Annotated in this window: 43 protein-coding genes and 4 pseudogenes (2 of these 47 running past the window's edge); 21 read left to right on the plus strand and 26 right to left on the minus strand. The window is 62.7% G+C overall.

All coding sequences use genetic code 11. From position 1 onward, the window contains the following. Positions 1-243, plus strand: the 3' end of a protein-coding gene (locus V5B59_RS24295) for a sulfate/molybdate ABC transporter ATP-binding protein (protein ID WP_169071385.1). 819 nt of this gene lie to the left of the window's left edge; only the last 243 of its 1,062 coding nucleotides appear in the window; its start codon lies off the left edge, out of view; its stop codon occupies positions 241-243. Between the two features lie 9 nt (positions 244-252). Next, positions 253-1,188, plus strand: coding sequence for a CysB family HTH-type transcriptional regulator (locus V5B59_RS24300; protein WP_169071384.1), 936 nt, complete (start codon positions 253-255; stop codon positions 1,186-1,188). 105 nt (positions 1,189-1,293) lie between these two features. Here V5B59_RS24300 and V5B59_RS24305 read toward each other — a convergent pair whose 3' ends face one another. Then, a complete protein-coding gene (locus V5B59_RS24305) occupies positions 1,294-2,565 on the minus strand; it encodes an adenylate/guanylate cyclase domain-containing protein (protein ID WP_169071383.1) in 1,272 nt (423 codons plus the stop codon). A gap of 309 nt (positions 2,566-2,874) precedes the next feature. On the opposite strand from V5B59_RS24305, the gene V5B59_RS24310 reads away from it, so the two are divergent. After that, positions 2,875-5,307, plus strand: coding sequence for a tetratricopeptide repeat protein (locus tag V5B59_RS24310; RefSeq protein ID WP_169071382.1), 2,433 nt, complete (start codon positions 2,875-2,877; stop codon positions 5,305-5,307). A gap of 46 nt (positions 5,308-5,353) precedes the next feature. Here V5B59_RS24310 and V5B59_RS24315 read toward each other — a convergent pair whose 3' ends face one another. Next, positions 5,354-5,986: a putative metalloprotease CJM1_0395 family protein gene (locus V5B59_RS24315; protein WP_169071381.1), complete on the minus strand. Its 633-nt coding sequence runs from the start codon at positions 5,984-5,986 to the stop codon at positions 5,354-5,356. A 264-nt stretch (positions 5,987-6,250) separates the two neighbouring features. Here V5B59_RS24315 and recC point away from each other — a divergent pair, with 264 nt between their 5' ends. The 3 genes from recC to recD are packed head-to-tail and all read left to right on the plus strand — an operon-like array spanning position 6,251 to position 15,695. Then, positions 6,251-9,808: an exodeoxyribonuclease V subunit gamma gene (recC, locus tag V5B59_RS24320; RefSeq protein WP_169071411.1), complete on the plus strand. Its 3,558-nt coding sequence runs from the start codon at positions 6,251-6,253 to the stop codon at positions 9,806-9,808. After that, complete coding sequence (gene recB, locus V5B59_RS24325) at positions 9,805-13,596, plus strand: exodeoxyribonuclease V subunit beta (RefSeq protein WP_169071380.1); 3,792 nt, start codon at positions 9,805-9,807, stop codon at positions 13,594-13,596. Before recC ends, recB begins: the two co-directional genes overlap by 4 nt. Beyond that, positions 13,593-15,695 (plus strand): exodeoxyribonuclease V subunit alpha, encoded by a 2,103-nt coding sequence (gene recD / locus V5B59_RS24330; protein ID WP_169071379.1) that lies wholly within the window; start codon positions 13,593-13,595, stop codon positions 15,693-15,695. Before recB ends, recD begins: the two co-directional genes overlap by 4 nt. 220 nt (positions 15,696-15,915) lie before the next feature. Here the strand turns inward: recD and secF are convergent, their stop codons facing one another. From secF to V5B59_RS24375, 9 genes are all read right to left on the minus strand, one after another. Further along, on the minus strand, positions 15,916-16,860 hold the full coding sequence (secF, locus tag V5B59_RS24335; RefSeq protein WP_169071378.1) for a protein translocase subunit SecF: 945 nt from the start codon (positions 16,858-16,860) through the stop codon (positions 15,916-15,918). A 12-nt stretch (positions 16,861-16,872) separates the two neighbouring features. Next, a complete protein-coding gene (gene secD, locus V5B59_RS24340; RefSeq protein ID WP_169071377.1) occupies positions 16,873-18,750 on the minus strand; it encodes a protein translocase subunit SecD in 1,878 nt (625 codons plus the stop codon). A gap of 187 nt (positions 18,751-18,937) precedes the next feature. Then, a complete protein-coding gene (yajC, locus tag V5B59_RS24345) occupies positions 18,938-19,264 on the minus strand; it encodes a preprotein translocase subunit YajC (RefSeq protein ID WP_034919631.1) in 327 nt (108 codons plus the stop codon). A gap of 55 nt (positions 19,265-19,319) precedes the next feature. Next, complete coding sequence (gene tgt / locus V5B59_RS24350) at positions 19,320-20,429, minus strand: tRNA guanosine(34) transglycosylase Tgt (RefSeq protein WP_169071376.1); 1,110 nt, start codon at positions 20,427-20,429, stop codon at positions 19,320-19,322. An 87-nt stretch (positions 20,430-20,516) separates the two neighbouring features. Further along, entirely contained in the window at positions 20,517-23,249 is a 2,733-nt protein-coding gene (gene ppdK / locus V5B59_RS24355; RefSeq protein WP_332352434.1) for a pyruvate, phosphate dikinase, read from the minus strand. 159 nt (positions 23,250-23,408) lie between these two features. Further along, positions 23,409-25,031 carry an NAD(P)-binding protein gene (locus V5B59_RS24360; protein ID WP_169071375.1) on the minus strand — a complete coding sequence of 541 codons (1,623 nt, stop codon included), beginning with the start codon at positions 25,029-25,031 and terminating at the stop codon, positions 23,409-23,411. After that, positions 25,031-26,044, minus strand: coding sequence for a thiamine pyrophosphate-dependent enzyme (locus tag V5B59_RS24365; protein WP_332352435.1), 1,014 nt, complete (start codon positions 26,042-26,044; stop codon positions 25,031-25,033). Before V5B59_RS24365 ends, V5B59_RS24360 begins: the two co-directional genes overlap by 1 nt. An 11-nt stretch (positions 26,045-26,055) precedes the next feature. Continuing rightward, positions 26,056-27,309 carry a pyruvate ferredoxin oxidoreductase gene (porA, locus tag V5B59_RS24370; protein ID WP_332352436.1) on the minus strand — a complete coding sequence of 418 codons (1,254 nt, stop codon included), beginning with the start codon at positions 27,307-27,309 and terminating at the stop codon, positions 26,056-26,058. After that, positions 27,302-27,898 carry a 2-oxoacid:acceptor oxidoreductase family protein gene (locus V5B59_RS24375; protein WP_034911090.1) on the minus strand — a complete coding sequence of 199 codons (597 nt, stop codon included), beginning with the start codon at positions 27,896-27,898 and terminating at the stop codon, positions 27,302-27,304. The genes porA and V5B59_RS24375 overlap by 8 nt, the downstream gene beginning before the upstream one ends. Positions 27,899-28,012: 114 nt before the next feature. Between V5B59_RS24375 and V5B59_RS24380 the strand changes: the two are divergent. Both V5B59_RS24380 and V5B59_RS24385 read left to right on the plus strand, forming a co-directional pair. Continuing rightward, positions 28,013-28,210, plus strand: a pseudogene (locus V5B59_RS24380) (alanyl-tRNA editing protein); the annotation flags it as partial. Between the two features lie 659 nt (positions 28,211-28,869). Beyond that, on the plus strand, positions 28,870-30,405 hold the full coding sequence (locus tag V5B59_RS24385) for a DUF6399 domain-containing protein (RefSeq protein ID WP_332351228.1): 1,536 nt from the start codon (positions 28,870-28,872) through the stop codon (positions 30,403-30,405). Here the strand turns inward: V5B59_RS24385 and V5B59_RS24390 are convergent. The 3 genes from V5B59_RS24390 to V5B59_RS24400 all read right to left on the minus strand — a co-directional run bounded on the left by V5B59_RS24390 (position 30,317) and on the right by V5B59_RS24400 (position 33,330). Then, a complete protein-coding gene (locus tag V5B59_RS24390; RefSeq protein ID WP_408612961.1) occupies positions 30,317-31,648 on the minus strand; it encodes a CBASS cGAMP-activated phospholipase in 1,332 nt (443 codons plus the stop codon). The two genes, V5B59_RS24385 and V5B59_RS24390, sit on opposite strands and share 89 nt — an antisense overlap. A 209-nt stretch (positions 31,649-31,857) precedes the next feature. After that, positions 31,858-32,811: a hypothetical protein gene (locus V5B59_RS24395; RefSeq protein ID WP_332352438.1), complete on the minus strand. Its 954-nt coding sequence runs from the start codon at positions 32,809-32,811 to the stop codon at positions 31,858-31,860. 276 nt (positions 32,812-33,087) lie between these two features. Continuing rightward, positions 33,088-33,330, minus strand: coding sequence for a transposase (locus V5B59_RS24400; RefSeq protein ID WP_332352486.1), 243 nt, complete (start codon positions 33,328-33,330; stop codon positions 33,088-33,090). Between the two features lie 276 nt (positions 33,331-33,606). On the opposite strand from V5B59_RS24400, the gene V5B59_RS24405 reads away from it, so the two are divergent. The 11 genes from V5B59_RS24405 to kefC all read left to right on the plus strand — a co-directional run bounded on the left by V5B59_RS24405 (position 33,607) and on the right by kefC (position 47,044). Further along, positions 33,607-33,975 carry a VOC family protein gene (locus V5B59_RS24405; RefSeq protein ID WP_169070277.1) on the plus strand — a complete coding sequence of 123 codons (369 nt, stop codon included), beginning with the start codon at positions 33,607-33,609 and terminating at the stop codon, positions 33,973-33,975. A 152-nt stretch (positions 33,976-34,127) separates the two neighbouring features. Continuing rightward, the gene (locus V5B59_RS24410) at positions 34,128-35,147 is read left to right on the plus strand and encodes a hypothetical protein (protein ID WP_332352439.1); all 1,020 of its coding nucleotides are present in this window, start codon (positions 34,128-34,130) and stop codon (positions 35,145-35,147) included. Positions 35,148-35,167: 20 nt separating this feature from the next. Then, positions 35,168-36,814: a type VI secretion system-associated FHA domain protein TagH gene (gene tagH / locus V5B59_RS24415; protein WP_332352440.1), complete on the plus strand. Its 1,647-nt coding sequence runs from the start codon at positions 35,168-35,170 to the stop codon at positions 36,812-36,814. Between the two features lie 58 nt (positions 36,815-36,872). After that, on the plus strand, positions 36,873-37,346 hold the full coding sequence (locus V5B59_RS24420) for a Crp/Fnr family transcriptional regulator (RefSeq protein ID WP_169070280.1): 474 nt from the start codon (positions 36,873-36,875) through the stop codon (positions 37,344-37,346). Between the two features lie 23 nt (positions 37,347-37,369). Then, positions 37,370-40,021: an FAD-dependent oxidoreductase gene (locus V5B59_RS24425; protein ID WP_169070281.1), complete on the plus strand. Its 2,652-nt coding sequence runs from the start codon at positions 37,370-37,372 to the stop codon at positions 40,019-40,021. 150 nt (positions 40,022-40,171) lie between these two features. Further along, a complete protein-coding gene (gene parE, locus V5B59_RS24430; protein ID WP_169070282.1) occupies positions 40,172-42,121 on the plus strand; it encodes a DNA topoisomerase IV subunit B in 1,950 nt (649 codons plus the stop codon). Positions 42,122-42,530: 409 nt separating this feature from the next. Next, complete coding sequence (locus V5B59_RS24435) at positions 42,531-42,776, plus strand: FitA-like ribbon-helix-helix domain-containing protein (RefSeq protein ID WP_169070283.1); 246 nt, start codon at positions 42,531-42,533, stop codon at positions 42,774-42,776. Then, positions 42,773-43,168 carry a type II toxin-antitoxin system VapC family toxin gene (locus tag V5B59_RS24440; RefSeq protein ID WP_034911071.1) on the plus strand — a complete coding sequence of 132 codons (396 nt, stop codon included), beginning with the start codon at positions 42,773-42,775 and terminating at the stop codon, positions 43,166-43,168. Before V5B59_RS24435 ends, V5B59_RS24440 begins: the two co-directional genes overlap by 4 nt. Positions 43,169-43,189: 21 nt before the next feature. Continuing rightward, positions 43,190-44,428: an HD-GYP domain-containing protein gene (locus tag V5B59_RS24445; RefSeq protein ID WP_034911069.1), complete on the plus strand. Its 1,239-nt coding sequence runs from the start codon at positions 43,190-43,192 to the stop codon at positions 44,426-44,428. A gap of 290 nt (positions 44,429-44,718) precedes the next feature. Beyond that, entirely contained in the window at positions 44,719-45,258 is a 540-nt protein-coding gene (kefF, locus tag V5B59_RS24450; RefSeq protein WP_034911068.1) for a glutathione-regulated potassium-efflux system oxidoreductase KefF, read from the plus strand. Beyond that, positions 45,251-47,044: a glutathione-regulated potassium-efflux system protein KefC gene (gene kefC / locus V5B59_RS24455; protein ID WP_034911065.1), complete on the plus strand. Its 1,794-nt coding sequence runs from the start codon at positions 45,251-45,253 to the stop codon at positions 47,042-47,044. The genes kefF and kefC overlap by 8 nt, the downstream gene beginning before the upstream one ends. Before the next feature lie 39 nt (positions 47,045-47,083). Here the strand turns inward: kefC and V5B59_RS24460 are convergent. After that, positions 47,084-47,258 (minus strand): annotated as a pseudogene (locus tag V5B59_RS24460) (exodeoxyribonuclease III); the annotation flags it as partial. Then, positions 47,255-47,560 carry a glutaredoxin family protein gene (locus tag V5B59_RS24465; protein WP_332352441.1) on the minus strand — a complete coding sequence of 102 codons (306 nt, stop codon included), beginning with the start codon at positions 47,558-47,560 and terminating at the stop codon, positions 47,255-47,257. The gene V5B59_RS24465 and the pseudogene V5B59_RS24460, both read right to left, overlap by 4 nt. A gap of 189 nt (positions 47,561-47,749) precedes the next feature. On the opposite strand from V5B59_RS24465, the gene V5B59_RS24470 reads away from it, so the two are divergent. Beyond that, the gene (locus V5B59_RS24470) at positions 47,750-49,285 is read left to right on the plus strand and encodes a DUF6399 domain-containing protein (protein WP_332351228.1); all 1,536 of its coding nucleotides are present in this window, start codon (positions 47,750-47,752) and stop codon (positions 49,283-49,285) included. Here V5B59_RS24470 and V5B59_RS24475 read toward each other — a convergent pair. The 8 genes and pseudogenes from V5B59_RS24475 to V5B59_RS24510 all read right to left on the minus strand — a co-directional run bounded on the left by V5B59_RS24475 (position 49,282) and on the right by V5B59_RS24510 (position 54,592). Further along, positions 49,282-49,440, minus strand: a complete 159-nt coding sequence (locus V5B59_RS24475; RefSeq protein ID WP_169070634.1) for a DUF4124 domain-containing protein — start codon at positions 49,438-49,440, stop codon at positions 49,282-49,284. The two genes, V5B59_RS24470 and V5B59_RS24475, sit on opposite strands and share 4 nt — an antisense overlap. 110 nt (positions 49,441-49,550) lie before the next feature. Continuing rightward, positions 49,551-51,710, minus strand: coding sequence for an FAD-dependent oxidoreductase (locus tag V5B59_RS24480; protein ID WP_169070633.1), 2,160 nt, complete (start codon positions 51,708-51,710; stop codon positions 49,551-49,553). Then, a complete protein-coding gene (locus V5B59_RS24485; RefSeq protein WP_169070632.1) occupies positions 51,697-51,963 on the minus strand; it encodes an HvfC/BufC family peptide modification chaperone in 267 nt (88 codons plus the stop codon). The genes V5B59_RS24480 and V5B59_RS24485 overlap by 14 nt, the downstream gene beginning before the upstream one ends. A gap of 114 nt (positions 51,964-52,077) precedes the next feature. Beyond that, positions 52,078-52,392: pseudogene (locus tag V5B59_RS24490) on the minus strand (methyltransferase domain-containing protein); the annotation flags it as partial. Between the two features lie 55 nt (positions 52,393-52,447). After that, positions 52,448-52,612: pseudogene (locus V5B59_RS24495) on the minus strand (arsenosugar biosynthesis radical SAM (seleno)protein ArsS); the annotation flags it as partial. A gap of 105 nt (positions 52,613-52,717) precedes the next feature. Next, positions 52,718-53,095, minus strand: a complete 378-nt coding sequence (locus V5B59_RS26435; RefSeq protein WP_372703662.1) for a type IV toxin-antitoxin system AbiEi family antitoxin domain-containing protein — start codon at positions 53,093-53,095, stop codon at positions 52,718-52,720. Continuing rightward, the gene (locus V5B59_RS24505) at positions 53,076-54,320 is read right to left on the minus strand and encodes a Fic family protein (protein WP_288130497.1); all 1,245 of its coding nucleotides are present in this window, start codon (positions 54,318-54,320) and stop codon (positions 53,076-53,078) included. The genes V5B59_RS26435 and V5B59_RS24505 overlap by 20 nt, the downstream gene beginning before the upstream one ends. Before the next feature lie 29 nt (positions 54,321-54,349). Further along, on the minus strand, positions 54,350-54,592 hold the full coding sequence (locus V5B59_RS24510; protein WP_332352442.1) for a hypothetical protein: 243 nt from the start codon (positions 54,590-54,592) through the stop codon (positions 54,350-54,352). A gap of 122 nt (positions 54,593-54,714) precedes the next feature. Between V5B59_RS24510 and V5B59_RS24515 the strand changes: the two genes are divergently transcribed. Continuing rightward, entirely contained in the window at positions 54,715-55,590 is an 876-nt protein-coding gene (locus V5B59_RS24515) for an HDOD domain-containing protein (RefSeq protein WP_169070629.1), read from the plus strand. Positions 55,591-55,677: 87 nt separating this feature from the next. Here the strand turns inward: V5B59_RS24515 and V5B59_RS24520 are convergent, their stop codons facing one another. Beyond that, positions 55,678-56,163, minus strand: a complete 486-nt coding sequence (locus tag V5B59_RS24520) for a DNA-deoxyinosine glycosylase (protein WP_169070644.1) — start codon at positions 56,161-56,163, stop codon at positions 55,678-55,680. A gap of 20 nt (positions 56,164-56,183) precedes the next feature. Further along, positions 56,184-57,671, minus strand: the 3' portion of a protein-coding gene (gene htpG / locus V5B59_RS24525; protein ID WP_169070628.1) for a molecular chaperone HtpG. Its footprint extends 432 nt past the window's final position; only the last 1,488 of its 1,920 coding nucleotides appear in the window; its start codon lies beyond the right edge, outside the window — the gene reads right to left on this strand; it ends in the stop codon at positions 56,184-56,186.

Consider the following 57,671-nt stretch of genomic DNA (forward strand, 5'->3'; position numbering starts at 1 on the left):
CGTCCGCACGAGTTCGAGCTGGTGCCGGGTTGGGCTGAGCGTGACGGCCTGCCGGCGACGATCGTCCGCGTCGTCTCGGTCGGGCCCAGCGCGCAGATTGAGCTGAGCCGCTCCGACGGCGAACTGGTCGAGGTCTCGATCGCGCGCGATTCCTTCCGCCTGCTGGGTCTTGGCAAGGGAGACCAGGTGTTGCTGCGCCCACGCCATATCCGCGTCTTCCAGGCCGAAGCGCAGGCGGCTTGAGGAAACCCGATGAACTTTCAGCAACTTCGCATCATTCGCGAAACGCTGCGCCAGGATTTCAACCTGACCGAGGTGGCAAGTGCGTTGTACACCTCGCAACCGGGGGTCAGCAAGCATATCAAGGACCTCGAGGACGAACTCGGCATCGAGATCTTCGTACGCCGTGGCAAGCGTCTGCTGGGACTGACCGAGCCAGGCAAGGAACTGGTTGAAGTGGTGAACCGGATTCTGCTGGACACCCAGAACCTGCGCCGTATTGCCGACCAGTTTGCCAGTCGGGAAAGTGGCCATTTCGTGGTCGCCACCACGCACACCCAGGCGCGCTATGCGCTGCCGCAGATCATCAAGTGGTTCAAGACCGATTATCCGCGCGTGCATCTCGCACTGCACCAGGGCAGTCCGGTGGACATCGCCGAACAGCTCGTGGCGGGCGAAGCCGATGTCGGCATCGCCACCGAACGACTCGATAAGGTGCCGGAATTGGTCACCTTCCCGTTCTATCGCTGGTACCACGCGGTGATCGTTCCCTACGGCCACCCCCTCCTGAAGGTCAAGGACCTGACGCTGGAGTTGATCGGCGAGTATCCGATCATCACCTATCATGAGGGCTTTACCGGCCGGACGCATATCGACAAGGCTTTTGCCGACGCTGGCGTCGTGCCGGACATCGTGCTTTCGGCGATTGATGCCGATGTGATCAAGACCTATGTCGAACTCGACCTCGGCGTAGGCATCGTCGCATCAATGGCCTACGACGGCTTCAAGGACCGCAACCTGGCGCTGATCCCGGTGCCGCACCTGTTCCCGGAAAGCACCACCCGTCTGGCTGTGCGCCGCGGCACCTATCTGCGCAGCTATGCGCTGGCGTTCATCGAAAAGGTCTGTCCGGAGATCGGGGAAGAAAACCTCAAAGCGGCGATTCAGAAACAGAACGGCAGTGAGTGACTCGCGCAAAAGCGATGATGGCGATCACGGCGATGCCCAGAATGACCAAGTCATTGACCAGGAACTGTGTGGCCGAATGCACCATGAATCCCAGGCCACTCGTCACTATGGGCTTAAATTTGGAACTGCTGGATCCGCAGAACCTCTTGAATTGGTCCGTGTCGCGCGGCCTTTGAGAAGAAAAACGCGCATCCGGCCTTTGCCCTTGACTGCAATCTCGCCACGATCCTTGCAGATGAAGTCGGGTGGCAGCAAGGCGCGCGTCGCGTCGCTGATCTGAATCTCGCCGGATATTCCCTGCGATTCCATGCGCGCGGCGATATTGACCGTGTCGCCCCAGAGGTCGTAGATGAAGCGCTTCTTTCCGATCACGCCAGCCACTACTGCACCCGAATTGATACCGATACGGATCTCCAGCCCAGGGAAATCCTTGATCGCCGTCTGCATCCGCAAAGCCAGTTCCGCGGCTGCGACGGCATGATCGGGACGTGCTTCGGGAATGCCCGCTGCGACCATGTACGCATCGCCAATCGTCTTGATCTTTTCCAGCCCGCCTTGCTCGGTGAGATCATCGAAACGTGTAAAGATGGCATCCAGGAGACCAACCACATTGGGCAGCGATTCGGACAGCGCGGTGTAGCCGACGATGTCTGCAAAGAGCACGCTGCATTCCCCGAAGGCATCGGCAAAGGTGCGTCCCTCGCGGCGCAAGCGCTGGCTGATCGTCGCCGGCAACATGTTTTCAAGGAGTGCTTCCATGCGCGCATTGGCACTGGCGAGTTGTTTCTCGGCTTCCGCCAGATCGGCCACGAAAAGCCGGGCCACCCAGATCAGCGAAGCGAAATTCGCCAGCGAGAGTATCCAGCGGCCTGTTCGTTGCGCCTCGGAGTCATAGGCCAGACCCAGTGGCGGCAAGCTCACGAGAGCCAGTTCGACGGAAACGAAGATCAGCACACAGGCGCCTACATACACCCGCCGCCCGCGCTGACTGTGCTCGAAGAACAAGAGATATGCGCCGACGATCAGCGGCAGCAGGTGGTAATGGCTCATGCTGAGAAATGGACCGGTCACCCCTTCGAGCGCAATCATCCCTGCGACGACCGGAATGACGATGCAGAAATAGCTGTGACCGGCAAGTCCGAGCCGACCGCGGGAGAGGCAGAACCATACCCAGGCCGCCCCAGCGCCCGAAATTCCCTGCAGGATCAGTGTCGGCCAGTCGCCCCGCATCAGCGCAACGACACTCCATGCGATCGCATAGGCGAGCAGAAATCCGACTCCGGCATGCAGCAAGCGCACCGCCCGGAGGCGACGATACTGGCGAAATTCGACATCGGTGTAGACGAAATCACCCAGGGCACTGCTGTTCTTCACCATTCCTCCTGACTCCCGCCGGCCTTGGCAGAGCGGTTACATCCACGCAGGCGGGATTCTATGGCGATTCTTCGAGGAGGGGCCTCTCGACCAGCAAAGATGCCCCGGCAACATCGTACCAGGGTAACCGTTCGAGACGGTAGTCCCGCCATGCCAGGGAAGCAATCGACTCATCTCGCGCGGTGAACTCCTGATGGCTTTGCGATGATTGACCGCAAGGATGGTGGGCGATACATTGCATTCTCCCGAGAAGACAGGCAGTGGTTTCGCCTGTTTGCCGCTCGCTTCACTTTGGCAGCAAGCATATCTCAGATGAGCAGACGAACCAGGCGCACCCCCGCCGCAGCGGCGCCGACACCCCCAGCAGGACAGAGGCCGCAGCGCCGGCTCTGGATTGCCGTCGCCCTGGTACTGACCCTGCTGGTCGCCGCCGGGACGCTGTTCTGGGTCAGATCGGCAAAGGTGCCAGCCCCGGCAGTCGCCTCGTCGGCCTTGCCTGCAGCCGTCACCGAGGCGGTGGCGGCAGTCGCGGCCGCCAGCTACGTCGGTGCCGAGACCTGCAAGACCTGCCATGAAAGCGAATTCCAGGCGTGGTCGGGTTCGCATCATCAGCTCGCGATGCAGGAGGCGACGGCCGCCAGCGTGCGCGGTGATTTTGCCAACGCCAAATTCAGGAAGGACGGCGTCGAGTCCACCTTCTTCAAGCGCGGCGACAAGTTCATGGTGCACAGCGATGGCCCGGACGGCAAGCTGACCGACTACGAAATCCGCTACACCTTCGGCGTCTATCCCTTGCAGCAGTACCTGATCCCGTTTCCCGGCGGGCGTTATCAGGTGCTGCCGATTGCCTGGGATGCGCGGCCGCAAGGTGAGGGAGGCCAGCGCTGGTTCCACCTCTATCCAAGGCAGAAAATGGATTACCGGGATCCCCTGCACTGGACCGGTGTTTACCATAACTGGGCGCTGCAGTGCGCCGAGTGCCATTCGACCGATCTGCACAAGGGCTACGACGCGGCCAGCAAGACCTACCAGACCACTTTCAGCGAAATCAATGTTGCCTGCGAATCCTGCCACGGCCCCGCATCCGCGCACCTCGACTGGGCCCGGCAGGCCCGGGCGCCCTATCCTCCCCAGGGCAGCAAGGGCCTGCCGACATTGCAAAGCCGTTGGAACGAAGCGTGGAAATTCCCGACCGAAGACGCCAGGTTCGCGGTGCGCGACCGCCCGGCCGACCCTGCCGGAATGAACAGTTGCGCTGCCTGTCACGCCCGCCGCTCGACGCTCAGCGAAGACCGCAAGCCCGGCGCAACGCTCGAAGACAGCCATCGCCTGGCGATGCTTACCGCGCCCAACTACCATGCCGATGGCCAGCAACGTGAAGAGGTCTATGTCTGGGGTTCGTTCCTGCAGAGCAGGATGCATCAGAACGGTGTCACCTGCATGGATTGCCATGAGCCGCACGCGCAGAAGCTGCGCGCCGCAGGCAACGCGCTGTGCACCCGTTGTCACGCTGCCGCCGAGTTCGATGCGTTCAAGCATCACCAGCACCTCGCTGGTGGCAAGGGTACGCAGTGCGTGACCTGCCACATGCCGACGCAGAACTACATGGTGATCCACGCTCGCCAGGATCACAGCCTGCGTATCCCGCGTCCCGACCTCTCGATCGCTTTCGGCAGCCCGAATGCCTGCACACAGTGTCACACCAACAAGACCGCGCAGTGGGCGGCCAGTGCCATGGACCGCTGGTACGGCAAGCGCTGGCGCGAGCGACCGCACTACGGAAGTACCCTGCACGCCGGCGAGACGCAGGGCCTGCGTGCCTTGCCGAGTCTGCTCGAACTCGCCGCCAACCCGACGGCACCGGCAATCGTCCGGGCGACTGCCGCGACGCTGGCACAGCCCTATGCCAGTCCCGCCACCCTGCCGGCCGCGCGCGCGCTGCTGCACGACGCCGACCCGTCGCTGCGTGTCGCCGCACTTGGCATGATCGCGCCGGCCGATCCGGTCAACCGCGTGCGCAGTGGCGCACCGCTACTCTCGGACCCGGTGCGTGGCGTGCGCATCGAAGCTGCACGCATCCTCGCCGATGTGCCGGATACGCAACTTCCAGAGGGGAAGCGTGCCGCTCGTGCGGCTGCGCTGCAGGAGTACGAGACGGCGCTGGCGCTGGAGGCCGACTGGCCTTCCGGGCAGGTCAACCTTGGCAACCTGCGTTTGCGGCAAGGACGCGCCGACGCAGCGATTGCGGCTTTCGAACGCGCCATCGCGCTTGACAAGGGCTTCAGCGGTGCCTACGTCAATCTCGCCGATGCATTTCGCCAACTCGGGCGCGAGCCGGCAGCGGAAGAGACCCTGCGCCGGGGTCTGGCGGTGCTGCCTCGCGATGCCGACCTGCATCACGCGCTCGGCCTGTTGCTGACGCGCAAGGGCGAGCAGGCCGATGCGCTCAGGGAATTCGCCAAGGCCGCCAGGTTTGCCCCGGACAACGCACGCTATGCCTATGTGCAAGCCATCGCAGTCGATTCTTCCGGCAAGCGCGAGCAGGCGCTGGCGCTGCTGCGCAGCGCCAAGCAGCGGCATCCGAACGATGTCGACATTCTCGGCGCATTGCTCTCGATCAGTCGCGAGTCGGGCGACCATCCAGCCGCCCTGCGCTACGCCAGGCTGCTCGCCGAGATGTTGCCGGACAATGCCGGCCTGAACCGCCTGATCGGAGATCTGGAAGGGCGCCAGATCGACCACTGAGCAGGCGGTCCGGCGATGCAGCAGCTGCCCCGTAGGCCCGCAGGGATCAGGCGAAGAGGTCGATGGCCGACCCCGACGATTGCTCACCGGTAGCGGCGCCGGTATAGGCAAGCATCGGCTGGCGGCCCGGTACGCCGGCAGATTTGCCCTCCTGCGTGGCGCCGCCCTCGGTTGCCAGCTCCATGCTGGCCTGCATCGCCATGCGCGTGGCCATGGCGGCAACCTGCCGGTCTTGCCCCGAGGGATCGGCGGGGGCAAGCGCGGCGGCCCTGATCTGATCGGCCTTGGCCAGGGTTTCCGCGGGGGTGCGTCCGGGTGAGGTGTCGATCCCGACTTCTCCGCCGATCGCATAACGTTGCCCGTCCGGACCCGCTTCATAGGTGAAACTGGCGCCGCTCCGGATCAGGCTGCCGCCGGCGGCGACATGTGCCATTTCGTGGGCGCGCACTTCGCGGTCGCGCTGCTGCAAGGCTCGCAGCCGTTGCTGATCGGCCTCGGAGAGTTGGCCGGGCCCTTGGCCCCTGATTTGAGCGGCTGGCTCGCTGCGTTCGCTCTTGCCGTCTTGTTCGGCTCGCGACGTAGCCCCGTCGGCTTCCGCGTCGCGGCTCGATGGGGACACCTCAGGACGGGCCAGGCGTACGGTGCTGAATACGCTGATCGGCGACAGGCTGGCGATCATTTCTCGATCTCTGGTCAAACCCCCACAAGTTCGAAACAAGGCATTTGCCGCAGCCGCGGCAGTTCATCCGGATCACGGGCAAGGATTCGGGTTCCGTCGACATTCGGAGTATATATGCGTCAGCCCAGAATAGGGTGGTGGCGGCCTGTATGCTCGGGCCAGCGGAATATCTTTCCGCCCGAGTTCTGAGGTATCGTTCAAGCCTCGCTAGCCCACTGATCCCCGGAGCCCGACTTGACCCTCCCACCCCTGACGCCTGGCCTGATGCTCGTGCATGGCAATCAACCGGAGATGCTGCGCGAGCTGGTCGTCGAATGGATGAAACGCTATCCGCTGGCGCCGCTCGAGAACGAGATCATCCTGGTGCAGAGCAATGGCATTGCGCAGTGGCTCAAGCTGGCGCTCGCTGCCGATGCGGGGCAGGGTGAGGCAGCAGGGGGCTGCGGGATCGCTGCGGCACTCGAAATTTCGTTGCCGTCGCGCTTTCTGTGGCGGGTGTATCGCGCACTGCTCGGACGACCGGCGGTGCCGGAGAGTTCGCCGTTCGACGAATCGCGGCTGCTCTGGCGTTTGATGCGCTTGCTGCCGGAAGTGATGAACGATGCGGAGTACGCGCCGCTGCTCGGTTTCCTCGACAGGGACAGCGATCGGCGCAAGCGCTTCCAGCTTGCCGAGCGCCTCGCCGACCTCTTCGATCAGTATCAGGTGTATCGCGCCGACTGGCTGGCAGCCTGGGAGGCGGGCCAGGATGTCCTGATCGACGCCCGCGGACGCGAAGAGCCACTGGCGGACGGACATCGCTGGCAGGCAGCGCTCTGGCGCGCCTTGCTGGCCGACGTGCAGGCACGGACCAGCAGGTCCGGCGGCGCGGGTGCGCACGCGGCGGCAGCGAATGCCGGGCGGGCGGGAGTGCACGCAGCCTTCCTGCGTTGCGCCGCGCACTGGCCGGAGGAGGAACGTCCCGCCGACTTGCCGCGCCGGGTGATGGTGTTCGGCGTTTCGAGCCTGCCGCAGCAATCTCTGGAAGTGCTCGCGGTGCTGGGGCGCTGGACGCAGGTGCTGATCTGCGTGCACAACCCGTGTCAGCACTATTGGGCCGACATTGTCGCCGACCGCGACCTGCTGCGCAGCAGCGGGCGTCCTCGCCAGTCGCGGCGGCAGGGCATGCCGGAGTTCATCGACGACGAACGGCTGCATCTGCACGCGCAGCCACTGCTCGCCGCCTGGGGCAAGCAGGGACGCGATTTCATCGGTCTGCTCGAAGCACACGACGACGATGCGACGCGCGCCGGCTACCTGCCGCATTTCGCCGCCATCGGGCAGCGCATCGAGCTGTTCAAGGACTTCGGCGGTGCCACCCTGCTGCAACAACTGCAGGATGACATCCTCGAATTGCGCCCGCTGGCCGAGACGCGCGCGCACTGGCCAGAGGTCGATCCGGCACGCGATGCTTCGATCCGTTTCCATGTCGCCCACAGTCCGCAGCGCGAAGTCGAGATCCTGCATGATCAACTGCTCGCCGCCTGCAACGCCGACGCAACGCTGCGCCCGCGCGACATCCTCGTCATGGTGCCCGACATCGACCGCTACGCGCCACATGTTCAGGCGGTTTTCGGCCTGCCCGAAGCAAGCGACGCGCGCTACCTGCCGTTCAGCGTCGCCGACCAGGGCCGGCGCCAGGTCGATCCGTTGCTGCAGGCGCTCGAAAAGCTGCTCGATCTGCCGCAGTCACGCCTGGCGGTCAGCGATCTGCTCGACCTGCTCGAAGTGCCAGCGCTGCGGCAGCGCTTCGGCATCGCCGAAGACGACCTGCCGCAATTGCAGCGCTGGATCCGGGGTGCCAACATTCGCTGGGGGTTGCACGCCGAGCAGCGTGCCAGTCTCGATTTGCCGCAGCACGCCGAGGCGGCAGCGCCGAATACCTGGCTGTTCGGCCTGCGGCGGATGCTGCTCGGCTACGCCGTTGGCGCCAACGCCGCGGCCTGGCAGGGGATCGAGCCTTACGACGAAATCGGCGGCATCGATGCCGCACTGCTCGGACCGCTGGTGCAGTTGCTCGACCGCCTCGAAGCGACTTGGCGGATGTTGCGCCAGCCGGCGACCGCCGACGTCTGGTGCACGCGTCTGCGCGTCTTGCTCGCCGACTTCTTCACCGCCGAGGACAGCGGCGACGCCTTCACCCTGCTGCAGCTCGACAGCGGCCTGCAGCGCTGGCAGGACGCCTGTGACGAGGCGGCGCTGGCCGAGGAACTGCCGCTGTCGGTGGTCGGCGAGTCCTGGCTCGCCGGCTTCGACGAGGGAGGACTGTCGCAGCGCTTCTTCGGCGGCGTCATCACCTTCGCCACCCTGATGCCGATGCGCGCCATCCCGTTCCGGCAGATCTGCCTGCTCGGCATGAATGACGGCGACTACCCGCGCACGCGCACGCCGATGGACTTCGACCTCATGGCACTGGACTACCGGCCGGGTGACCGCTCGCGCCGCGAGGACGATCGCTATCTGTTCCTCGAAGCGCTGCTCTCGGCGCGCGCATGCCTGCACATCTCCTGGGTAGGCCGCAGCATCCACGACAACAGCGTGCGGCCGCCGTCGGTGCTGGTCGGGCAGTTGCGCGATCATCTGGCAGCGGGCTGGACCCTGGCCGGTCACTCCGGGCCAGCCGGCAAAGCGGGCGAAGCCCTGCTTGCGGCGCTGACCGTCGAGCACCGGCTGCAGCCCTTCAGCCCCGACTATTTCCCGGCGCTCCCGGAGGAAGCCAGACTTTTCACCTATGCACAGGAGTGGCAGCCTAAAATCGAGGCCGTTGCGGATGCGGGTACGCCGGAGGCGGACAACGTCTTGCCACTGCTGCTGCGCGAAGAGCCGCTGTCGCTGCGCGATCTCGGCGACTTCCTCAGGCAGCCGGTCAAGGCCTTCTTTCGGCAGCGCCTCGGCGTATGGTTCGAGATCGACGATCCGGTGAGCGACGATCAGGAACCCTTCGATGTCGATGGCCTGGGCCGCTGGCAGGTGCAGGACGAGTTGATCCGGGCGCAGGTCACTGCGCTCGAGCAGGCGCAGGACATTGCCGCCGCACGCAATGACCGGCTCGCCAGCATCCGGCGGCGCGGCGATCTGCCCGGTGGTGCCTTTGGCGATGCCCTGGCCGACGAGCTGCTGGCGCCGCTGGACGATTTCCTGGAGCGCTATCAGCGTGCGCTCGCGCGCTGGCCGTCGCTCGTCGATGGCGAGGAAGAGATCCGCTTCCAGATCAGCGCTGAAGAGCAGGAACTGGCGATCGCCGGCTGGCTCGGTGGCATCCGCAGCGACGGCGCTGGCCGGCGCGGCCGGGTCGTTCTTGAAACGAGTGATCTGGTCAAGAACAATCAATATCGGGGCGAGAAGGTCATTCGCCACTGGGTCGGGCATCTGGCCCTGCACTTGGCCGGCGGGCCGCTGAGCACCGAGATCGTCAGCAAGGCCGGCGATGTCACCCTGCCACCACTGACGATCGAACAGGCTCGCTGCCATCTGGGAAAACTTCTGCTCGCCTGGCAGCAGGGAATGCAAAGGCCGCTGCCGCTGGCGGCCAGGACGGCGTTCGCCTACCTCAAGGGTGGCGACGACGCGGCGCGCAAGGAATACCAAAGCGCTTACCAGTTTCTGGGCGAAGTGGACACCGACGCCTATCTCAAGCGCGCCTATCCGGATTTCGACGCGCTGCTGGCCAACGGGGATTTTCACCTGCTCGCCGAGACCCTCCTGCGCCCGCTGTTTGAGGCGATCCCGGCCAGCAAGGAGAAAGCCGGCCGGGCGGAGAAGAGCGCGGGAGTGTCTGCATGAACTCCGCCGCACTGCCGGCCGCGCCCGGCACGACCGTCGAAATGCTCGATCCGCTGCGTTTGCCGCTGCATGGCAGCCGGCTGATCGAGGCCAGCGCCGGCACCGGCAAGACCTTCACGATTGCCGCGCTGTATGTCCGCCTGGTGCTGGGTCATGGCGCGGAAAACGCTTATGCGCGCCCGCTCACGCCACGCGAAATCCTCGTCGTCACCTTCACCGAGGCGGCGACGCAGGAGCTGCGCGACCGCATTCGCGTCCGTCTGGCGCAAGCGGCCGCCTGTTTCCGGATCGATGCCGGCGATGACACCAGCGAGGACGACAGCACCGCTGCCGACGAGCTGCTGCTTGCGCTGTGCCAGGAGTACCCGCCGGAACAATGGCCGGCCTGCGCCCGCAAACTGCAACTCGCCGCCGAAGCGATGGACGAGGCGGCCGTCTCGACCATCCACGCCTGGTGCCAGCGCATGCTGCGCGAACACGCTTTCGACAGCGACAGTCTGTTCACCCAGACGCTGGAAACCGACCCGCACGAGCTGCTCGCCGAAGTCGTTCGCGACTACTGGCGCAGCTTCCTGGCGGCGCTCGACCGCGAGGCGGTTGCCGAGCTGCGGCAATGGTGGTCGGGTCCGGACGCCTTGCAGGATGGCATCAAGAATCTCGTCGCACATGCGGATCGGCTTGCCGAGTCGCCGCTGTCCCCGGCGGAGGCGCTGCGGAGCAGCCTGAGCGGGAGGCGGCGCCGCCTGGCTGAACTCAAGGCGCCGTGGACGGAATGGGTGGATGAGTTGCAGACGCTGCTCGACAACGCGGTCGCAGGAAAGAAAGTGGATGGACGCAAACTGCAGGCCCGCTTCTACAAGCCGTGGCTGGAGACGCTGCGCACCTGGCGGGACGACCCGGGCAGGCTTTGGCCCGATCTCCAGACAGGCTGGACGCGCCTGACACCTGCCGGACTGGCCGAAGCCTGGAAAACCGCTTCCCCTCCGGACCACCCCGCACTGACCGCGATCGCCGATCTCGCTGCTGCGCTGCAGGCCTTGCCCGACGCACGCATCGACCTGCTCTGCCACGCGGCACGCTGGGTGGCACAGCGCTTTGCCGCCGAGCAGGTGCGCCGTGCGCAGATGGGTTTCAACGATCTCCTCACCCGGCTCGACGCCGCTCTGCACGCGGCCAGTGGCCAACGCCTCGCCGACAGCATCCGGCAGCAGTTTCCAGTGGCCTTGATCGACGAATTCCAGGACACCGACCCGGTCCAGTACCGGATTTTCGATGCGGTGTATCGCGTTGCGCAGAGCGCTCCCGACACCGCGCTGATCCTCATCGGCGATCCGAAACAGGCGATCTACGCCTTCCGCGGTGCCGACATTCACACGTATCTGGCGGCCCGCCGCGCCTGCGTCGAGCGGCTCTACACGCTGAAGAAGAACTACCGCTCGACCAGGGCCATGGTCCTGGCGGCCAATCACTGCTTCACGGTGGCGGAGGATCGTGCCAGCGGATCCGGAGCTTTCCTGTTCCGCCGCGGGACGGACAATCCGGTGCCCTTCATCACCGCCGAGGCACAAGGCCGCGCCGATGCGCTGCAGGCCGACGGCATGCCGGTGCCCGCACTCACCGTCTGGTACCTGCCGCCGAATCCGGATGGCAAACCCCTGGGCAAGACCGTCTATCGCGAACAGATGGCGGCCAGCTGTGCCGGCGAGATGGTGCGCCTGCTCAATCTCGGTCAGGCGAGGCAGGCCGGCTTTGCTGGCGAGACCGGCATGCAGAGCGTGCGCCCGGCCGACATCGCGGTACTGGTCAACAGCCGCAGTGAAGCCGATACGATCCGCAGGGCGCTGGCGCAGCGCGGTGTGCGCAGCGTCTATCTCTCGGACAAGGATTCGGTTTTCGAGAGCGCCGAAGCCGGCGAACTGCAGCACTGGCTCGCCGCCTGCGCCGAACCCGACGACGGGCGCCTGCTGCGCAGCGCGCTGGCCACCGCCATTCTGGGCCTGAGCTGGCGGGAACTCGACATGCTCAACCACGACGAGATCGCCTGGGAAGCGCGCGTCCTGCAGTTTCGCGGCTACCGGGACTGCTGGCGCCGCCAGGGTGTGCTGCCGATGCTGCGCCGGCTGCTCAACGATTTTCACGTGCCGGCAAGGCTGCTCGGGCGCGGCGATGATGCGGGCGGGGCGGTCGACGGCGAACGCACACTGACCAACGTGCTGCACCTTGCCGAATTGCTGCAGCAGGCGAGCGCGCTGCTCGACGGCGAGCACGCGCTGATTCGCCATCTCGCCGAACAGCGGCGCGATGCCGCCAGCACTGGCGGCGACGCGCGCCAACTGCGCCTGGAGAGCGACGCCGATCTGGTGCAGGTGGTCACCGTGCACAAGTCCAAGGGGCTGGAATACCCGCTGGTCTTCCTGCCCTTTGCCTGCACCTTCCGGGCAAGCGACGCCAGGGAGCTGCCGTTGAAATGGCATGACGATGACGGATGCCTGCAGCTCGCGCTCGCTGCCGACGCGGGCATCGTCGATCGGGCAGACCGCGAACGCCTCGGCGAAGACCTGCGCAAGCTCTATGTCGCGCTGACCCGTGCGCGTTACGCCACCTGGATCGGCGTCGCGCCGCTCAAGGATCTGGAGCGCAGCGCTTTCGGCTACCTGCTGGGCGGTGGCGAACCGATGGCAGCGGCTGCGTTGCCGCAGGCGCTCGGAACCTGGCGCGACCACTGCCCATACATCGCCCTGGCACCGGCGCCGGCAGCCAGCACCGAGCGCTTCCTGCCGCAAGCCTCGGCGCGGGCTGCCGGTTCGGCACGCAGCTCGGCGCGCGCACTGCGCGAGCACTGGTGGGTCGCCAGCTACTCGGCGCTGAAGACCGTCGGCGAGGACGCGGCTGCGGCATCCGCGAGCGCAGCCGACACGCCGGTGGAAGACGTATTCCTGGAAACCAGGGTAGCGCAGAACGCCGCTGCCGTCGCGGACGGTTCGCCGCCGCCCGGCACGAGCCAGACGCGACCGGCGGCCCCCGCTCCCGGTTCGCTGCACGATTTTCCGCGTGGCGCCGAGGCCGGAACCTTTCTCCATGACCTGCTCGAATGGTCGGCCAAGCAGGGTTTCGGCCGGGTTGCCGGCGAACCGGCGCTGTTGCGCGACCTGATCGCGCGCCGCTGCCAGGCGCGCGGCTGGCAGCACTGGATCGAGCCCTTGCAGACCTGGCTGCTGCATTTCCTGAGCACGCCGCTGCGGCTGCCGGCGCTGCCCGGCGTGCCGGCGACCTCGCCGATGCTGGCCAGTCTGCCATCGTCGATGGCCGAAATGGAGTTCTGGCTCGCCGCGCATACGGTCAAGACGACCAGCATCGACGCGCTCGTCTGCCGGCACACGCTCGCCGGCGCCACGCGTCCCGCGCTGCAGCCGGGCGAACTGAACGGCATGCTCAAGGGCTTCATGGACCTCGTTTTCGAGCACGAAGGCCGCTACTACGTCGCCGACTACAAGTCGAACTGGCTCGGTCCCGACGATGCCGCCTATACCCCGGCGGCGATGGCTGCCGCGATTCTGCACGCCCGTTACGAGCTGCAGTACGTCCTCTATCTGCTCGCGCTGCATCGCCTGCTGCAGGCGCGCCTGCCCGATTACGACTACGAGCGCCATGTCGGCGGCGCGGTGTATGTCTTTCTGCGCGGCGTGCACGCGCCGAGCCAGGGCCTGCATGTTGAACGTCCGCCGCGCGCCCTGATCGAAGCGCTCGACGCACTGTTCGCCTGCTCCCGCACGCAGGAAACGCCATGAGCCATCGCCCCTTCGACAGCCGGGCCGCGCTGCAGGCGGTGCTGGCGTGCTGGGCCGAACGCCAGTGGCTGCGCGCGCTCGATGCGGCGTTCGCCGATTTTCTCTGGCGCGAAGTCCCCGACGCGCCGCCGTTGCTGATTCTCGCCGCCGCGCTCGCCAGCCACCAGCTCGGCCGCGGTCACGCCTGCCTCGATCTGGCGGCGACGCTACAGGCACCGGCATTTGCCCTGTCGTTGCCGCCCGAGGGCGAGGAGGGGAGGGATACGCTGGCAGCGACGGATCCGCCACCGCTGCCGGCGGAGGTGCTGGCTGGACTGAGCCTGGCGCAGTGGCAGGTGGCGCTCGAGCATCCGCTGCTGGTCGGTTGCGGTGCCGGCGACACGCCGCTGGTACGCGTCGGTCCACGCCTGTATCTGCGCCGTTACTGGCAATACGAAGAGGACGTGCGCAGCGCCCTCGAGCGCCGGCTGGCGCTGTCGGCGACGCTGCAGGCCGCGCTGCCACTGGACGCGCTGCGCCCTATCCTCGACGGGCTGTTTCCTCCCGCAGCGGCCGGCGAGGCCGGGGCCGACTGGCAGAAAATGGCCTGCGCACTGGCGGCGCGCAGCGGTTTCAGTATCCTCACCGGCGGTCCGGGAACCGGCAAGACGACGACCGTGGTTCGCCTGCTGGCGCTGCTGCAGGCGCTGGCGCTCGCCGCGCCGTCCGCCGGCGGGGCGGCTCGCCCGCTGCGCATCCGGCTGGCGGCGCCGACCGGCAAGGCGGCGGCGCGCCTCAACGAATCGATCGCCGGCGCGGTGGCGCGCCTGCCGCTGGCTGGCCTCGAACAGGCGGAAGCGGTGCGCGCCGCGATTCCGGTCAAGGTGAGCACCCTGCATCGCCTGCTCGGCAGCCGGCCGGATACCCGGCATTTTCGTCACCACGCCGGCAATCCGCTGGCGCTCGACGTGCTGGTGATCGACGAAGCGTCGATGGTCGATCTGGAAATGATGGCCGCGGTGCTGGCCGCCCTGCCGCCTGCGGCGCGGCTGATCCTGCTCGGCGACAAGGATCAGCTCGCTTCGGTGGAGGCCGGCGCCGTGCTCGGCGAACTGTGCCGGCACGCGCGCGCCGGCCACTACACCCCGGCGACGCGTGACTGGCTGGCTGCGGCCAGCGGTGAACGCATCGACTCCCGCCTCGTCGACGAGGCGGGCAGCGCGCTCGCGCAGGCGGTGATCATGCTCCGTCACAGTTACCGCTTCTCTGCGGCGAGCGGCATCGGCCAACTGGCGGAAGCGGTGAACGCTGGCGACTCGGCGCGGGTCAGCGAGGTCTGGCGGCACGCCCATGCCGACCTCGCCCTGCTGCCGCTGGCCGCCGGTGACGAAGCGCGCTTCGCGGCGCTGGTCATCGATGGTGCTGCGGCAGGGCAGGTCGCCGATCCGGCGCCACCCGCCGGGCTTGCCCAGACGGCGTTGCGATATGGCTATCGCCATTACCTCGCGACCCTCGCCGAGACCCGGCCCGCCGCCGCCGCGGATCAGGACGCCCTGGACGACTGGGCGCGCCGGGTGCTGCGCGCGCATGGCGAGTTCCAGGTGCTGTGCGCGCTGCGGCGTGGGCCCTGGGGTGTGGCCGGGCTCAACCAGCGCATTGCCCGCGTGTTGTGCGCAGCCGCTCTGATTCCGGCCAGCGCCGGCTGGTATCCGGGCCGCCCGGTTCTCGTCACCCGCAACGACTACGCGCTCGGGCTGATGAACGGCGACATCGGCATCACCCTGGCGCTACCGCATGCGACCGACCAGGAAACGAAGCTGCGCGTCGCCTTCCCCGCCGGTGACGCCGGCCAGGGGATCAAATGGATCCTGCCGAGCCGCCTGCAAGCGGTGGAAACGGCGTATGCGCTGACTGTGCACAAGTCGCAGGGATCGGAGTTCAGCCATGCCGCGCTGGTCCTGCCGGAAACGATGAGCCCGATTCTCACTCGCGAACTGCTCTATACCGGCATCACCCGCGCTCGCGCTTTCCTGACGCTGGTCATGCCCGGTCCACCCAGGCTGCTCGAGGAAGCGGTGCACAGGCAGGTGTTGCGGGCGAGTGGACTGCTGTGGGAGTGAGGCTGGCTTTTTGGCATGTTCCACGCCGATTGCGGCAAGCAGATCTTCATTGCCGACCAGCCCGGAAGATATGCTGGGTCGGCGGTGACGGTGCCGGACCGGGTCGGTCAGGAGTCGCGATAGGGTTCAGCGGTGCCCTTTTTCATATGGCTTTCTTTGCGGCTTGTTGCTCTTCCAAGCGCCCGGTTCCGCCTTCAGCAGTGACGCTTGCCCAGCGCGTCTAGACCACGGCACCATCCTCATTGGCGCCTTCGATCTGTTTCTTGGGCCGGATGAACTGCTCGCGCGAGACGCCTAGCCACATCACCAGCGGACTCGCCACCAGCACCGAGGAATAGATGCCGAAACAGATGCCGATGGTCAGCGCCAGTGCGAAGTAATACAGCGTTTCGCCGCCGAAGAGCAGCATCGACAGTACCATCATCTGCGTCGAGGCGTGCGTGATGATGGTTCGCGAGATGGTGCTGGTGATCGCGTGGTCGAGCACCTGCGGCGTGCTCAGGCCACGGGCTTTCTTGAAGGTCTCGCGGACGCGGTCGAAAACGACGACCGACTCATTGACCGAGTAGCCGAGGACGGCCAGCACCGCTGCCAGTACCGAGAGCGAGAACTCCCACTGAAAGAAGGCAAAGAAACCGAGAATGATGACTACGTCGTGCAGGTTGGCGATGATCGCCGATACCGAAAAACGCCACTCAAAGCGGAAGGCCAGGTAGACGACGATGCCGATGACCACCAGCAATAGCGCCAGGGCGCCGTTTTCCGCCAGTTCCTTGCCGACCTGCGGGCCGACGAACTCGACCCGGCGCAGCGTCGCGCCGGGCGCGTCGGCAGCGAGAGCCTGCATCACTGCCTCGCCGATCTTGGCCGTGTTCTGCTCGGCTTTGAGCGGCAAGCGAATCAGAACGTCCTGGCTGGATCCGAAATTCTGTACCGAGAAGTCGGTGTAGCCCGCCTTGCCGAGGCCGTCGCGGACCTGCTCCAGCTTGGCCGCCTGCGCGTAGTTGAGTTCGATCAGCGTACCGCCGGTGAACTCGACCGAGAGGTGCAGACCACGACTGAAGAGGAAAAACACCGCCAGCAGGAAAGTGAGCAGCGAGATGACGTTGAATACCAGCGCATGCCGCATGAACGGGATGTCTTTACTGATCCGGAAGAATTCCATCTGCGTGCTTTCCTATTTGACGGTGCCGGCCGTGCTGTTTGCCGGTTTCCAGACCTGACCGATGGCCAGCGACTCGACCTTGCGGCGACTGCCGTAGATCAGGTTGATCAACGCGCGCGAGACGACCACGGCGGAGAACAGGGAGGTGAGAATTCCCAGGCAGTGCACCACCGCAAAGCCCCGGACCGGTCCGGATCCGAAAATCAGCAGGGCAATGCCGGCAATCAGCGTCGTGATGTTGGAGTCGAGAATCGTGCCGAAGGCGCGCTCGTAACCGGTATGAATCGCCGCTTGCGGCGTCGAACCATTGCGCAGTTCTTCGCGGATCCGCTCGTTGATCAGGACGTTGGCGTCGATGGCCATGCCCAGCGCCAGCGCGATGGCGGCGATTCCCGGCAGGGTCAGCGTCGCCTGCAGCAAGGAGAGCAGGGCGACCAGGAACAGCAGGTTGGATGCCAGGGCAATCACCGAAACCAGGCCAAAGAGCATGTAGTAGGCAATCATGAACGCGGCAATCGCCGCAAAACCCCACATCGTCGACAGGAAACCCTTCTTGATGTTTTCGGCACCGAGGCTCGGGCCGATGGTGCGTTCCTCGATGATCTCCATCGGTGCCGCCAGCGAACCGGCACGCAGCAGCAGCGCCGTGTCATTGGCTTCCATGGTGCTCATGCGGCCGGAAATCTGCACGCGGCCACCACCGATCTCGGCCCGGATGACGGGCGCCGTGACGACCTCGCCCTTGCCCTTCTCGACCAGCACGATGGCCATGCGTTTGCCGACGTTGTCGCGCGTGATGTCCTTGAAGATGCGGGCGCCGGCCGAGTCGAGAGTCAGGTGTACGGCGGGCTCATGCGTCTGGTTGTCGAAACCCGGCTGCGCGTCGGTGAGTCGTTCGCCGGTCAGCACCACCTGCTTCTTGACCAGCAGCGGCATGGCACCGCGCTCGACATAGAGTTCGGTGCCAAAAGGTGGCTGACCGGCCTGCGCAGCTTCGATCGCGCCAGGGGTGTCGTCCACCATGCGGATCTCGAGCGTTGCGGTACGGCCGAGAATGTCCTTGGCCTTGGCCGTGTCCTGGACTCCCGGCAACTGTACGACGATGCGGTCGGCGCCCTGCTGGGCGATCACCGGTTCGGCGACGCCGAGTTCGTTGATCCGATTGTGCAGGGTGGTCATGTTCTGCTTGATCGCGAATTCCTGGATGCGCTTGATCGCCTCGGGCTTGAGCGTAGCGACCAGCTTCAACTCGTCGCCTTCTCCCTGGTCAGCCAGGAGCAGGTCGGGCTGGTTATCCTCGAGAACGATCCGCGCTTTGTTGCGCGTCTCGTTGTCGCGGAAGCGAATCACTACCCGCTCGCCTTCGCGGGTGATTCCGGCGTGGCGGACGGTCTTGTCGCGCAGTAGCGTGCGCAGGTCGCCACTGATCGCGTCGAGACGTTTGGTAATGGCCCCTTTCATGTCGACCTGCAGCAGGAAATGCACGCCGCCGCGCAGGTCGAGGCCGAGGTACATCGGCAAGGCGTGCAGGCTGCTCAGCCACTGCGGCGAACTCGACAGCAGATTCAGCGCCACGACATACTGCGGGTTACCGGCGTCGGGGTTGAACTGCTTTTCCAGCAGATCCTTGGTCTGCAACTGGGTGTCTGTACTCCGCAGACGCACCTTGACACCGTTGCTGTCGAGGAAGATTCCGCTGCTCTCGATCCCTGCCGTCTGCAGGGTGCTGGCGACGCGTTCACGGGTCTTGTCATCAACCTTGAGCGTGGCCTTGGCGCTGGAAACCTGCACCGCTGGTGATTCGCCGAAGAAGTTCGGCAGGGTGTATACCAGGCCAAACAGCAGTGCGAAGGCGACGGTGAGGTATTTCCAGAGCGGATAACGATTCATGGATATGGATGCTTGCGTTCAGAGGAGGCGGGCATGACTTGCGAGGCAAGCGGCCCGCAGAATGGTTAATGTGAAAGTCGCGTATGGGACTCACGAATCTTCCCTCCCCCCTCGCGGGGGAGGGGTCGGGGGAGAGGGAAACGGTCATGACTTTCATGATCGGGGGTGCCTGGAAAAGTCATGACCGTTAGAGCGCCTTCAGCGTACCCTTGGGCAGAAGCACCGTAACGGCCTGCTTTTGCACCTGGATCTCGACGGTAGGGGCGATTTCGAGAGTCAGGAAGTTGTCGCTGACGCGGGTGACGCGGCCGGCAATGCCGCCGCCGGTGACGACTTCATCGCCCTTGGCAAGGGCTTCGATCAGCGCCTTGTGTTCCTTTGCACGCTTCATTTGCGGGCGAATCATCAGGAAGTAGAGGACGACGAACATCAGGATGATCGGCAGCAGCTGCATGAAGCCGCCCATCGGGTCGGTCGTGGCAGCTTGTTGGGCGTGGGCGGTGCTGATCAGCACATCAGTCTCCTAAGGCAGAATGTTTGAATTGAGCCGGCAATTGTACCACTTGCGATCAACTCTGCTGACTGCGCGTGCTGTGGAAAGCGGCAACCCATGCCGAAAGCATGCCGGTGGCAATGGCATTGCGCAGCTCGTTCATCAATTGGTGGTAGTAGTACAGGTTGTGCAGTGTGCCGAGCTGCGCGGCGAGAATCTCGCCGACACGGTTGAGGTGGTGCAGGTAGGCGCGCGAAAAGTTCCGGCAGGTATAGCATGCGCAGCTTTCGTCAAGCGGCCGAGGATCGTTCTTGTATTTGGCATTCCTGATCCGGACGTCGCCATGGCGGGTGAAGAAATGACCATTGCGTGCGTTGCGCGTTGGCAGAACGCAGTCGAACATGTCGATTCCAGCCGCTACCGCAGCCACCAGATCCTCCGGTGTGCCGACGCCCATCAGATAGCGCGGCTTGTTCTGCGGCAGTAGCGGGGTGGTATGCGCAAGGATGCGCGCCATGTCGTGCTTCGGCTCGCCGACGGACAGCCCGCCGATGGCAAAGCCATCGAAGCCGATTTCAGTGAGCACGGCCAGCGATTCTTCCCGCAGGTCTTCATACATACCGCCCTGCACGATCCCGAACAGCGCGTTCTTGTTCTCCAGATGGTCGTGCTGCAGGCGCGAGCGCTTGGCCCAGCGTAGCGAGAGCCGCATCGAGCTGGCCGCTTCGAGATGGGTGGCGGGGTAGGGCGTGCATTCGTCGAGAATCATGACGATATCTGAATCGAGGACATGCTGGATACGCATCGACTCTTCAGGGGTCAGGAACAGGCGGTCACCGTTGATCGGCGACTGGAAGCGGACTCCCTCTTCGCTGATCTTGCGCAGCGCACCTAGCGAAAATACCTGGAAGCCGCCGGAATCGGTGAGGATCGGGCCGTTCCAGCACATGAAGCGGTGCAGGCCGGCATGCGCGGTGATGACTTCCAGACCGGGGCGCAGCCAGAGGTGGAAGGTGTTGCCCAGACAGATTTGCGCGCCGGTCTCGATGAGGTCGCGCGGGGTCATCGCCTTGACCGTTCCATAGGTGCCAACGGGCATGAATACGGGGGTTTCGATGCAGCCATGAGCGAGGCTGAGGCGGCCTCGACGGGCCGCGCCATCGCTGGCGAGAAGTTCGAAGTTCATGGGGTCCAGGAAAAAACACCCCTGGCAAGCCAGGGGTGTTGGGCGTGGAAAAGCCTGGCGCCCGGCGCCAGCTTGTTGACAAAAGGCTTACTTGGCGTCGTCGAGGGCCGCTTGCGCTGCTGCCAGGCGGGCCAGCGGCACCCGGAACGGCGAGCAGCTCACGTAATCGAGACCCGTACGGTGGAAGAACGCGACCGAAGCCGGGTCACCACCGTGCTCACCGCAGACGCCCAGCTTGATTCCCGGACGTACCGAACGACCTTTCTCGACGGCCATTTTGACCAGCAGCCCGACGCCTTTCTGGTCGATCGACTGGAAGGGATCCTGCTCGTACATGCCGTCTTTCAGATAGCTGGGCAGGAACTTGCCGGCGTCATCGCGCGAGAAGCCCATGGTCATCTGCGTCAGATCATTGGTACCGAACGAGAAGAACTCCGCCTGCCCACCGATGCTGTCGGCGATCAGGGCGGCGCGCGGCGTTTCGATCATCGTGCCGAGCAGGTAGTCGAGTTTTTCGCCGCGCTCGGCGAAGACCGCCGCTGCCGTCTGGCGGATGACCTTGGCCTGGGCGTTGAATTCACGGACCGTTCCGACCAGCGGGATCATGATTTCTGCCTTGACGTCGAAACCCTTGGCCTTCATGTTGAGGCCCGCTTCGAGGATCGCACGCGTCTGCATTTCGGTGATTTCCGGGTAGGTGATGCCGAGGCGGCAGCCGCGGTGACCCATCATCGGATTGAACTCATGCAGATCATCGACGCGCATCTTGATCACGCCCAGCGGCACATTCATTTCATGCGCCATGATCCGCTGGTTGTCTTCATCGTGCGGGACGAACTCGTGCAGCGGTGGGTCGAGCAGGCGAATGGTGACCGGCAGACCGCTCATCTCGCGGAACAGGCCTTCGAAGTCGCCGCGCTGCATCGGCAACAGCTTGGCCAGTGCCCGGCGGCGCCCGGCTTCGTCGTCGGCGAGGATCATTTCGCGAACGGCCTTGATGCGGTCACCCTCGAAGAACATGTGTTCGGTACGGCACAGACCGATGCCCTTGGCACCGAAATTGCGTGCCACCTTGGCATCATCCGGCGTGTCGGCATTGGCGCGCACGCCGAGTCGCTTGTAGCGGTCGGTGAGATCCATCAAGGTCCCGAAGTCGCCAGTGAGTTCGGCTTCCTTGGTCGGTACCTGACCCTCGTAGACTTCACCGGTCGAACCATCGAGCGAAATCCAGTCGCCTTCCTTGTAGATCCGGTCGCCGATCGACATCGAACGTGCGTGGTAATCGACCCGTACGGCGCCCGCGCCGGAGATGCAGCACTTGCCCATGCCGCGCGCGACGACTGCCGCGTGCGAGGTCATGCCACCGCGGGCGGTGAGAATTCCCTTGGCAACGCTCATGCCGCGCAGGTCTTCGGGCGACGTTTCCTGACGAACCAGGATCACGGTCTTGCCCTTCCTGACCCATTCCTCGGCTTCATCGGCAAAGAAGACGATCTGTCCGGTCGCAGCACCCGGGGAGGCTGGCAGGCCATGCGCGATGGAACGTGCCCTCTTGATCGCTGCCGGGTCGAAAACCGGGTGCAGGAGTTCGTTCAAACGCTCCGGGTCCACCCGCTGCAAGGCCTCTTTTTCATCGATCATGCCCTGCTTGAGCATCTGCATGGCGATACGCACCATGGCCGCGCCGGTGCGCTTGCCGTTGCGCGTCTGGAGCATCCACAGGCGGCCTTCCTGGATCGTGAACTCGACGTCCTGCATGTCCCGGTAATGGTTCTCGAGGGTCGTTTCCGCCTGCAGGAGTTGCTGGTAGATTTCTGGCATCAGTTCTTCGAGCGACGGGAACCTGCTGCGGCGCTCCTCTTCGCTGACCAGTGCCAGTTGTGCCCAGCGGCGCGACCCCTCGAGGGTGATCTGTTGTGGTGTGCGGGTGCCGGCGACGACGTCCTCTCCCTGCGCATTGACCAGGAATTCGCCATTGAACAGGTCTTCACCAGTGCCTGCGTCGCGCGTGAAGGCAACGCCGGTGCCGCTTTGATCGCCCAGATTCCCGAAGACCATGGCCTGTACGTTCACGGCCGTACCCCAGGAGTCGGGGATGTCGTTCAGTTCGCGGTAGACCTTGGCGCGGTCGTTGTTCCAGCTCTGGAAAACGGCCATCACCGCACCCCACAGCTGTTCCCAGGGATCGGTCGGGAATTCGCGGCCGACGCGAGCACGAATCAGTCCCTTGAAACGCAGCACCAGTTCCTTGAGGTCGTTGGTGTCGAGTTCGGTATCGAGCTGCACACCCTTCTTCTCCTTGAGCGCGTCGATGACCACTTCGAAGGGATCGTGTTCCTGTTTCGATACCGGTTTGAGGCCCATCACCACGTCGCCATACATCTGTACGAAACGGCGGTACGAGTCCCAGGCAAAACGTTCGTTGCCGGCCTTGCGCGCCAGCCCGGCAACCGCCTCGTCATTGAGGCCGAGATTCAGGATGGTGTCCATCATGCCCGGCATCGAAGCGCGCGAGCCCGAGCGCACCGACAGCAGTAGCGGATCGGATGCGTCGCCGAATTTCTTGCCCATCTCCTTTTCGACGAAAGCTACGCCTTCGCGGACGTTCGCCTCGATCAGCTTGACCACGGCATCCTGACCCTGCTCGCTATAGACGGTGCACACCTCGGTGCTGATCGTGAAGCCGGGGGGTACGAGAATCCCCAGGCGGCACATTTCGGCCAGGTTGGCGCCCTTGCCTCCGAGCAGATTCTTCATCGTGGCATCGCCGTCAGTTCGAGCGGCACCAAATACGTAGACGTTCTTTGTTTCAGTGGACATACATACCTCGCGGTTAGGGAAGAAGGAAAGGACACTTCAAACGCCAGGTTCGAAGTGCCCCCAGATTGGGTGATCCGGATAACGATGCCGGGTCACGTGGTTTTCGCGTCCCGGTTGCTGCAAGCGGCCAGGAGCGTCAATGCCGGTGTTGCGCAGCGCTCAGATTTCTTCTGCCTCCATCTTGATCGCGCCGCAGGGACATTCAGCGACGCACATGCCGCAGCCCTTGCAATAGTCGTAGTTGAACTCGAAGCGCTTGCCGGCGCCGAGTTTGATGACTGCATTGTCCGGACAGACGCCGTAGCAGTTGTCGCATTCGAAGCAGTTGCCACAGGAAAGACAGCGCCGTGCCTCGAACAGCGCGGTACTTTCATCGAGTCCGCCCTGGACTTCATCGAAGGTCGATTGACGACGAATGATGTCCAGCATCGGGCGAACCGTTTTCGGTGCATCGGTGTAATACCAGGTGTTGAGGTTCTCGAAAATCGCGACGTCATGCTTGGGCGGTGGAACGTATTGCTCGTTGCGCAGCCAGGCATCGATATGCTTGGCCGCCGCCTTGCCGTGACCGATGCCGACGGTGACGTTGCGTTCGGCCGGGACCATGTCGCCACCCGCGAAAATGCCCGGATGGCCGGTCATCATGTTGGCGCCGACCTGCACCACGCCATCGCTGACCTGCAATCCGGGAACGCCTTCGAGCAAACCGAGATCGACGTCCTGCCCGAGCGCGAGTACCAGCGAGTCGGCCTCGATGGTTTCAATCTCGCCCGTCGGCTGCGGAAAGCCATTGCTGTCGAGGGCCATCTTTTCAATGGTCAACGAGGATTCGTCGGCCTGCTTGATGGTCGACAGCCACTTGACCATGATGCCTTCCTGGAGCGCCTCCTCGACCTCGAAATCATGCGCCGGCATTTTCTCGCGCGTACGGCGATAGACGATCAGCGGCTCGGCACCCATGCGCTTGGCGGTGCGCGCCACGTCGATGGCCGTGTTGCCGCCACCATAAACGACGACGCGCCTGCCCAGCATGGGCTTGTCTTCACCTTCCATGCTGCGCAGCAGCGAAATGGCGTCGATGATTTTTGCGGCGTCACCGGCAGGAATCCTCGCCCGCTTGCCGATGTGTGCACCGACCGCCAGGAAAGCGGCGTCGAACTTGCCGGCCTGCATGGTGTCGAGAATGTTATCGACCTTGCTGTTCAGTTTCACCGTGACCCCAAGTTCCACGACACGCTGCATCTCGGCTTCGAGCACATCGCGCGGCAAACGGTACTTGGGAATGCCGAAGCGCATCATGCCGCCGAGCAGCGGACCCGCCTCATGGACCGTGACGCGGTGACCGAGCCGGCGCAGGTGGTAGGCTGCCGACATGCCCGAGGGGCCGGCGCCGACGATCAGGATATGCTTGCCAGATTCGGTGGTCGGTGCCGTCAGCTTCCAGCCGCGCTTGAGTGCCTCGTCGCCGAGAAAGCGCTCGACCGAATTGATGCCGACCGGCTCGTCAATCTTGCCGCGGTTGCAGACGTTCTCGCAACTATGGTAGCAGACGCGTCCCATGATCGCCGGGAAGGGGTTGTCCTTGGTCAGGTGCCGCCAGGCGCTTTCGTAGTTGCCGGATTCGGCATGGAACAGCCAGCCCTGGATGTCTTCGCCGGCCGGGCATTGATTGTTGCAGGGCGGCAGGCGGTCAACATACACCGGCCTGGAGGTGCGCCACGAGCCGGTGCGGTTGGCCAGCGAAGAGCCGGGGTCTAGAGTTATGGCAAAGGGTTTTTCCATCAGTTCGCCTCCTGGTCAAGCAGTCCGTACTTGCGAATGTTCTTGTCTGCCGCCGCCTGCAGGCGGGCGATCGTTGCCACTGCCGGCGTCTTGCCGAACAGATGGGCATAGCGTTTCTGCAGTCGCAGATACTCCTCGACTGGCTGTTGCCGGCGGATTTTCAGGACGCCGGTGACTTCGCCATGTTCCGCTTCGAAAACCGGAAAGATGCCGGTTTCCTTGGCCAGGCGTGCCAGCTTGATGGTGTCCTGCGACGCCGCGCCCCAGCCAAGAGGGCAGGGCACCAGAATATGGATGTAGCGGGCGCCGCGCATGCCCATGGCCTTGGTGACCTTGTATTCGAGGTCGTGCAGGCCCGCAACGGTAGCCGTCGCGACGTAGGGAATCTCGTGCGCCATGGCGATCGCCGGGACGAACTTGCCCTGGCCGAAGACGTTTCCGGGCTCCGGGCCGACCGGCATGGTGGTCGCCGTGCGGGCTGCCGGCGGCGTAGCCGAACTGCGCTGTACGCCGGTGTTCATGTAGCCGCCGTTGTCGTAGCAGATGTACAGAACGTCATCATTACGCTCGAACATCCCCGACAGGCAGCCGAAACCGATGTCGGTGGTGCCACCGTCGCCGCCCTGGGCAACGACGCGGACATCAGCCATCTCGCCTTTTTGTCTTTTCACCTTGATCGCAGCAGCGATGCCGGTGGCGACCGCGGCGGTGTTGCCGAAGAGCGAGTGAATCCATGGAATCTGCCACGAGGTCTCGGGGTAGGGGGTCGAGAAGACTTCGAGGCAGCCGGTGGCATTGGCTGCAATCAGTCGGCCACGCGCGGCATTCATCGCCGCATCGATGGCGAAACGTGCGCCGAGTGCTTCACCGCAGCCCTGGCAGGCGCGATGCCCCGAATTGAGTGAATTGGTGCGGCGGATGTCGGACTGCACCGTCCGGTCTTCTTCGCCGAGCAGGCGGTTGCCGATGGTGAAGGTGCCGGTCTGGTAGAAATGCAGGGGTTGGAAGCTCATCGTAGATGTCCTCAGCCAATACGGGCGGCAATGACGCCCACGTCGCGCAGCATGCTTTCGGCTGCCGGACCCGAACGGCGAGTGGTGCGCTCGCGTTCGAGCTGCTTGTTGACCACGTTCCAGTCGAGATCGAGGAAGGTGAGATGTTCGAGTTCGCCACGAGCGGCCTTGGCAAACAGCGCTCGCAGGGATTTGCGGGTGATCGCCCGCCCGCCGAGTCCGGCGACGACGGTATGGCCGTGCAACTGCAGGCCCGACATCGCCATGCGCACGTCGGTAGACAGGATGCCACCGATGCCGACGGCCAGGCTCTTCTCGAGCACCACCACGCGCTGCGCGTTCTGCAGTGCGGCACGGACGCTATCGATCGGGAAAGGCCGGTAGGAAGTGATTCCCAGCACGCCGATCTTCTCGCCGGCAGCACGCATTTCGTCGACGGTGTCCTTGATCGTTCCCAGCACCGAACCCATCGCCACGACAATGGTTTCGGCGTCGTCGGTCAGATACGAACGCGTCAGGCCGCCCGACTCACGACCGAATACCGTTTTGAACTGCTCGGCCATTTTCGGGATCAGTCCAAGAGCCTGCATCTGCTTGGCGTGCGCGAGGTAGCGGACCTCCGCGAAAGCCTCGGGGCCGACCATCGCGCCAATCGATACCGGTTCCTTGGGATCCAGCGCCTGACGGGGTTCGTAAGGCGGCAGGAAAGCGTCGACCTGCTCCTGGCTGGGAACGTCCACGCGCTCGTAAGCGTGCGTCAGGATGAAGCCGTCCATGCACACCATCACCGGCAGGCTGACTTCCTCTGCCAGCTTGAAGGCCTGGATGTGCAGATCGAGCGCTTCCTGGTTGGTTTCGGCAAACAACTGGATCCAGCCGCAGTCGCGTTGCGAGAGGGAATCCGAGTGATCGTTCCAGATGTTGATTGGTGCCCCGATGGCGCGGTTGGCAACGGTCATCACGATCGGCAGGCCGAGGCCGGAAGCGTTGAACACGGCTTCGACCATGAACAGCAGGCCCTGTGAAGCGGTGGCGGTGTAGGTGCGCGCACCGGTTGCCGATGAACCAATGGCGACGCTCATCGCGGCAAACTCGGACTCGACGTTGATGAACTCGCAGTTCTCGACCTCGCCGGCCTTGACCATCTCGCCCAGGCCTTCAACGATGTGCGTCTGCGGTGAAATGGGGTAGGCGCAGATCACCTCGGGCCGGCACAGGGCGACAGCCTCGGCAACGGCGTGTGAACCTTCAGTCTGCTTAAGCATGTGCGGCCTCCTGCTGACGTGCGCTTTCGATCTCGTCGAGGACAAACTGATAAGCCTCGGTTGCGGCAGCGATATTGTTGCTGGCCACCTTTTCGGAGAATTTGTCGTTGATCGCCATGATTACCGACTCCAGCCGGATGATCCCTGATGCTGCCGCAAAACCGGCGAGCAAGGGGACATTGGGCATTGGACGACCGACATGCTTGCGACTGAGATCGGTCGCCGGGACCGTGCACAATCTTTCCTTCGGCCAGTCGCGAAGGAAATCGCCGAGACCCAATTCGTCGAAACTGCGGGTGGTGTTGATCAGGATGTAACCGCCTTTTTTCAGGCCGGAGAAGACATCGACCTGGAACAGCAGCGTCGGATCCTGAATGATCAGGGCATCGGGTTCCATGATCGGTTCGCGCAGCCGGATTTCCTGGTCGGCGATGCGGCAGAAGGCGACGACCGGGGCTCCTGTACGTTCGGAACCGAAGCTCGGGAAGGCCTGTGCGTGGCGGCCTTCCTCAAACGCAGCAATAGACAACATCTCGGCAGCCGTCACCACACCCTGGCCGCCGCGACCGTGTATTCGGACTTGGAACATAATTCCTCCATTGGTTTACATCGTTCTTTCGACGTTCGCGCAGCATAGCTGAGTTCGAAGCTGATGAAAACAACGATACTGCGGCGTATGGCCGAACTTTCTTCCCGGAGAGCTGTCCTGGGGCGCAGCATGAGCGTGCAGCCACCGCGTGGCCTGGGTCGCGTGCGCGTCCTCGACATCGAGGGCGTCGACCTGCAGCCATGCGGAGGCACGCATGTGGCAAACACGGCCGAGGTCGGCTCCGTCGTCGTCACGAAGATTGAGAAGAAAAGCGCGATGACGCGGCGCGTCGTTCTCGGGTTCTCCGGGTAGCTGCAGTCGCCCTGGGGATTGCAGCCAGCCCGGCGACCCGGCCGCATGATCATGCGCTCATGGAGTCATGGATGCGCAGTGTTAGCCAGGCCGGGCATGTGTTGGATTATCGGAGTGACTGACCCGGCGAGTATGGATCTGGGACGATGAGGAACCTTCGGCCCGCCGCTGGCAGGCGTGGCACCATCACATGGCGCTGGTGATAATTACGGGAACCGCTCCCAAGGAGTCACCGAAACTCCATTTAAGAAACGTGATTTCACCTGGCTGAGGACATCCGTTTGGAGAGCCGCGAAATTGCCAAGGTCCGCCAATTCGTCGATCTCTTTCGGCCCGTCCAGGGAATAACTTCCCGGAGCTGTCATAGTGTTGACGCGGAGAAATCTAGGCTCGCTCACGAGAAGTCGAGCCAGTCGCAAGGACGACTCTTGCTGCACATTCATCAGAAGTTCGAGAATTCGGCTTCCCACTTAAAGCGGGACAGTCATGCTACCGATAGAGTCTGAGGATGAAGGGAGCTGAGGAGATGGGAACTGGTTGCCGCATCTCCTGTATCATCAGTTTTATGACAAAAAAACTCTACGACTCAAGCCATACGGACAACCAGCCGCGTCATTTTTGCCGCACTTACAGACCAGGGAAAACGAAGCCTGCGTGCAGTGGGGGAATTAATTCATCGCCCGAAAAGCAGTGTTCATCGCCACCTGCAAGCGCAAGCCCGTAGGAACCGACATCCTGAATCGGGGTTTTGGGAAACCGAAGAGGGGGAGGCATGGCTGAGATTGCTGGTATTTGCTGTGCTGTACACGTTCGGGCTGCAACATCATGTGGGGGCGGGTGCCTTGTCGGATTTCTTCCAATTGATCCGCCTTCATACCCATGTGGGGGTGTCTCCCAGCGCCTTGCAGACCCAACTCAGCCGGATGGAAGCGCTGTTGCCCCTGTTTCAGCAACAGTGTGAAGCCTCGGTACCGACGCGGACACGCCAAGCGGTGGTGGCCGCGGATGAGACGTTCTTTGGGGAGATTCTGATCTTGGTGCTGATGGATTTGTCCTCGGGCTACCTATTGCTGGAGTCGATTCAGAAGGACCGGGGTTTCGATACCTGGTTTGCCCAGGTGACCCCGCGCCTGGAAGCACTGGGTATCGAAGTCAACCACGCCATCAGTGACCGGGCGAAGGCCCTGATCAAATTAGCGGTCACAGGCTTTGAGTGTACCTCGGGCGCGGATACGTTCCACGAGCAATATGGCCTCAGTCGCTGGTTGTCACCGGCCTTGGGACGTCGAAAAGCCAAGGCGGATCAGTGCTGCGAACTGGCCCAGAAGGCCCTTGATCAGCCGTCGCGCGGAGCCAGTACCGAGGAAAAGGCGGCTTTGGCGGCACAACAGGCCTGTGCCTGGGAAGCCCGCGCGCAAGTGGAACAGGCGCAGCAAGAGTACCAGAAGCAGTTGCTGGGAATCGCCGAGGAAATCCATCCCTTCTCCCTGGAGGAGAATACTCGCACGACGGCGGAGAGCGTAGTGGCAGGACTGGAAACGCGAGCACAGGCCCTGGAAACTCTGGCGGCGCAACAAGGGATCCAGGATACCCGTTCCGCCCTGAAGAAGTTCCGTGCCCAGATCGGCGCCTTATCGAGTCACGTCAGCTTTTGGTGGCTTTGGGTAGAAGAAATCCTGCTGGGCTGGTCTCTGGATGAAGCGACTCGGCAATGGCTGACGAGCAAGCTGTTGCCCGTACTCTATTGGCACTACCAAATGCGGAAAACGCAAAACAGGGTTCACCGGAAACGGTATCAGGAGGCTTGGCAGCGAGCATTAGAGGCCTGGAAAGCAGACCCGTTCCATTCGGGATTCTCCGAGAGTGAGTTGCAGCGCTGGCTAGAATGGGGGGAATGGATGGTGCGACAGTTCCATCGCAGCTCCTCCGCCGTCGAAGGGCGCAATGGCCGCTTGTCCCAGTTGTATCATAACGGGCGAGGTCTGACGAAATGCCGCCTGGCTGCGCTAACGGTTATCCACAACTATGGGGTGAGACGTAGTGACGGCACTATCGCAGCCGAACGTCTGTTTAGCACCTCTTTCCCTGATCTTTTCGATTGGCTGCTCAACCAGATGGGGGAACTTCCCTTACCGAGGAAGTCCCGCCACCGGGTTGTGCATAACCCATTGAAGTTAGAGATTGTCCCGGCTTAAGTGGGAAGCCGAGAATTCTCTTCTTCCACAACCATCCAAGAATTCCAGCCCGAGTTTGCCAACGTACCGTGAACGGCTCCTCCGTTGTCCCCACACTGAGCACATCGATTCGCTCCAACGGCCTCCGGAGGAAACACACCGCCTCGATAATTGCCGCCATGGCTGGTGAGTTCGCCCACACCCCTCCGTCAAAGTAGCTGCTTTCGGCGACCATATTCGCAATCCTTGCTGCGCTAAAAAACGTTGGCGCAGCTGCCGTTGCAAGTGCGGCGTGAGCGGCTTCGGTATTCGCATCAGCCGTCAGGTCGGGATGGTGTGGTGTCCGAAACTGATGCGACGCTCCTGCAACCGCGTGATACGTGGGGATCACGAGCCGGCAGCGGGAATCCTTCAAGCAGATCGGCTTGCCTCCCGCGTAGAAAGCGGTTTCCAACTCGCGAAGTAGAATTGCCTGAGAGTATTTCGGGAAGACAATGTGCCTGAGAGTATGCCAAAGACGGCCACGGATTCGTGTGACGGGAAAAATCACGGGGCCCCGCGCCCGGTAGAAGTCCAGCATCCGCTGACCTGAAAGACCCAATCCCAACCCGAGAGCGAGGATGCCACCAGTCGATGTCCCTGCGATGAGATCGAAATGGTCAACGACCCGGTAACCAGTCTGCTTTTCCCATGTGGCGATGGCTGATGCCGTAAACGCTCCCTTTAAGCCCCCACCGTCGAGGGCCAAGATTCGGAATGAGATGCCGTCTGAGCCCAGGCCACGCACGAGCGGTAACCGCTCCAAGTGAGCGCAAACTGATTCTGCAAGACTGCCGACATCGTCCTTGGTGGAGATCTCTCGGTTCGCTTCTTCATCAAGGCCGTTCTTGAGCTGCTTGAAAACTCCCGGATGTTGCGCAACAAAATCCTGAGCAGCACCCCCAAGCCCGCCCAACAGGAAACATGGGATGCCGCGTTCGATTGCGAGTCCAAGTTCCAAAGGAATGCCAGCCCGGCCTCCGACCGTTTGCCACCATTTTCCGCCGACGACCACAATGGCGTCACAACGGGAAACCATCCATTTTCGGAGCAGTTGCAAACTCTCATCGCGGGCTCGTTCGCCGCTTGTGTCGGGCGTCTCGTAAACCAAAGCCAGCTTCCGCCACTCATCTAGGGGGACCTTTTCTTGGTCCCGCGACCAGTATCGCGAGACGGCCAGCACCAAGCGATCCTTGTGGCCGCCTTCTTCTTGATAGCGTTGCATTTCTTCCAAAAGAATTGGCGTGAAACTGGGATGACTGCCATGGACGATGTGGCCACCACGTTCGAAAACACGGCGTGCGAATCGCCGAACGAAGTCAACAATTGCAGCACGCTGTGCCTCTGTGGTGTCTTGGCTCTCAGGAACCGCTCCAGACAGCCAAATGCGTGCGCCCTCGAGAGCACTCGGGCTTAGGGATGGTTGCTGGTTATTTACCATAGCTTGTTCTCGCCCTTCGTCACGGTGACCGGTGCCTGTATTCCCTGCGCCACCCCCAGGAATTGAAGTGCCTCCGCCGGCGCGTTGGCGGTGACTGGCGAGGGCAGCCAGTTCCTCCACCATTCAGACCACAGCGACGGGAATCCCTGCACGGGCGCCGCGGTTGGTCTTCCGCGCTGGGTCACATGGAGCTGTCGGCGCAATTCTCCGATGGTGTGTTGGCTCTGACGCAAAACCCGTAGCCATGGTTGAAACAGCGCGGTCGGCTCGCGCGGCACGTCGCGGGGCTGTTCGTCTGGCAGTAAGTTTTTTTGGTCTGGCGCTGTCATCAGGTTGGCTGCATAACCGAACTGCCACTGCAACACCGATAACCAGTAGTCATCCGGCCGGCTCAGGAAGCGCTGGAGGTGGCGGTTCCACTGGTCCGACTGGGCACTGTCCATAGCCGCCACATCAAGGGTAGCCTTTTCCAAAAAACGGCGCAGGTCAGCCTTGCGGAGCGGCTCAGGCCCATAAAGGCCCAAATATTGCTGTCCAGCAGGGAGCTCGATCCCATCCGGCAGGTACACGCCGATCCGCTGCGCACTCTGTCGCCCATCGAAAAAACCAAGTTCCCATGGCGTCCACCGGGACTCGCCCGCGTTTTCCCCAACCACGAAGATCAGACTGCACGAATGGCGCATGATCGTGCGCAGGTAATTGGCGGTTCCTGCGGTGACATGCTCGCGATCGAGATGATCCGAACTGCTGTCCTTCCAATCCACGTAGGCTTCAAAGTGCAGCTCATTCTCGATGTAGTCATTCAGTTCCGTTACCAAGGCTTCATTCTCGCGGCGATGCGAAAGAAATACATCGTAAATCCGGTCCAGCGGCTTGTTCTGACGGGGTGTTGCTGCGTGCGTCATAGCAGAGGCCGACGAATTGAAGTTGGGGATATTGCTGTCCATAAGGTTCTCCCTTCGCGCTGTGCTTGTATTGAAAAACCGACAACCTTGTGGATCCACTATAGATGAGGTGGCGGGTGGTCGCTGATATACGTGCTGTAGAAGCGCTTCGGCAGGAAAGTGCGGGAAAGCGTTGGGGAAATGTCAGCAATTCCCGGCATAAGTTTCCCAAGTCATTGATTACAAACAGTTCCCAAATTGCATGCACAGATTTGGTGCGTTAATTATCAATATAAATCAACAGGTTAAATCAGGCCGGGAATTGCTGGGGAAATGTCATCAGATACATTTTCTGTACTTCCCCAGGCGCTCGTTCCACTGTCGGGCCACGCCCGCAGACATCTGGCCCTTCTTGGTCAAGCCACTCGCGTCCATGGGCACAGCGCTGGAGTAGCCAAAATGAACGTTCGCATCGGCGATCAGTTGCCGTCGGACGTTGCGCCGTTCCCATTCCGATTCACGGAACATGTGATGCAACTGTTGGTACGCGCTCTCTGCCACGGTTTCAGCCATACACTCCAGGTTACGGCGGGAACTCTGGAACTGGCACCTTCAAGCCCTCTTGTTCCTGCCTTTGGCGCTTGTGTGATGACCCGGAAGGCTCTTTTGTGCCGCCCGAGAACCCGTATCTGGCACGCAAATGGTTGACCCAGGGCGTTCCTCGCTTACAATCCCCTTGACAGCCGTACCGCCGTCGAGGCGCTTCAGTCCAACCATCCCGTCCAGCCGACCTGCTGACCGCTCGCGGCTGATGGGTGCCTGGACCTCGCATTCCACTCACATTCTGAAAGGACGGTTATGAACAATCCAGTTGGCTGGTTTGAAATATATGTCGAAGACATGACTCGTGCCAAGGCGTTCTATGAGGCGGTATCTGGCGTTCAACTGTCCAGGATCAAGAGCTCAGGCATGGAAATGTGGGCGTTTCCCATGCAGCCAGATGGATTTGGTGCTTCGGGCACATTGGTCAAGATGCCGGGCTTTCGTTCCGGCGGCAATGCCATCCTGGTCTACTTCAGCTGCGCCGACTGCGCGACTGAGGCTGCAAAGGCGGTTCAGTCCGGGGGCAAAGTCGAAAAGGAAAAGATGTCCATCGGGCAGTACGGCTACATCGCGCTGGTCATCGACACGGAAGGCAACATGATTGGCCTGCACTCGATGCAATGACCAAGAGGCCGCTCGATTCGAGTTTCCGGATGTATTAATCTGACGGTCGAGATGGACAGCCTGCAAGCTGCGCTTGCAGGTGCCCTCCGTGCTAGCTGCTCCGCTAGCTGATCACCTTCATGTTAGACAGCACTATGCGTGGAACACCGTTCATGACCAATACGCCTGGAGCCCTGGCAGCAGCATTGATCCTGCTTTTGATGGCAATGCCAAGTCCTGCTCGTGGCGATGGCCCGAAATCAGCACCTACGCTGTCGCAGGTACGCGGAAAAATTGACAGTGCTGATGGCAAAGCAATATACGACCAGCAAATGAGCGGTTCCACGCGCACGGATGGCTTTGGCACGATCTTGCCGGCGGGTCTCGCCACCGATGACATTGTCCGCCTCCTTCTTCCCAAGGCCAATGCATCCCTGGCGACACTTGCCGGAATGAAAAATTGGCCATATAAAGAAAACATGTACATTGCTTTCGCATGCATTGCACCAAACCAGCTCACCAAGGAACGTGCGCTGAAATACAACAATGGCAAAGCAATCTGTAACCCATGGCAAACCGAGACAAAGCCTGGAAGCAAGCCTGGGGAGTGGGTGTCATCCGGAGATTACCTGATGGCCATCGGTATGATCCGAAAGGATGGTGACCGCATTTCTCTGGCTTCAACCGTGGTCAGCTGGTCCGGCGTAGAAGGAAGTCCGTTGGCAACCAAATGGAGTCATTCGAATCTTTTTGGTCCCGGTGGAATCAATCAATGGCAGGACGAAGAAACCGAAAAAATGAAGAGTGCGCTGCTCTACCCCTCGGAACTATATCGATTCGATTTTGCCAGGTACGCCATAAGTAATGAAACTGTTGCCTTTGGAATCCGTTCTGGAATGAATGAAAGTTATTCTGGTGGAGGTGCCAGTTTTCAGGTTCTAACACTGTTCGCAGTAATCAATGGAGAGTTACGTGCAATATTTTCCGAGCCGATGTATTACTTCAAGGACGTGGCAGGAGACTGGAATAAGGACGGCAGTCGCAATCATGAGATTTTCGAGGGTGAAAATACCGTCAGTATTTCTGACGCCAAGACGGACGGATATTACAAGCTGATCGTCAAATCAAAGAAGAAGGCCTGGAGCAAGAGTTTTCATTGGGACAGGAACTTGCTTCGGTATGTCGTGGATTGACAACTTTCCGGGGATTGCTCATGAAGCTTCGCCTGACACTGGAGAATACCAGCGATCTGCCAGCCACCGCTCCTGCGAGCATCGAATTCGGCGACCGCGAGAGCCTCAGCATAGGACGCGCGCAGGGACTGGACTGGACGCTACCCGATCCCAGCCAGCTGATGTCGGGCAGGCATTGCGAGATCCGTCGATCGCCGGAAGGGTACCTGCTCTACGACCTGTCGACGAACGGCACCTTCATCGACGCCAGCAATACCCGGCTGACCAGTCCGCACGCCCTGCAGGACGGCGAGCGCTTGCTGATCGGCGCATATCTCATCCGGGTCGAAGTCACCGATGACGGCGAGCCTGCCAGCCACGACGAGCAGACCCGCATGCTCCTCCGGCCAGCCGCCGAACCCCTTTTGCGACTGACGATAGAGAACCAGGCGACGCCTGCCGACCAGCAGCCATTGACGAAAACGCTGGGCCGCGAAGGATTGCTCAGGATCGGAAGGGACGATAGCGCCGACTGGACGCTGGCGGACCGGAGCGGGGGGATTTCCCGAAACCATTGCATGATCCGCTGCGTGGACGGCGTTTTCGTTGTCCAGGACACCTCCTCCAATGGCACCTTCGTCAATGACGATAGCGAGCGCATCCGTGGCAGCCATACACTACGCGACGGAGACCGCCTGCTGATTGGCCCATACCTGATTACCGCGCGGATCACCGGTATTGTGAACGCTGCCGCAATTGGCGCCACTGGCCCTGGCATCGACCAGCCCGCAGTTCTCTCGGCCGCGGCCGAACCCCCCCCTGCTCCGGTGGCAGCAGTGCGTCCTGCAGGCGCGGCGCGGCGCGGCGGAGACCCGGCATTACTACTCGCCGATCTGCCACCGGTCACCCCGACGCCAGGCGGCCATGGCGCCGACACGACGCCCGAGAGAGTTGCTGCGGCCAGCGACGGCATGACCCGTCTGGCGCGGGTGGTCAAGACACCGCTGCCGATGCCGTCCACCGATCCGGCAGCGACCATGGCGGTTCCGGAAGCCGCCGTTGCCGTCTCTTCGTCCTCTCCTGCTGCCGCCGACGCACCTCCACCGGCGCCGCCGCCCGACCGCGTATTGGCCGGCATGGCCAGGGGACTCGGGCTGTCGCCGGAGGACCTCGACGAAACCGATGCCGCCGCGCTGGGCGAACGACTGGGACAACTGATCTTGCTGATCACCGAGGAAATGCGGCAATGGCTGGCCTTGCGCAATGCCGCCATCGACCAGCCGCCAGGCGCGCGCGCCGGCCCCAGCAATCCGCTCAGCATCATGCCGAGCAGCGAGGAAGCGCTGCGCGTGCTGTTCGGCCCGCCCCGGCGGGCCTACCTGGACAGCCACCAGTCTTTCCAGACCTGCCTGGCCGAACTGGGCCAGCACTTCCGGCAGACGGATGCCGCCGTCCGGGCCGCTGCGCAGGTACTGGCAAACGAACTGGCACCCGAGGCCATCGACCGGGCCGTGTCGGCCGAGAATCGCATCGGCCAATTGCTCGGTTCGCGCAAAGCCAGGCTGTGGGACATTTATGTCGAACGCTGGGGCAGCCGCAAACCCTTGCAGCCACACCGACCGGTTCGCTCCTTCATCGAGGCCTTCGCCGGCGAAACGATTCGTAGCGAACAGCGGGAAGACCATTGATGCGAGCTTTTCGTCATTACATTGTTCAGCGCCGGCACGCGCGCGCAGGGAGGCTCCGATGAAGTTTTTCAGCTACACCAATCCGAACGAACAAGTCACCGACAACCTCCCGCCGGCCAGCCTGCGGCCGGTCCTGCGCGAATTCTCGGACGATGAGCTCGACAGCCTCGACAGCTTCGTCGCCGAATTGCGCTTTGCCACCGGCAGCCGGATCATCGCCGCCGGCGAGCGCAACGATGCCTTGCTGATCATCGTTTCCGGCAGCGTCCGGATCACCGCTGGCGAAACCGGCAAGGCCGAGAGGGAAGTGGACGTACTCGTGGAAGGTGAAGTGTTCGGCATCTCGTCCTTCCTCGATGGCGAAGCCAGCGCGATCACCGCTACCGCCCTGCAAAGCACCGAGCTGCTTGCCTTGCGGCGGGCTTCCTTCGCGCAGTTGGCGGCGTGGAGACCCGCACTGGCCATTGCCCTGCTTCAGGATCTCGCGGCCTACACGAGCCGGCGCTTGCGTCAGCTGCAGGCGGCATGCTGAGCCTTTATCCGCGAAACCATGCCATGAGCCCCGAGCACTTCTTCGCCAATTACACCAAGCGCAGCTCCGCCCTGCCCAAGCCAGTGTGGCAGATCCTGCGCGTCCTCACGCTGCTCGCCACCCTCGGCTTTGCCGTCCTGCTGACGGTCGCTCCCGCCGTCGGGCTCAAGCTCTGGTGGGGTCTGGCGATTCCGGTTCTGCCAGCGGTGCTGGTGATTGCGCCCGGACTCTGGCGGCAGCTCTGTCCGATGGCCTTCCTTAACCAGATTCCGCGCATGACCGGCGCCAGCCGCAGCCAGCCGCTGCCCGGAAAATGGAAAGACCGTGCCTTTCTCATCGCTGTCGCCATCTTCATCGCCTGCGTCGCCGCCCGCTCGCCAGTCCTCAACCACGAGGGCGGACTGGTGGCTGCCGGCATCGTTGGCGTGCTCATCGCGGCCTTCGTCGGCGGCCTGCTGTTTGCCGGGCGCAGCGGCTGGTGCGGCACTTTCTGCCCGCTGGGGCCGATCCAGCGCACCTATGGCCATGCGCCGCTGGTCGTCGTCCCGAACGGCTATTGCCCGACCTGCGTCGGCTGCCAGAAAAACTGCTACGACTTCAATCCGCGCGGCGCGATCTTTGCCGACCTCGTCGATTCCGACCCGCGCTACGCCAGTCAGCGCCGACTGTTCATCGGCCTGCTGCCGGGGCTGATCGGTGCCTATTTCCTGCAGGGGCCGACGCAGACCTATGGCTATGAACTCTATCTGGCGATCCTGCTCGGCTCCTGTTGCGCGTCCGCCGGTCTGTATGCCATCGCCACCAGCTGCTTTCCCCTCTCGCCGCATCGCGTCGCGGCCGTTTTCGCCGCCGTCGCACTGGCCATCTTCTACTGGTTCGGCGGCCCCATCGTGCTCGCAACCCTCTCTTACTTCCTGTCCTTCGCGGCGCCGGAATGGCTGACGATGCTCAGTCGCGGTGTCGGCGTGGTCGGCGGACTGCTCCTGCTCGGCGCCAGCCTGTACGCCGAAGGCCTGTTCGCGAAAGCCGCCGCCAAACCTGCGCAGCGCGTGCCGGAGGCGAGCGGCAAGACGCAGATGCATACCCGCTTCGGTGGCAAGCAGGGAGCGGAGGTGACCGACCGGGAAACGAAGGTCGCCTTTCCGGTCCCGAAAGGCGCGACCCTTCTCGATGCCATCGAGAGCGCCGGTCTCAAGATCAACTATGGCTGCCGCGCCGGCCTCTGCGGCGCCGACGCGGTGGTGGTGTGCGCAGGCAGCAAGCATCTGTCACCGGCCGGCGATGACGAACTGGCGACGCTGCGCCGACTCGGCCTGGAAGGCAAGGCACGACTGGCGTGCATGTGTCGGGTCAGCGGCCCGGTGCTCATCGACCGCGACCCGAACGCCTCCACCACGGAACCTGTCGAAGCAGCACCCGCCGCGCCGGCAGTGGACCATGCGCTCGCTGCCGGCGTTTCCCGGGTGGTGATCATCGGCAACGGCATCGCCGGCACCAGCACCGCAGAACAATTACGCCGCCTGAGCGCTTCGCTGCAGATCGACATGATCACCAGCGAACCGCTCCACTTCTACAACCGCATGGCCATCGGCCGACTGATCTACGGCCGCACCGGCATGGACGGACTGCAACTGATTCCCGACAACTGGTACGCCAGGAACCGCGTCGAGGTCTGGCGCAACTCGATCGCCCGCTCGGTGGATCGGCAGAGCAAGACCGTTCTTCTGGCCACCGGCGAATCGCTGCCTTACGACAAGCTGGTCCTCGCCACCGGTGCCCACTGCACGACACCGGACCCCGACTTCCTGTCCTTCGACAACGCCTTCGTCCTGCGCTCGGCGGAGGACGCGCAGGCACTGCGTAATTACGTGCAACTGCGGCGGGCACGCCGCGCGCTGGTCGTCGGCGGCGGCGTACTCGGCGTCGAGGCGGCGGATGCCCTGCACCACCTCGGGCTGCAGGTCACGCTCCTGCAGCGATCGGACCGGCTGATGAACGCGCAGCTCGACCGCCAGGGCGCCGCCCGCCTCGCCGCTTACCTCGAAGGCATCGGTATCCAGGTGCTCACGGACGTCGCCATCAGCCGCTGGGAAGGCCAGGGCGAGACGCTGCGCGCCGCCTGGCTGGCGCATGGACCTTGCGCCCGTGCGGATCTGTTCGTCGCCTGCCTGGGCATCGGCGCCAACGCGCAACTGGCCCGCGCTGCCGGTCTGGAAGTCGGCCGCGGCGTCCAGGTGGATTCCTGCATGCGCACCAGCGACCCCGACATCTACGCCGTCGGCGACGTCGCCGAACTGCCCGGTGCCGTTGGCGGCCTGTGGACCGTCGGCGCCGCCCAGGCGGCAACGGCCGCCAATGCACTGCTCGGTCGGCAGCAGCCCTATCAGGCGCCACGCATCGTGCTGCAGCTCAAGTGCGACGGGATCGATCTGCGCAGCTTTGGTGAAATTGCTGCCAAGCCTGATGATGAGGAATACACTGCCGGCCCCGGCGATGCGGCGTGGTGGCGCCTGATCCTGCGCCGGGGCGAGTTGGTAGGCGCGTTGTACGTTGGCCCGCCACGTTCGGCCAAGGACTTCACTCGTGTCGTGCAAGCCGGAGTCGACCTGACGCCGATCCGGGCGGATTTGCGGCGTGGAGATCTGTCGGGTCTGGCCAGGCTGATCAAGGATTGAGTATGGATTGATCTCGATCTGGCGAAGCGGTGGACTGCCGCAAGCGCCGGGCGGTGCGTCTGCACCGATGCCGGCTTCTGCAATACGGAAAACTGTCCCTGGCCGCTGGCGCGCAATCTGCCGACGCGGCCTGCTGGAGAAATAAGCGTAATGAGTTATACCGCAGAATCGATTGCTGTCCTCAAGGGGCTGGAGCCGGTGCGCCATCGCCCCGGCATGTATACGCGTACCGATTGCCCCCTGCACATCATCCAGGAAGCAATCGACAACGCCGCCGACGAAGCGCTGGGGGGCTATTGCAAGCGCATCACGGTGATCCTCCACCGCGATCATTCGGTCACGGTTCAGGACGATGGGCGGGGTATTCCGGTGGAAATGCACCCGCTTGAAAAGGTGCCGACCGTCGAAGTGGTGTTTACCCGCCTGCACGCCGGCGGCAAGTTCAACAAGGACGATCAGGCTTCGGCGTACCGCTTCTCGGGCGGTCTGCACGGCGTTGGTGTTTCGGTGACCAATGCCCTGTCGACGCGGCTTGAGGTCGAAGTGGTTCGCGACGGCGCGCGCCATCAGATGGCTTTTGCCGGGGGCGATGTCGTCGAGCCGCTGCGTCGGGTCGGCGACGCACCAAAAAAAGCCAGTGGCACGCGCGTGCGTGCCTGGCCGGACGCGACCTTCTTCGACTCGCCGGCGATCCCGCTGGCACAGCTCGAACGCCTGTTGCGCAGCAAGGCGCTGCTTTTGCCCGGCCTGCAGGTTTCCCTGAGCGTCGAGGATGGCGCGACCACCGAATGGTGCTTCGCCAAGGGCATGCTGCAGTATCTGAGCGAGCAGATCGAAGGGGAAGTGGTGGCGCCGGTGTTCAGCAGCGAGAAGTACGCGACCCGGGGCGACGAGAACTTCCCGGTTGGATCGGGTGCCTCCTGGGCGATCTGCTGGACTGCCGAGGGCGGTCTGGCGCGCGAATCCTACGTCAACCTCATTCCGACGACTGCCGGCGGCACGCATGAGGCCGGCCTGCGGCAGGCGACCCTCGACGCCATTCGCAGCTTCGCCGAGCACCACGCGCTGCTGCCCAAGGGCGTCAAGCTCGCCGCCGAAGACGTCTTCTCGCGTGCCAGCTTCGTTCTCGCGGTGCGCATGCTCGATCCCTCGTTCCAGGGGCAGACCAAGGAACGACTGAACTCGCGCGATGCGCTGGCGCTCGTCGTACGCATGGTTCGCGACACCTTCGAGTTGTGGCTCAACGAGCATCCGGAAGCAGCGAAGAAGATCACCGAACTCGCCATCCGGGCGGCACAGGCGCGCACGCGGGCAAGCCAGAAGGTCGAGAAGCGCAAGCAGACCGGGGTGGCGATCCTGCCCGGCAAGCTCTCGGATTGTCAGAGCGAGGATACCCGCCGCAACGAGATTTTTCTCGTCGAGGGGGACTCTGCCGGTGGTTCGGCGAAATCGGGGCGCGACAAGGAACTGCAGGCGATCCTGCCGCTGCGCGGCAAGGTGCTCAATACCTGGGAGGTCGAAGCCGGCAGCCTGTTTGCCAACCGCGAAGTGCACGATATTGCGGTGGCGCTCGGCATCGATCCACACCCGGCGAACGCGCCCGATTCGGTGCTGCTCAACCTGCGCTACGGCAAGGTGGTGATCATGACCGACGCCGATGTCGACGGCTCACATATCCGGGTTCTCCTGTGCACGCTCTTCTACCGCCATTTTCCGAAGCTGATCGAGAACGGCCATCTCTATTTTGCGCAACCGCCGCTGTATCGCCTCGATGTCCCCGGCCAGGGCAAGACGCGCCCGCCGCGCAAGATTTACGCGCTCGACAGCGACGAGCGCGAAGCAGCGATCGACCGCTTGCGACTCGAGGGAGTCAAGCCGGAGGCGGTGTCGATCTCGCGTTTCAAGGGACTCGGCGAAATGAACCCAGAGCAGCTCTGGGAAACAACGATGTCACCCGACACGCGCCGCCTGATGCGCATTCGCATGCCTGGCGCCGAGGCCGCCAGGCCGGTGATGAACATGCTGATGGCCAAGGGCGAGTCGGCCGGCCGGCGCGCGTGGATGGAAGAAAACGGTGCCCTGATCGGCGCAGAGGTCTGAGGGTGCTCTGCCAGCAAGGAAAGATTCGACGCCAGACCCGTTTCCGAGGATTCATCTTGATCGCCCTGATCGATGCCCATCCGCATCCGGCACGATCACGCGCCAATCCCAGCGGACGCAAGCGCCAGATGGCCGGGTTAATGTGAAAGTCGCGTCAGCGACTCACGAATCTCCCCTCCCCCCTCGCGGGGGCGCAGGCGGGGTTTCGCGGAGCACCGCTCCGCGCCGCCGCAGCCGGCCCGCGATGTAGCGCGGGCCGTCGAAGGGGTCGGGGGAGAGGGAAACGGTCATGACTTTCATGATCGGGGGTACCTGGAAAAGTCATGACCGTTAGCCGACGTTCGTGGCGCCTGCCTTGACGGAGCGTCTGCGTGAAACCATAATGGTTGCACTTTGGCTGGAGTGAGCAATGCCGACGACCCTGACCTTGAAGAACATCCCTGATGCGGTGTACGAGCGACTGAAGGCCGCGGCCGAGAAGCATCGCCGCAGCATGAACAGCGAAGCCATTGTGTGCCTTGAGGCCGTTCTCGTGCCGACGACAGTGACTCCCGGCGAGCGACTCGCACGCGCGCGTGAAATGCGCTCGGCCTTGTTTCCGAAGAAGTTCTCGGCGCACGACATCGATGCCTTGAAGCGGGAAGGGCGTTCATGATCGTTGTTGACACCAATGTGCTTGCTTACCTGTACTTGCCATGTGAGCATTCGGCGGCGGCTGAAGCGTTGCTTGCGCGCGACCCGGAATGGGCTGCGCCGGTACTTTGGCGTAGCGAGTTCCGAAACATTCTGGCGGGGTACTTGCGGCGAGGGGATCTGACATTTGAGCAGGCGCAACGCCTGCAGAGCGAAGCTGAAGAATTGCTTTCTGGTTCAGAGTTCGAGGTCGATTCGCCAAGCGTGTTCGCGTTTGTTCGTGACAGTGATTGTTCGGCGTACGACTGCGAATTCATCGCGTTGGCTGCAAAGCTCGGCATCAGTCTCGTGACCATGGACAAGAAGCTGCTTCATGCATTCCCGGCTCGTGCGCTGGCTTTGCCTATCGGCTGACGCGCACATGCTTGACCCGCGATGACCCTGAGAATCGATCTGAAGAGCGCCATTCTGGCGCTGTCCGACGCGCTTGACCTGGTCGGTGTCAATGACTTCCAGCATGGCAAACGCGTCGCGATGATCGCACGCGAGACTGGACTGGTCATGGGCTTGTCGCAAGGACGGCTGGACCGGCTGGTCTGCGGCTGCCTGCTGCACGACCTCGGCGTTTCGTCTACCGCGGTGCAACGGCGGCTGCTGAGCGAAGCCGACTGGGAGGACCGGCACATACACTGCGAGACCGGCTATCGATTGCTGCAGCCCTTTGCCCACCTGTCGCAGGTTGCCAAGGCCATTCGCTACCACCATACCCCTTGGGTGGAACTGTCTAGCGACCTCGACGAGGTCGATGCGCTCGACAGCAACCTGATCCTGCTCGGCGACCGCGTCGATGCGATGCTGCTGCAACGCGGGCTGGACAACCCGCTGTTCAACGGCAGCGGTATCGTCAAGACGATCTCCACGCTGGCTGGCCGCGAACTGCTGCCGGCAGCGGTCGAAGCATTCGCCGCCGCTGCTTCCCGGGAAGCTTTCTGGATAGCTCTGGTGCCGCGGCACGTCCAGACCTATCTCAACGATTTGCCGCTGTCCGAGTGGCGGGTAACGATCGATTTCCCGCAGTTCGGCCACGTCGCGCGTCTGATTTCGACGATCGTCGATGCCAAGAGCCACTTCACGGCGGCGCACTCGATCGGCGTCGCGCAGCTCGCCCGTCATCTGGCGCAAGGGCTGGGACTGGCTGCCGATTCGCTGGCCATGGTCGAGGTCGCCGGCCTGATGCACGATGTCGGCAAGCTGTGTGTGCCCGATGAAATCATCGAAAAGCGTGCTCGCCTGACGCCACTGGAGTTCTCGGTGATGGAGCGGCACAGCTTCGAGACCTACCAGATCCTGCGGCATATCCCCGGCCTCGAACAGGTTGCCGAATGGGCGGGCTTCCATCATGAAGCGCTCAACGGACACGGCTATCCGTTCCGGCGCAGCGCTGCCCGCCTTTCGCCAGAGGCGCGCATCGTCGCCGTTGCCGATGTCTTCCAGGCGCTGGCACAGGAGCGTCCCTACCGCGGTCCGCAACCCGCTGACGAGATTCAGCGGCTTCTCGGCGTATTCGTCGAGCGTGGTGTTCTCGATGGCGAGATCGTCGCTCTGGCTTGCGACGATCTCGATGGCAGTTGGCGGGCGGCGACGCTGCCGTTGCCGGCGACTCCTGGTGGATGAACTGCGGCATGCCGCAGCAAGCACGCTCGCGCCAGCAATCGCCGCCGGGATCATGAAGTCATGACAGTTTCCCTCTCCCCCGACCCCTTCCACGGCCCGCGCTGCATCGCGGGCCTGCTGCGGCGGCGCGGAGCGGTGCTCCGCGAAACCCCGCCTGCGCCCCCGCGAGGGGGAGGGGAGATTCGTGAGTCACATACGCGACTTTCACATTAACAGGCCATGCCTGTCCTGGGGAACCGGGAGCAGCAGAAACCTGCCGAATGTGCCAGACCCTTTGCTGAGGATTCCTCTTGATCGCTCTGATTTATGCCCATCCGCATCCGGCGCGGTCACGCGCCAATCGCGCGCTGCTGGAAGCGGCGCGCTCCGTACCTTCCGTGATCGTCCGCTCGCTGTACGACCGCTATCCGGATTTCGAGATCGATGTCGCGGCCGAACGCAAACTGCTGATCGAATCTCGACTGATCGTCTGGCAGCACCCATGCATGTGGTACTCGGCACCGGCTCTGCAAAAACTCTGGTTCGACACGGTGCTCACGGAAGGCTGGGCGATCGGCGAAGGCGGCACCGCGCTGGTCGGCAAATCATGCCTGTGGGTGACGACCACCGGCGCAACCTCGGAGGGCTACTCGCCAGAGGGAACGCACCGCTTTCCGTTCACCGCCTTCGCTCCGGCCTTGGAAATGACCGCGCGTTTCTGCGGCATGCACTGGCTACCACCGCAAGTCGTGCACGGCGCGCATCTGATCGATGATGCCACCCTGCAACAGCATGCTGCGCAGTATCGGCAGCGGCTGCTCGCCTTTGCTGCGGAGGTGGAACATGGCTGACCCCCTGTTGCGCGATGCCCTCGTCTACCTCGGCGCGGCGGTCGTCTGCGTACCGATCGCCAAGCAGAGCGGCCTTGGCTCGGTTCTTGGCTACCTGATTGCCGGATGGCTGATCGGTCCGTGGGGCCTGAAGCTGGTCGGTGAAGTCGAATCGACGCTGCATTTCGCGGAGTTCGGCGTCGTGCTGATGTTGTTCCTGATCGGGCTCGAACTCGAGTTGAAGCGTCTGGTCGAGATGCGCCTTGCGGTGTTCGGTGGTGGCACGCTGCAAATGGCGGTATGTGGCGCGGCCCTCGCGCTCGGCCTGGTCGCGCTCGGTCTGAACTGGCAGGCAGCACTCGCCGCCGGCTTGGCACTGGCACTGTCGTCTACGGCAATCGCCGTGCAAACGATGAACGAGCGTAACGTCATGACGGCACCCGTCGGCCGCAGCGCTTTTGCCGTGCTGTTGTTCCAGGATATTGCGGCGATTCCGCTGATTGCCCTGGTGCCGTTTCTTGGTGCGGCCGGCGGTGAAGGGGGTAGCGGCTGGCTGGGCGCCGGCAAAGCCATTGCCGCGATCGTTGGCGTCGTGATCATCGGTCGCTTTCTGACGCGGCCTCTGATGCGTCTGATTGCCAAGTCCGAAGTGCGCGAGATCTTCACCGCTTTCGCCTTGTTGCTGGTCATCGGTATCGCCCAGCTGATGGCTGGAGCCGGCCTGTCGATGGCACTCGGCGCTTTCCTGGCGGGGGTGTTACTGGCCAGTTCCGAGTACCGGCATGCCCTCGAAAGCGACATCGCGCCGTTCAAAGGACTTCTGCTCGGGCTCTTCTTCATTGCCGTCGGCATGTCGATCGACTTCGGCCAGGTCATCGCGCGTCCCGGCCTGCTGGCGATACTGCTTGTCGGTCTGCTCATGGTCAAGGGGACGATGCTCGCGCTGATTGCTCCGCGTCTGGAGGTTCCTCACTCCGAGCGTTGGCTGTTCGCGGCGCTGCTGGCGCAAGCGGGTGAGTTTGCCTTCGTCGTCTTCGGCGTGGCACGCGCGGCAGAAATCTTGTCGCGTGCCTGGGAAGGCCTGCTGACGGCGGCAGTGGCGCTGTCGATGGCGGCCACACCGTTGCTGCTGATCGCATTCGATCGGCTGACCGCAAGTCGCGCGCAGGCGCAGCGCGAAGCCGATGCGATCGAAGACGATAGTGCGGCGGTGATCATCGCCGGCATGGGGCGTTACGGGCAGATCGTCGGCCGTGTGCTGCTGGCACAAGGTGTCCACATCACCGTGCTCGACCACGATCCCGATCAGATCGATACCTTGCGCAAATTCGGCTACCAGGTCTTCTATGGCGATGCCACGCGGCTCGACCTGCTGGCCGCGGCCGGGGCAGCCAAGGCGAAGCTGCTGGTCGTCGCGATCGACGACGTGGCCGACAGCCTGGCCCTCGTCGATCTGGTGAAGGAGAATTTTCCGAACCTGGAAATCGTCGCGCGTGCGCGCAACGTGCGGCACTGGCTCGAACTGGCCGATCGCGGGGTGACCGCAACCGAACGCGAGACCTTCGAGTCGTCTCTGAAGAGCGCTCGAGCGGCCCTGACGATACTGGGTGTAGAACCCTATGAGGCGCGCGAGATTGCCGAGGCTTTTCGCCGGCAGAACGTGATCACGCTCAAGGCCCTGCTGCCGCACTTCCACGACGAAGCCAGGACGGTAGCGATTGCCAAGAGTGGCCGCGAAGAACTCGAAGAAAACCTGCGCCGCGATCGCGAGGCGCGCCAGAAAACCAGCGCCCGCGGCTGGCACTGAGTCGGATGATGGCCTTCTGGTCGGGTGGCATCTCCAATGCCCGGAGAAAATGACCTGATGACCCGCCGCCTCAATTGCCTACTGCGGGAAGTTGTGGTCCTCGGAGCCTGGTCTCCTGCAGGCAAATGACATCGGCCTGTTGCGCGGCAAGCCATTCCAGCGGTTGTGGCAGGCGAACCTTGAGCGAGTTGACGTTCCATGCCGCCAGTTTCATCTGGCGAAGGTGCCTGACGGCCTGGCGCCATAGGGGGCTGATTTCGGATAGCCGGCCAGGTCGAGCAGGTTGTTCCAGGCGCCATAATCAAGTCCTTTGAAAGTTTGCTGACCGACGATGAGGCTGGGTACGGCGGCCTCGCTTCCCAGTATCTTGCTGAGCTCGGCGGATTCCTCATTACTCTTCAGCATCTTTTCCGAAAACGGAATGCCGCGTCGATTGAGCATGTCGCGGGCCTGTTTGCACTCTTCGACACAAGTGGCCGTCGTGTACAGCGTGACCGGGAATTTTTGGCTTCCCACTTAAAGCGGGACAGTCATGCTACCGATAGAGTCTGAGGATGAAGGGAGCTGAGGAGATGGGAACTGGTTGCCGCATCTCCTGTATCATCAGTTTTATGACAAAAAAACTCTACGACTCAAGCCATACGGACAACCAGCCGCGTCATTTTTGCCGCACTTACAGACCAGGGAAAACGAAGCCTGCGTGCAGTGGGGGAATTAATTCATCGCCCGAAAAGCAGTGTTCATCGCCACCTGCAAGCGCAAGCCCGTAGGAACCGACATCCTGAATCGGGGTTTTGGGAAACCGAAGAGGGGGAGGCATGGCTGAGATTGCTGGTATTTGCTGTGCTGTACACGTTCGGGCTGCAACATCATGTGGGGGCGGGTGCCTTGTCGGATTTCTTCCAATTGATCCGCCTTCATACCCATGTGGGGGTGTCTCCCAGCGCCTTGCAGACCCAACTCAGCCGGATGGAAGCGCTGTTGCCCCTGTTTCAGCAACAGTGTGAAGCCTCGGTACCGACGCGGACACGCCAAGCGGTGGTGGCCGCGGATGAGACGTTCTTTGGGGAGATTCTGATCTTGGTGCTGATGGATTTGTCCTCGGGCTACCTATTGCTGGAGTCGATTCAGAAGGACCGGGGTTTCGATACCTGGTTTGCCCAGGTGACCCCGCGCCTGGAAGCACTGGGTATCGAAGTCAACCACGCCATCAGTGACCGGGCGAAGGCCCTGATCAAATTAGCGGTCACAGGCTTTGAGTGTACCTCGGGCGCGGATACGTTCCACGAGCAATATGGCCTCAGTCGCTGGTTGTCACCGGCCTTGGGACGTCGAAAAGCCAAGGCGGATCAGTGCTGCGAACTGGCCCAGAAGGCCCTTGATCAGCCGTCGCGCGGAGCCAGTACCGAGGAAAAGGCGGCTTTGGCGGCACAACAGGCCTGTGCCTGGGAAGCCCGCGCGCAAGTGGAACAGGCGCAGCAAGAGTACCAGAAGCAGTTGCTGGGAATCGCCGAGGAAATCCATCCCTTCTCCCTGGAGGAGAATACTCGCACGACGGCGGAGAGCGTAGTGGCAGGACTGGAAACGCGAGCACAGGCCCTGGAAACTCTGGCGGCGCAACAAGGGATCCAGGATACCCGTTCCGCCCTGAAGAAGTTCCGTGCCCAGATCGGCGCCTTATCGAGTCACGTCAGCTTTTGGTGGCTTTGGGTAGAAGAAATCCTGCTGGGCTGGTCTCTGGATGAAGCGACTCGGCAATGGCTGACGAGCAAGCTGTTGCCCGTACTCTATTGGCACTACCAAATGCGGAAAACGCAAAACAGGGTTCACCGGAAACGGTATCAGGAGGCTTGGCAGCGAGCATTAGAGGCCTGGAAAGCAGACCCGTTCCATTCGGGATTCTCCGAGAGTGAGTTGCAGCGCTGGCTAGAATGGGGGGAATGGATGGTGCGACAGTTCCATCGCAGCTCCTCCGCCGTCGAAGGGCGCAATGGCCGCTTGTCCCAGTTGTATCATAACGGGCGAGGTCTGACGAAATGCCGCCTGGCTGCGCTAACGGTTATCCACAACTATGGGGTGAGACGTAGTGACGGCACTATCGCAGCCGAACGTCTGTTTAGCACCTCTTTCCCTGATCTTTTCGATTGGCTGCTCAACCAGATGGGGGAACTTCCCTTACCGAGGAAGTCCCGCCACCGGGTTGTGCATAACCCATTGAAGTTAGAGATTGTCCCGGCTTAAGTGGGAAGCCCATGTTTGGCACCAGGCGGAGGCGGCTGGTCGGAAAAGATGGTTTGACCCGTGTCCTTGTCGACCCAGCGATAAGTGGTCTGGGCAACGGCGAGCGAAGCCGTCAGCAGGGCAGCGCTTAGAATGACGAGACGTAGCGTAGGCATGGCTTTATCCTCCGGTAATTACAACGGAATCATAGCACTGCTCTGTGCCCGGACGAGCGTGGCCGATGCGACAAGAAACAGGCCGAGCAGCAGCGTGCGTAATTTCATGTTCATCCTCCCCGCTGCCAAGCATGGAAGCGCGCCACCCATGCCAGCAAGGCTTGCGGCGCATGCGCCTTCTTCCAGACTCCGGCCACATACTTGTTGGCCTCGGCCATGGTCGGGTAGATGTGGATGGTGCCGAGGATCTTGTTCAGGCCGATGCCGTTCTTCATCGCCAGCACGTACTCGGCGATCAAGTCGCCGGCGTGCTCGCCGACGATGGTGACGCCGAGAATGCGATCCTTGCCCGGCACGGTCAGCACCTTGATAAAGCCATGCGCCTCGCTGTCGGAGATCGCCCGGTCGAGGTCGTCGATGTCGTAGCGGCTGACCTCATAGTCGATGCCCTTCTCCTTCGCCTCCGTCTCGTTCAGGCCGACGCGCGCCACTTCGGGCTCGACGAAGGTCGCCCAGGGAATCACCGAGTAGTCGGCCTTGAATTTCTTGAAGGGATCGAACAGGGCATTGACCGCCGCATACCAGGCCTGGTGCGCGGCGGTGTGGGTGAACTGGTAGGGGCCGGCGACGTCGCCGGCGGCGTATATGTTGGGGTAACTGGTCTGCAGGAATTCGTTGGTGTCGACCGTGCGCGTCGTGGCGACACCGATCTCTTCCAGCCCGTAGCCTTTGAGGTTGGCGACGCGACCGACGGCGACCAGCACGGCATCGAATGAGATGCGTACTTCGCGGCTGCTGTTGCCATCCTGGTGTTCGGCGACCAGAATCTTCTCGCCGTTTTCGATAAGAAACTGCTTGGCCTTGTGGTTGAGCAGCACATCGACGCCCTCCCGGCAGAAGCGTGCGGCGACGAGCTCCGAGACCTCGGGGTCTTCGCGGATCATCAGGCGCGGCAGCATTTCGACCTGCGACACTTGCGAACCGAAGCGGGCGAAGGCCTGTGTCAGCTCGCAGCCGATCGGACCGCCACCGAGTACCAGCAGACGTTTGGGCAGTTCGCGCAGATTCCAGACGCTGTCCGAGGTCAGGTAGCCGACCTCCTCGATGCCGGGGATGGGCGGCACGAAAGGCCGCGCGCCGGCCGCGATGACGATGCCGCGCGTGCTCATGCGCTCGCTGGCGCCGTTGTGGCGCGTGACTTCGACTTCCCAAGGCGAAACGATCTTCGCGTTGCCTTCGATCACGTCGACGCCCAGCCCGGTGTAGCGTTCGACGGAATCGTGCGGCTCGATGTCGCGCACGACGCGCTGCACGCGCTCCATCACCTCGGCAAACGAAAAGTCGGCGCTGGCGCTACGGCAACCGAATTCCGCTGCGCGCCGCGTGTGCGACAGAAACTTCGCCGAACGGATCAGCGCTTTCGAAGGCACGCAACCCGTGTTGAGGCAGTCGCCGCCCAGCTTGTGCTTCTCGATCAGCGTCACTTTCGCCTTCACCGCCGCCGCGATATAGGCCGTGACCAGGCCGGCGCTGCCGCCGCCGATGACGATGAGGTTGCGATCAAACTTCGCCGGCTTCGTCCAGCGCGCATAGACCTTGCGCGCCTTGACGGTATCGACGATCTTCTTGGCGATCAGCGGAAAGATGCCGAGCAGGGCAAACGAGGCGATCAGGCCCGGCGAGAGGATGCCGGAGAGGCTGGAAATGCCGGCCAACTGGGTGCCGGCATTGACGTACACCAGCGTGCCGGCCAGCATGCCGAGCTGGCTGACCCAGTAGAAGGTGGCGGCGCGCATGGGCGTGAGGCCCATCAGCAGGTTGATCATGAAGAAGGGAAACACCGGCACCAGGCGCAGGGTGAACAGATAGAAGCCGCCCTCCTTGCCGACGCCTTCGTTGATCGCGCGCAGGCGCTCGCCGAAACGGTTCTGCACCCAGTCGCGCAGCAGGAAACGCGAGGCGAGGAAGGCCAGGGTCGCGCCGAGGCTGGAAGCGAAGGACACCAGCAGCGTGCCCCACAGCAAGCCGAACACGGCGCCGCCGGCCAGGGTCATGATCGCCGCGCCGGGCAGGGACAGCGCGGTCACCGCGACGTAGGCGACGAAGTACATGCCGGCGGTCAGCCAGGGATGGGCCTGGCGATAGGCATCAAGCGCCACCTGCTGGGCCTTCAGCGCATCGAGGCTGAAGTAACGCCCCAGATCCAATCCAATATAAAGCGCCACAAACACGGCAACGGCGACAACGACAAGCAGTTTACGCAATGACAAGAGGTTCTCCCTGAAATGGTTCGCCAAACATGATGTCTCTTCGGTCTTGCCTATTGGTCGTGCAGTTGGCCAATAACTTACAAAGTCGCGACTCGTTCCCGACGTGGAAGGTCCGCGTTTGAAAACGCGACCCATGACAAACCGGTGAACGCGGCGGATTTGCACGCACGAACTGGCGCGTCATGGCGCGGAAGAATTGCCCGCCGACCGGTTCCTGCGTGACCGAAAAACTGTCGGCCAGCGCGTCGATCAATCAGGGTCGGCATCGGCCCGACCCAGTCCAGGGCATGACGAACTGCTTGGCGCCGTTGTCGAAGGCGAGGAACAGGGCGATGCCGACCAGGATGATTTCGATCGCCCGGATCGTCTAGCAGCAGCCGCAGCTTTCGTCGCTGCTGCCGGTACCAGCGCTGTTGGCAGCGTTCGTGCCCGCATTGGCGCCCGCATTTGTGTTGAAAGGCAGCGCCTTGCTGCAACCCTCGAACAGGCCGTAATGGTGCGAAAAGTCGCCGATGAAATCGAAATGCGGCGCCAGCCGGCTTTCCTTGAGCATGCGCCAGGTGTTGCCGCAGACTGGAAACACGCGCCCCATTTCGATGCGATGGTGCTTGTCGAGGACGAAGGCCTGGGCGTGCTGCGGAATGCTGCCGCGATAGACGACCGCTTGGCCGTAATCCTCGCAGTCGGATGCATGTTTCCTCCTGGGGCGAATGTGAGTCGAGCGCATCGCCGCAGCTGCTGCCCGGCAGACCATAGCCAGGCGCATTGAGCCGGCGCAAACCGGCCAGGCCGGCTTCGAAGATGCCGTCGCCGCGCTGTTGGTCGACGTTCTCTTCCAGGTAGCAGGGCAGCGAGGCGACGATTTCGACGACGTTGGCAGCGAGAAGATCGGCCAGGTCTTCATGAATTCTTACAGTCTCCCGGAAATCGACGGTTTCCGCCAGTCCGAGTCAGGCTGTCAGCGGGGTTTGGATGCTTCGCCGGCGCGAAATACCTCGGTGGCGGGATTAAATGCATACCAGGCGAACCAGTAGCCGACCACGGCCGCCAGTTGCTGCCCGTCCTGCCAGCGATCCGTGGGCCGAGACGTCGCGCCTGGGTAAGCCGTAGAGCCCATGCCCGATTCGCTCCAGCAGGCCGCGGCGGACGGCCCGGGTCAGGGAAACCCGGGGAATTCCAAGCGGTGCCAGATCGCAGGGGCGATCAAGAGATCCAACAGGCGCTCGCTGACCAGCAAGCTCAGCCGCAGGCTCGCCCAATTCGGCACGCTCCCCCTCGACGAAACAATTGAGCCAGCGAAAGTCGAGGCCGTTGTCGCCAAAATAGCTGCTGCCCACGACGACATCGAACACCTGCAGGACGAACTCAAGACCCTGAAGGAACACCGCCAAGAGACACCCTCTCCTGTTCCGGCTTGCCTGGCGGCTTGATGTTCCTGGGGACGACGAAGCCCGGCCACAGTGCATTTTCGGTATCGAGGAAAGCCAGTTCCAGTTCCCGCAGGCGGTGCAGATCACGCTGTCGCGTCTTGTCGTTGAGCTTCAGATAGAGGCTGGTGTACCAGGGCGCGTGCCGCACTTCGTCGAGTGGCAGTGGTCGCCCGCGATCAAGGAGGATGGAAAGAATGGTGTATTGCCGGGCGTTGATCTGCTTATCGTCGAGAGCGCGGCGGATCTTGCTCTCGTAGAGCAGCATGCTGACCAGTCGATTGACGCGATCATGCAGCGTATTGATGGTCTGGCGCATCCCTTCGAGGTGAAAGTCGACAAAAGCTTGATTGGGGGCATCTCGCCCTTTCTCGGCGGCCTTGCGGCAAGTGTTGAAGAGGGTGAAGTAGGCGTCGATATTCTGCAGGTAGTAGCGCGCCAGGGCGAAGGGGGCGTAGCGGTAACCGGCGGCCTGCAGCAAGGTGGCTTCGATGACGCGACCGACGCGGCCATTGCCGTCCCAGAAAGGATGAATCTGTTCGTAGTAGAGATGCACGAGGGGCGCGCGGATCAGTGCTGGAACACCGGCCGCTTCGAGCTCGCCATGCCAGGCGATCAGTGCAGAGAGCAGACGCTCGATGTCCTTGCCGTATTGCGGCGGCTTGTAGCGGCCGCCATGCGCGGCGTCACCGACATAGGTGAAACGGGTTTTCGGGTTGTCGCGGATCAGGCCGGGGCGATTGTCTTCGTGCGGGATATCCGCGGTGATCAGTCGATGCAGGTCGACGATGAATTCTGTCGTCAGCGACCAGCCAGGGGTTTTTGCGGCGGCCTGCGACAGGTCGTAGGCTGCCTTGATATTGAGTGCGCGTTGTTGCTCGACCGCTTGCACCTGGCGAAGATCGAGGATCAGGGCACTGGCGGTCTCTTCCTCGGTTAGCGTGCCGCCTTCGATGGTGTTGGTGCCGAACACGCTGCTGACCATGACCTCCTGCTCCAATCGGTTCACCACCTGCGACAGGAGGGACGCGACGAAGCGTGCGTGCGCGTCTTCAACGCGCTGGAGCGCCAGATCGACAGCCGACAGCGTGCATCCAGGCTGGAAGACGAAGGGCCCGAAGCGGTCGGTGTCCATCCGGCGAGAAATGTCTGAACAGTCTTTGAGCAATATTTTGTCGTGCATGATGTCCGGGGTTCTATTGCAAACTATCTTTATTTTTCCTCAGGATACACCCATGTTAAAACAAATATGTCTCCGGAAATGTCGCATTCGGCCTCTTTCCGGTCGTCGCCTTTCAGGTCTTCCGCATCGGCGTCCTTCGGCTTTTGCCGGTAGCAGTGGTGCGCCTCGTCAGAAAGCCGCGCGTCAAGTTCCTGCTGCCCGGCCGGCGCACGTCTGACTGATCGATCTTTTCGGCTAGAATGGGTGCGGACATAGGGCAGCATCATTCCCATAGGGGTAGAATTGGCAGGGATCGTCAGATCATTATGTCGGTAATGTGTTCGTAAACAATTAGATAGTGTTGTTGTTCGAGTCCCTTCCTGGCACCATACAAACCCTCATATCCGACCACTTCATGAATGCAAGCCGAAAACCGGGCGCCGATACGGTTGGAGAAGCACTGAATGCCAAAGGCTTCCAGATGATCCAGGATCTCACCCGAGAACTGGCGGGTGACTTTGCCTTCCCCACTTGCTTTGAAGCAGCCTTCCGCCTGCGCCAGGCATTGCAGAATCCGGACCTGCCCATTTCACGAATCAGCAACATCGTCGGCGGCGAACCCTTGGTTGCCACCAAGCTGATGCAGTTGGCCAATTCATCCCTTTACAGAGCCCATCACGCGCCGGCCCTGGATCTCAAGGCGGCCATCAGCCGTCTGGGCGTCGATGTGGTACGCACCACGGCACTGGCCATCGCCATGCGCCAGTTCATACGTTCCAAGGAAATCCTGGTCTTCAACGACCTCGCTCTCGCCCTCTGGGAGCATTCCCTCAAAACCGCTGCGGGTGCTCGCATTCTGGCCCGCAACCAAACTCGGATCAACCAGGATGAGGCTCTGCTGGCCGGCCTGGTCCACGACCTCGGGGCCTTCTACTTGCTTAACCGCGCAGCCCGGTACTCCAAGTTGCGTGCCAGCCCGGAGTCCGTCAAGCACCTTATCGCGCAGTGGCATGAAAGCATCGGGGTCACGCTGCTCAGCGCTCTTGGTATGCCCGGGGAAATCGTCGACGCCACCATGGATCACGACCAGCCGTGGCTGGTGCCGGAAACGGTACTGACATTGCCAGATATTGTATATATCGGCAATATTCTCGCCGGCACTCATGTTGAATGGCTCCATCAGACGTTCGACCCCGATGGTGGCGGATTCGAAGTCGTCCGCCAGATCTTTGCTGGAATCCTGCCGGAAATCGAATCCGATGCCCAGGAAATGCAGCTCGTATTCGCGTAGCCGAACCTCGGACATCCACTCTCGCCGAGAAGCGAGCAACCGGGCGGGACCGGCCAAGGCTCCAATAGACGGCAGGGGAGGGCAAGGTCATGGCCCTTGGTCTCCCGGCAGCGCTGCCCGCCAAGCTGCCAGCTTGCGTTCAAAAGCCAGGGTATACGCCGGGCTGGTCGAAGGCAGGATCCGGGTTTCGTAGCCATGCTGCTGAAACCAGCCAGCAGATCTGCCGGCGGTCTGGCCGTTGAAGCAGACGCGCAGCAAAGCCGGCACTTCGCTACGCAGTCGCGAAAAATCGTTGAGCACCGGCGACTGGATCGCTGCGTCGAGCGCACCCTGGCGCAGGCACTGGCGATACACATCCCAGACACCGATGCCATTCTTGAGTAGACGCCGTTGCCTGTCCGCGTAATCGAGTTCGGGCAGTGGCTCGCCGAGCAGCGCGCCGAGCAAGCGCCAGAACTGGTTCTGGCGGTGCGCATAGTATTGCGCTGCCGCCAGTGAGGCCGGTGAAGGAAAACTGCCGAGAATCAGCGTCCTCACGCCGGCATCGAGAATCGGCGGCAGACCGTGCAGCAGCGGCGGTCCGCCGCCGGTGATCAACGGCCGCTGCCCAGCGAGAGGGCCAGCATCAGGTCGTTGATGCGCTTGACGAAGCCCGCCGGATCCTCGAGCGAGCCGCCTTCAGCCAGCGTTGCCTGTTCAAGCAGCAGATTGGCCCAGTCGTCGAAGCGGGTCTCTTCATACTTGAGACGCTGTACCGCCGGGTGCTTCGGGTTGATTTCCAGGATCGGCTTGCTCGCCGGTGCCTGCTGGCCGGCAGCCTTGAGGATGCGCTGCAGATTGCCGCCGAGGTCGTACTGATCGGCAACCAGGCACGAAGGCGAATCGGTCAGGCGATACGTGACACGAACGTCCTTCACCTTGTCGCCCAGGGTGGTCTTGATTTTCCCGAGCAGTTCCTTGAACTCGTCGGCAGCCTTCTCGGCCTCTTCCTTCTCGGCCACATCTTCAAGCTTGCCGAGATCGAGCCCGCCCTTGGCCACCGATTGCAGCGGCTTGCCGTCGAACTCGGTGAGATGACCGGTGACCCATTCATCGACACGGTCGGAGAGCAGCAGCACTTCGATGCCCTTCTTGCGGAAAATCTCGAGGTGCGGGCTATGCCTGGCGGCGGTGAAGGTTTCCGCAGTGACGTAGTAGATTTTCTCCTGGCCATCCTTCATCCGCGACACGTAGTCGGCGAGCGAGACATTTTCTTCCGGCGTATCGGTGTGCGTCGAGGCAAAGCGCAGCAGTTTGGCGATGCGATCCTTATTGGTGAAATCCTCGCCGACGCCTTCCTTGAGCACGCGGCCGAATTCCTTCCAGAAGTTTGCGTATTTTTCCTTGTCGGCGAGTTCTTCGCTGTCGGCAAGGCTTTCGAGCAGGCCGAGCACCTTCTTCACGCAGCCGCCACGAATGCTCTCGATGTCGCGTGACTGCTGCAGGATTTCACGCGAGACGTTGAGCGGCAGGTCGTTGGAATCGACGATCCCGCGCACGAAACGCAGGTATACCGGCATCAGTTGCTCGGCGTCGTCCATGATGAAGACGCGACGCACATAGAGCTTGATGCCGTGGCGGGCGGTACGTTCGAAGAGATCGAAGGGGGCTCGCGACGGGATGTACAGGAGTTGCGTATATTCCTGCTTGCCTTCGACACGGGCGTGCACATGCGCCAGCGGATCTTCGAAATCATGCGCAACATGCTTGTAGAACTCCTTGTACTGCTCGTCGCTGATCTCCGACTTGGGGCGAGTCCACAAGGCCGAAGCCTGGTTCACCGTTTCGTCTTCGTCGGTGACGACCTGGGCCTTCTTCTCCTCGTTCCATTCCTCCTTCTTCATCACGATCGGCAAGGTGATGTGGTCGGAATACTTGCGGATGATCTCGCGCACTTTCCAGTTCGACAGAAACTCGTCCTCGCCTTCACGCAGGTGCAGGGTCACTTCAGTGCCGCGCTGCGCCCGCTCGATCACCTCGATCGTGAAATCGCCTTCTCCCGACGATTCCCAACGGATCGCCTGATTGGCCTCGAGGCCGGC

It is taken from the genome of Candidatus Accumulibacter contiguus (assembly GCF_036625285.1).
In the GTDB taxonomy this organism is placed as follows: domain Bacteria; phylum Pseudomonadota; class Gammaproteobacteria; order Burkholderiales; family Rhodocyclaceae; genus Accumulibacter; species Accumulibacter contiguus.

What these genes read in the sequence shown, in the direction of transcription:
- V5B59_RS24300 (WP_169071384.1), top strand. Translation starts at nt 253, where the DNA reads ATGAACTTTCAGCAACTTCGCATCATTCGCGAAACGCTGCGCCAGGAT.
- V5B59_RS24305 (WP_169071383.1), bottom strand. Translation starts at nt 2,565, where the DNA reads ATGGTGAAGAACAGCAGTGCCCTGGGTGATTTCGTCTACACCGATGTC.
- V5B59_RS24310 (WP_169071382.1), top strand. Translation starts at nt 2,875, where the DNA reads ATGAGCAGACGAACCAGGCGCACCCCCGCCGCAGCGGCGCCGACACCC.
- V5B59_RS24315 (WP_169071381.1), bottom strand. Translation starts at nt 5,986, where the DNA reads ATGATCGCCAGCCTGTCGCCGATCAGCGTATTCAGCACCGTACGCCTG.
- recC (WP_169071411.1), top strand. Translation starts at nt 6,251, where the DNA reads ATGCTCGTGCATGGCAATCAACCGGAGATGCTGCGCGAGCTGGTCGTC.
- recB (WP_169071380.1), top strand. Translation starts at nt 9,805, where the DNA reads ATGAACTCCGCCGCACTGCCGGCCGCGCCCGGCACGACCGTCGAAATG.
- recD (WP_169071379.1), top strand. Translation starts at nt 13,593, where the DNA reads ATGAGCCATCGCCCCTTCGACAGCCGGGCCGCGCTGCAGGCGGTGCTG.
- secF (WP_169071378.1), bottom strand. Translation starts at nt 16,860, where the DNA reads ATGGAATTCTTCCGGATCAGTAAAGACATCCCGTTCATGCGGCATGCG.
- secD (WP_169071377.1), bottom strand. Translation starts at nt 18,750, where the DNA reads ATGAATCGTTATCCGCTCTGGAAATACCTCACCGTCGCCTTCGCACTG.
- tgt (WP_169071376.1), bottom strand. Translation starts at nt 20,429, where the DNA reads ATGAACTTCGAACTTCTCGCCAGCGATGGCGCGGCCCGTCGAGGCCGC.
- ppdK (WP_332352434.1), bottom strand. Translation starts at nt 23,249, where the DNA reads ATGTCCACTGAAACAAAGAACGTCTACGTATTTGGTGCCGCTCGAACT.
- V5B59_RS24360 (WP_169071375.1), bottom strand. Translation starts at nt 25,031, where the DNA reads ATGGAAAAACCCTTTGCCATAACTCTAGACCCCGGCTCTTCGCTGGCC.
- V5B59_RS24365 (WP_332352435.1), bottom strand. Translation starts at nt 26,044, where the DNA reads ATGAGCTTCCAACCCCTGCATTTCTACCAGACCGGCACCTTCACCATC.
- porA (WP_332352436.1), bottom strand. Translation starts at nt 27,309, where the DNA reads ATGCTTAAGCAGACTGAAGGTTCACACGCCGTTGCCGAGGCTGTCGCC.
- V5B59_RS24375 (WP_034911090.1), bottom strand. Translation starts at nt 27,898, where the DNA reads ATGTTCCAAGTCCGAATACACGGTCGCGGCGGCCAGGGTGTGGTGACG.
- V5B59_RS24390 (WP_408612961.1), bottom strand. Translation starts at nt 31,648, where the DNA reads ATGCAACGCTATCAAGAAGAAGGCGGCCACAAGGATCGCTTGGTGCTG.
- V5B59_RS24395 (WP_332352438.1), bottom strand. Translation starts at nt 32,811, where the DNA reads ATGGACAGCAATATCCCCAACTTCAATTCGTCGGCCTCTGCTATGACG.
- V5B59_RS24405 (WP_169070277.1), top strand. Translation starts at nt 33,607, where the DNA reads ATGAACAATCCAGTTGGCTGGTTTGAAATATATGTCGAAGACATGACT.
- V5B59_RS24410 (WP_332352439.1), top strand. Translation starts at nt 34,128, where the DNA reads ATGACCAATACGCCTGGAGCCCTGGCAGCAGCATTGATCCTGCTTTTG.
- tagH (WP_332352440.1), top strand. Translation starts at nt 35,168, where the DNA reads ATGAAGCTTCGCCTGACACTGGAGAATACCAGCGATCTGCCAGCCACC.
- V5B59_RS24420 (WP_169070280.1), top strand. Translation starts at nt 36,873, where the DNA reads ATGAAGTTTTTCAGCTACACCAATCCGAACGAACAAGTCACCGACAAC.
- V5B59_RS24425 (WP_169070281.1), top strand. Translation starts at nt 37,370, where the DNA reads ATGAGCCCCGAGCACTTCTTCGCCAATTACACCAAGCGCAGCTCCGCC.
- parE (WP_169070282.1), top strand. Translation starts at nt 40,172, where the DNA reads ATGAGTTATACCGCAGAATCGATTGCTGTCCTCAAGGGGCTGGAGCCG.
- V5B59_RS24435 (WP_169070283.1), top strand. Translation starts at nt 42,531, where the DNA reads ATGCCGACGACCCTGACCTTGAAGAACATCCCTGATGCGGTGTACGAG.
- V5B59_RS24440 (WP_034911071.1), top strand. Translation starts at nt 42,773, where the DNA reads ATGATCGTTGTTGACACCAATGTGCTTGCTTACCTGTACTTGCCATGT.
- V5B59_RS24445 (WP_034911069.1), top strand. Translation starts at nt 43,190, where the DNA reads ATGACCCTGAGAATCGATCTGAAGAGCGCCATTCTGGCGCTGTCCGAC.
- kefC (WP_034911065.1), top strand. Translation starts at nt 45,251, where the DNA reads ATGGCTGACCCCCTGTTGCGCGATGCCCTCGTCTACCTCGGCGCGGCG.
- V5B59_RS24475 (WP_169070634.1), bottom strand. Translation starts at nt 49,440, where the DNA reads ATGCCTACGCTACGTCTCGTCATTCTAAGCGCTGCCCTGCTGACGGCT.
- V5B59_RS24505 (WP_288130497.1), bottom strand. Translation starts at nt 54,320, where the DNA reads ATGCACGACAAAATATTGCTCAAAGACTGTTCAGACATTTCTCGCCGG.
- V5B59_RS24510 (WP_332352442.1), bottom strand. Translation starts at nt 54,592, where the DNA reads ATGGGAATGATGCTGCCCTATGTCCGCACCCATTCTAGCCGAAAAGAT.
- V5B59_RS24515 (WP_169070629.1), top strand. Translation starts at nt 54,715, where the DNA reads ATGAATGCAAGCCGAAAACCGGGCGCCGATACGGTTGGAGAAGCACTG.